Origin of the sequence: Microbacterium sp. 4NA327F11 (assembly GCF_005503465.1) — a bacterium.
GTDB lineage: Bacteria > Actinomycetota > Actinomycetes > Actinomycetales > Microbacteriaceae > Microbacterium > Microbacterium ginsengisoli.
This window is the reverse complement of sequence record NZ_SCOB01000007.1, coordinates 57,081-112,834: the sequence shown is the minus strand read 5'-3', so window position 1 is coordinate 112,834 and position 55,754 is coordinate 57,081. Positions and strand designations below refer to the sequence as shown.

At 70.8% G+C, this 55,754-nt stretch carries 59 protein-coding genes, 1 tRNA gene and 2 riboswitches (2 of these 62 cut by a window edge); of the genes, 34 read left to right on the top strand and 26 right to left on the bottom strand.

The genetic code is table 11. The features are described from left to right. From eno to FFS51_RS06570, 7 genes are all read left to right on the top strand, one after another. Positions 1–546 carry the final stretch of a phosphopyruvate hydratase gene (gene eno, locus FFS51_RS06600; protein ID WP_045248669.1) on the top strand. 735 nt of this gene lie to the left of the window's left edge, so only the last 546 of its 1,281 coding nucleotides appear in the window; its start codon lies beyond the left edge, outside the window; the stop codon is at positions 544–546. Between the two features lie 29 nt (positions 547–575). Next, positions 576–1,109: an FtsB family cell division protein gene (locus FFS51_RS06595; protein ID WP_249352671.1), complete on the top strand. Its 534-nt coding sequence runs from the start codon at positions 576–578 to the stop codon at positions 1,107–1,109. A gap of 41 nt (positions 1,110–1,150) precedes the next feature. Then, positions 1,151–1,678, top strand: coding sequence for a DUF501 domain-containing protein (locus FFS51_RS06590; RefSeq protein ID WP_045248670.1), 528 nt, complete (start codon positions 1,151–1,153; stop codon positions 1,676–1,678). Next, positions 1,678–3,036 carry a S8 family serine peptidase gene (locus FFS51_RS06585; RefSeq protein ID WP_137877821.1) on the top strand — a complete coding sequence of 453 codons (1,359 nt, stop codon included), beginning with the start codon at positions 1,678–1,680 and terminating at the stop codon, positions 3,034–3,036. Before FFS51_RS06590 ends, FFS51_RS06585 begins: the two co-directional genes overlap by 1 nt. Positions 3,037–3,040: 4 nt before the next feature. After that, positions 3,041–4,441 carry an NAD(P)/FAD-dependent oxidoreductase gene (locus tag FFS51_RS06580; RefSeq protein WP_137877820.1) on the top strand — a complete coding sequence of 467 codons (1,401 nt, stop codon included), beginning with the start codon at positions 3,041–3,043 and terminating at the stop codon, positions 4,439–4,441. Between the two features lie 170 nt (positions 4,442–4,611). Further along, positions 4,612–5,886 (top strand): ATP-binding protein, encoded by a 1,275-nt coding sequence (locus FFS51_RS06575; protein ID WP_137877819.1) that lies wholly within the window; start codon positions 4,612–4,614, stop codon positions 5,884–5,886. A 32-nt stretch (positions 5,887–5,918) separates the two neighbouring features. Next, positions 5,919–5,991, top strand: a tRNA-Leu gene (locus FFS51_RS06570). Between the two features lie 82 nt (positions 5,992–6,073). Here FFS51_RS06570 and FFS51_RS06565 read toward each other — a convergent pair. Continuing rightward, positions 6,074–6,607, bottom strand: a complete 534-nt coding sequence (locus FFS51_RS06565; RefSeq protein WP_249352670.1) for a DUF6328 family protein — start codon at positions 6,605–6,607, stop codon at positions 6,074–6,076. Between the two features lie 107 nt (positions 6,608–6,714). Between FFS51_RS06565 and FFS51_RS06560 the strand changes: the two genes are divergently transcribed. From FFS51_RS06560 to ilvA, 5 genes are all read left to right on the top strand, one after another. After that, entirely contained in the window at positions 6,715–7,941 is a 1,227-nt protein-coding gene (locus FFS51_RS06560) for an alanine racemase (protein WP_137877818.1), read from the top strand. Then, a complete protein-coding gene (locus FFS51_RS06555) occupies positions 7,938–9,251 on the top strand; it encodes a D-arabinono-1,4-lactone oxidase (protein ID WP_137877817.1) in 1,314 nt (437 codons plus the stop codon). Before FFS51_RS06560 ends, FFS51_RS06555 begins: the two co-directional genes overlap by 4 nt. 81 nt (positions 9,252–9,332) lie before the next feature. Then, positions 9,333–9,899, top strand: coding sequence for a LemA family protein (locus tag FFS51_RS06550; RefSeq protein WP_045248677.1), 567 nt, complete (start codon positions 9,333–9,335; stop codon positions 9,897–9,899). Positions 9,900–9,917: 18 nt separating this feature from the next. Further along, the gene (locus FFS51_RS06545; RefSeq protein ID WP_137877816.1) at positions 9,918–10,811 is read left to right on the top strand and encodes a M48 family metalloprotease; all 894 of its coding nucleotides are present in this window, start codon (positions 9,918–9,920) and stop codon (positions 10,809–10,811) included. 117 nt (positions 10,812–10,928) lie between these two features. Beyond that, positions 10,929–12,155, top strand: a complete 1,227-nt coding sequence (ilvA, locus tag FFS51_RS06540; protein WP_045248679.1) for a threonine ammonia-lyase — start codon at positions 10,929–10,931, stop codon at positions 12,153–12,155. Positions 12,156–12,208: 53 nt separating this feature from the next. Here ilvA and greA read toward each other — a convergent pair whose 3' ends face one another. Further along, the gene (greA, locus tag FFS51_RS06535; protein WP_045248680.1) at positions 12,209–12,697 is read right to left on the bottom strand and encodes a transcription elongation factor GreA; all 489 of its coding nucleotides are present in this window, start codon (positions 12,695–12,697) and stop codon (positions 12,209–12,211) included. A 69-nt stretch (positions 12,698–12,766) separates the two neighbouring features. Further along, the gene (locus tag FFS51_RS06530) at positions 12,767–13,162 is read right to left on the bottom strand and encodes a DUF4307 domain-containing protein (RefSeq protein WP_045248740.1); all 396 of its coding nucleotides are present in this window, start codon (positions 13,160–13,162) and stop codon (positions 12,767–12,769) included. Between the two features lie 70 nt (positions 13,163–13,232). Here FFS51_RS06530 and FFS51_RS06525 point away from each other — a divergent pair, with 70 nt between their 5' ends. Beyond that, on the top strand, positions 13,233–13,496 hold the full coding sequence (locus tag FFS51_RS06525) for a FeoB-associated Cys-rich membrane protein (protein WP_137877815.1): 264 nt from the start codon (positions 13,233–13,235) through the stop codon (positions 13,494–13,496). 14 nt (positions 13,497–13,510) lie between these two features. Here FFS51_RS06525 and trhA read toward each other — a convergent pair whose 3' ends face one another. Next, entirely contained in the window at positions 13,511–14,221 is a 711-nt protein-coding gene (gene trhA / locus FFS51_RS06520; RefSeq protein ID WP_045248682.1) for a PAQR family membrane homeostasis protein TrhA, read from the bottom strand. A gap of 80 nt (positions 14,222–14,301) precedes the next feature. Between trhA and FFS51_RS06515 the strand changes: the two genes are divergently transcribed. Both FFS51_RS06515 and phoH2 read left to right on the top strand, forming a co-directional pair. After that, on the top strand, positions 14,302–15,084 hold the full coding sequence (locus tag FFS51_RS06515) for an isoprenyl transferase (protein ID WP_171006126.1): 783 nt from the start codon (positions 14,302–14,304) through the stop codon (positions 15,082–15,084). A gap of 212 nt (positions 15,085–15,296) precedes the next feature. Then, a complete protein-coding gene (phoH2, locus tag FFS51_RS06510; protein WP_045248684.1) occupies positions 15,297–16,652 on the top strand; it encodes an RNA 5'-3' helicase PhoH2 in 1,356 nt (451 codons plus the stop codon). A 270-nt stretch (positions 16,653–16,922) separates the two neighbouring features. On the opposite strand, the gene FFS51_RS06505 is transcribed toward phoH2, so the two are convergent. The 7 genes from FFS51_RS06505 to xseA all read right to left on the bottom strand — a co-directional run bounded on the left by FFS51_RS06505 (position 16,923) and on the right by xseA (position 23,339). Beyond that, entirely contained in the window at positions 16,923–17,582 is a 660-nt protein-coding gene (locus FFS51_RS06505) for a response regulator transcription factor (protein ID WP_045248685.1), read from the bottom strand. Further along, complete coding sequence (locus tag FFS51_RS06500) at positions 17,579–19,003, bottom strand: sensor histidine kinase (protein WP_137877813.1); 1,425 nt, start codon at positions 19,001–19,003, stop codon at positions 17,579–17,581. Before FFS51_RS06500 ends, FFS51_RS06505 begins: the two co-directional genes overlap by 4 nt. 102 nt (positions 19,004–19,105) lie before the next feature. After that, positions 19,106–20,500 (bottom strand): class II fumarate hydratase, encoded by a 1,395-nt coding sequence (locus FFS51_RS06495; protein ID WP_045248686.1) that lies wholly within the window; start codon positions 20,498–20,500, stop codon positions 19,106–19,108. A gap of 32 nt (positions 20,501–20,532) precedes the next feature. Beyond that, positions 20,533–21,168, bottom strand: coding sequence for a carbonic anhydrase (locus FFS51_RS06490; protein WP_137877812.1), 636 nt, complete (start codon positions 21,166–21,168; stop codon positions 20,533–20,535). Further along, positions 21,165–21,797, bottom strand: coding sequence for a DUF4245 family protein (locus tag FFS51_RS06485; protein ID WP_137877811.1), 633 nt, complete (start codon positions 21,795–21,797; stop codon positions 21,165–21,167). The genes FFS51_RS06490 and FFS51_RS06485 overlap by 4 nt, the downstream gene beginning before the upstream one ends. Further along, positions 21,797–22,030: an exodeoxyribonuclease VII small subunit gene (locus FFS51_RS06480; RefSeq protein WP_045248689.1), complete on the bottom strand. Its 234-nt coding sequence runs from the start codon at positions 22,028–22,030 to the stop codon at positions 21,797–21,799. Before FFS51_RS06480 ends, FFS51_RS06485 begins: the two co-directional genes overlap by 1 nt. A 10-nt stretch (positions 22,031–22,040) precedes the next feature. Beyond that, positions 22,041–23,339 carry an exodeoxyribonuclease VII large subunit gene (gene xseA, locus FFS51_RS06475; protein WP_045248690.1) on the bottom strand — a complete coding sequence of 433 codons (1,299 nt, stop codon included), beginning with the start codon at positions 23,337–23,339 and terminating at the stop codon, positions 22,041–22,043. A 73-nt stretch (positions 23,340–23,412) separates the two neighbouring features. Here xseA and FFS51_RS06470 point away from each other — a divergent pair, with 73 nt between their 5' ends. The 3 genes from FFS51_RS06470 to FFS51_RS06460 are packed head-to-tail and all read left to right on the top strand — an operon-like array spanning position 23,413 to position 25,620. After that, a complete protein-coding gene (locus tag FFS51_RS06470) occupies positions 23,413–24,450 on the top strand; it encodes a 4-hydroxy-3-methylbut-2-enyl diphosphate reductase (RefSeq protein WP_045248742.1) in 1,038 nt (345 codons plus the stop codon). Then, a complete protein-coding gene (locus FFS51_RS06465) occupies positions 24,443–25,036 on the top strand; it encodes a DUF6264 family protein (protein ID WP_137877810.1) in 594 nt (197 codons plus the stop codon). Before FFS51_RS06470 ends, FFS51_RS06465 begins: the two co-directional genes overlap by 8 nt. An 11-nt stretch (positions 25,037–25,047) precedes the next feature. After that, on the top strand, positions 25,048–25,620 hold the full coding sequence (locus FFS51_RS06460) for an MOSC domain-containing protein (RefSeq protein ID WP_137877809.1): 573 nt from the start codon (positions 25,048–25,050) through the stop codon (positions 25,618–25,620). A gap of 147 nt (positions 25,621–25,767) precedes the next feature. Here FFS51_RS06460 and fbaA read toward each other — a convergent pair whose 3' ends face one another. Continuing rightward, positions 25,768–26,799 (bottom strand): class II fructose-bisphosphate aldolase, encoded by a 1,032-nt coding sequence (gene fbaA, locus FFS51_RS06455; RefSeq protein WP_045248692.1) that lies wholly within the window; start codon positions 26,797–26,799, stop codon positions 25,768–25,770. Between the two features lie 158 nt (positions 26,800–26,957). On the opposite strand from fbaA, the gene glpX reads away from it, so the two are divergent. Beyond that, positions 26,958–27,947 carry a class II fructose-bisphosphatase gene (gene glpX / locus FFS51_RS06450; RefSeq protein ID WP_045248693.1) on the top strand — a complete coding sequence of 330 codons (990 nt, stop codon included), beginning with the start codon at positions 26,958–26,960 and terminating at the stop codon, positions 27,945–27,947. Positions 27,948–28,058: 111 nt separating this feature from the next. Next, positions 28,059–28,280 carry a hypothetical protein gene (locus FFS51_RS06445; RefSeq protein ID WP_045248694.1) on the top strand — a complete coding sequence of 74 codons (222 nt, stop codon included), beginning with the start codon at positions 28,059–28,061 and terminating at the stop codon, positions 28,278–28,280. Between the two features lie 45 nt (positions 28,281–28,325). On the opposite strand, the gene FFS51_RS06440 is transcribed toward FFS51_RS06445, so the two are convergent. Continuing rightward, complete coding sequence (locus FFS51_RS06440) at positions 28,326–29,510, bottom strand: DNA recombination protein RmuC (protein ID WP_137877808.1); 1,185 nt, start codon at positions 29,508–29,510, stop codon at positions 28,326–28,328. A gap of 31 nt (positions 29,511–29,541) precedes the next feature. Further along, positions 29,542–30,129 carry an exonuclease domain-containing protein gene (locus tag FFS51_RS06435; RefSeq protein ID WP_137877807.1) on the bottom strand — a complete coding sequence of 196 codons (588 nt, stop codon included), beginning with the start codon at positions 30,127–30,129 and terminating at the stop codon, positions 29,542–29,544. A gap of 102 nt (positions 30,130–30,231) precedes the next feature. Here FFS51_RS06435 and FFS51_RS06430 point away from each other — a divergent pair, with 102 nt between their 5' ends. The 5 genes from FFS51_RS06430 to FFS51_RS06410 all read left to right on the top strand — a co-directional run bounded on the left by FFS51_RS06430 (position 30,232) and on the right by FFS51_RS06410 (position 33,846). After that, on the top strand, positions 30,232–30,984 hold the full coding sequence (locus FFS51_RS06430; RefSeq protein ID WP_137877806.1) for a class I SAM-dependent methyltransferase: 753 nt from the start codon (positions 30,232–30,234) through the stop codon (positions 30,982–30,984). Positions 30,985–30,991: 7 nt separating this feature from the next. After that, positions 30,992–31,630: a dihydrofolate reductase family protein gene (locus FFS51_RS06425; RefSeq protein WP_056210076.1), complete on the top strand. Its 639-nt coding sequence runs from the start codon at positions 30,992–30,994 to the stop codon at positions 31,628–31,630. Positions 31,631–31,641: 11 nt separating this feature from the next. After that, positions 31,642–32,715, top strand: a complete 1,074-nt coding sequence (ychF, locus tag FFS51_RS06420) for a redox-regulated ATPase YchF (RefSeq protein ID WP_045248699.1) — start codon at positions 31,642–31,644, stop codon at positions 32,713–32,715. A gap of 220 nt (positions 32,716–32,935) precedes the next feature. After that, on the top strand, positions 32,936–33,502 hold the full coding sequence (locus FFS51_RS06415; RefSeq protein ID WP_137877805.1) for an alpha/beta fold hydrolase: 567 nt from the start codon (positions 32,936–32,938) through the stop codon (positions 33,500–33,502). After that, positions 33,469–33,846 carry a YchJ family protein gene (locus FFS51_RS06410; protein WP_349303920.1) on the top strand — a complete coding sequence of 126 codons (378 nt, stop codon included), beginning with the start codon at positions 33,469–33,471 and terminating at the stop codon, positions 33,844–33,846. The genes FFS51_RS06415 and FFS51_RS06410 overlap by 34 nt, the downstream gene beginning before the upstream one ends. 17 nt (positions 33,847–33,863) lie before the next feature. On the opposite strand, the gene FFS51_RS06405 is transcribed toward FFS51_RS06410, so the two are convergent. The 3 genes from FFS51_RS06405 to adhP all read right to left on the bottom strand — a co-directional run bounded on the left by FFS51_RS06405 (position 33,864) and on the right by adhP (position 36,072). Next, a complete protein-coding gene (locus FFS51_RS06405) occupies positions 33,864–34,547 on the bottom strand; it encodes a hypothetical protein (RefSeq protein WP_137877803.1) in 684 nt (227 codons plus the stop codon). A gap of 33 nt (positions 34,548–34,580) precedes the next feature. Then, entirely contained in the window at positions 34,581–34,931 is a 351-nt protein-coding gene (locus FFS51_RS06400) for a hypothetical protein (protein ID WP_137877802.1), read from the bottom strand. 70 nt (positions 34,932–35,001) lie between these two features. Beyond that, positions 35,002–36,072 (bottom strand): alcohol dehydrogenase AdhP, encoded by a 1,071-nt coding sequence (gene adhP, locus FFS51_RS06395; protein WP_431463295.1) that lies wholly within the window; start codon positions 36,070–36,072, stop codon positions 35,002–35,004. 196 nt (positions 36,073–36,268) lie between these two features. On the opposite strand from adhP, the gene FFS51_RS06390 reads away from it, so the two are divergent. The 3 genes from FFS51_RS06390 to FFS51_RS14955 are packed head-to-tail and all read left to right on the top strand — an operon-like array spanning position 36,269 to position 37,298. Further along, the gene (locus FFS51_RS06390; RefSeq protein WP_249352669.1) at positions 36,269–36,751 is read left to right on the top strand and encodes a fluoride efflux transporter FluC; all 483 of its coding nucleotides are present in this window, start codon (positions 36,269–36,271) and stop codon (positions 36,749–36,751) included. After that, positions 36,748–37,128 (top strand): fluoride efflux transporter CrcB, encoded by a 381-nt coding sequence (gene crcB / locus FFS51_RS06385; protein ID WP_137877801.1) that lies wholly within the window; start codon positions 36,748–36,750, stop codon positions 37,126–37,128. The genes FFS51_RS06390 and crcB overlap by 4 nt, the downstream gene beginning before the upstream one ends. A gap of 38 nt (positions 37,129–37,166) precedes the next feature. Continuing rightward, positions 37,167–37,298: a hypothetical protein gene (locus tag FFS51_RS14955; protein ID WP_268768859.1), complete on the top strand. Its 132-nt coding sequence runs from the start codon at positions 37,167–37,169 to the stop codon at positions 37,296–37,298. A 62-nt stretch (positions 37,299–37,360) separates the two neighbouring features. On the opposite strand, the gene FFS51_RS06380 is transcribed toward FFS51_RS14955, so the two are convergent. Continuing rightward, positions 37,361–38,827 carry a DHA2 family efflux MFS transporter permease subunit gene (locus FFS51_RS06380; RefSeq protein WP_137877800.1) on the bottom strand — a complete coding sequence of 489 codons (1,467 nt, stop codon included), beginning with the start codon at positions 38,825–38,827 and terminating at the stop codon, positions 37,361–37,363. A gap of 119 nt (positions 38,828–38,946) precedes the next feature. Between FFS51_RS06380 and FFS51_RS06375 the strand changes: the two genes are divergently transcribed. Both FFS51_RS06375 and FFS51_RS06370 read left to right on the top strand, forming a co-directional pair. After that, positions 38,947–39,588, top strand: a complete 642-nt coding sequence (locus FFS51_RS06375; protein ID WP_056207288.1) for a DUF1345 domain-containing protein — start codon at positions 38,947–38,949, stop codon at positions 39,586–39,588. A 7-nt stretch (positions 39,589–39,595) separates the two neighbouring features. Then, positions 39,596–41,536, top strand: coding sequence for an ABC transporter ATP-binding protein (locus FFS51_RS06370; protein WP_431463297.1), 1,941 nt, complete (start codon positions 39,596–39,598; stop codon positions 41,534–41,536). A 3-nt stretch (positions 41,537–41,539) separates the two neighbouring features. On the opposite strand, the gene FFS51_RS06365 is transcribed toward FFS51_RS06370, so the two are convergent. Genes FFS51_RS06365 through FFS51_RS06340 form a run of 6 tightly spaced genes read right to left on the bottom strand, consistent with a single transcriptional unit; the run spans position 41,540 to position 48,176 of the window. After that, a complete protein-coding gene (locus FFS51_RS06365; protein ID WP_045248706.1) occupies positions 41,540–42,484 on the bottom strand; it encodes a glycosyltransferase family 2 protein in 945 nt (314 codons plus the stop codon). Then, positions 42,481–43,626, bottom strand: a complete 1,146-nt coding sequence (locus FFS51_RS06360) for a cysteine desulfurase family protein (protein WP_045248707.1) — start codon at positions 43,624–43,626, stop codon at positions 42,481–42,483. Before FFS51_RS06360 ends, FFS51_RS06365 begins: the two co-directional genes overlap by 4 nt. Next, the gene (gene nadC, locus FFS51_RS06355; protein ID WP_045248708.1) at positions 43,623–44,483 is read right to left on the bottom strand and encodes a carboxylating nicotinate-nucleotide diphosphorylase; all 861 of its coding nucleotides are present in this window, start codon (positions 44,481–44,483) and stop codon (positions 43,623–43,625) included. The genes FFS51_RS06360 and nadC overlap by 4 nt, the downstream gene beginning before the upstream one ends. After that, positions 44,477–46,033, bottom strand: coding sequence for an L-aspartate oxidase (gene nadB / locus FFS51_RS06350; protein WP_048808842.1), 1,557 nt, complete (start codon positions 46,031–46,033; stop codon positions 44,477–44,479). Before nadB ends, nadC begins: the two co-directional genes overlap by 7 nt. After that, the gene (gene nadA / locus FFS51_RS06345) at positions 46,030–47,382 is read right to left on the bottom strand and encodes a quinolinate synthase NadA (RefSeq protein WP_045248709.1); all 1,353 of its coding nucleotides are present in this window, start codon (positions 47,380–47,382) and stop codon (positions 46,030–46,032) included. The genes nadB and nadA overlap by 4 nt, the downstream gene beginning before the upstream one ends. Continuing rightward, positions 47,379–48,176 (bottom strand): NUDIX hydrolase, encoded by a 798-nt coding sequence (locus FFS51_RS06340; protein ID WP_048808843.1) that lies wholly within the window; start codon positions 48,174–48,176, stop codon positions 47,379–47,381. Before FFS51_RS06340 ends, nadA begins: the two co-directional genes overlap by 4 nt. 109 nt (positions 48,177–48,285) lie before the next feature. On the opposite strand from FFS51_RS06340, the gene FFS51_RS06335 reads away from it, so the two are divergent. The 4 genes from FFS51_RS06335 to gcvP all read left to right on the top strand — a co-directional run bounded on the left by FFS51_RS06335 (position 48,286) and on the right by gcvP (position 54,121). Beyond that, positions 48,286–49,464: a MarP family serine protease gene (locus tag FFS51_RS06335; RefSeq protein WP_045248710.1), complete on the top strand. Its 1,179-nt coding sequence runs from the start codon at positions 48,286–48,288 to the stop codon at positions 49,462–49,464. A gap of 45 nt (positions 49,465–49,509) precedes the next feature. Further along, a riboswitch (glycine riboswitch) is annotated at positions 49,510–49,606 on the top strand. Further along, positions 49,607–49,716: riboswitch (glycine riboswitch) on the top strand. It abuts the riboswitch before it with no gap. Between the two features lie 45 nt (positions 49,717–49,761). Continuing rightward, entirely contained in the window at positions 49,762–50,886 is a 1,125-nt protein-coding gene (gcvT, locus tag FFS51_RS06330) for a glycine cleavage system aminomethyltransferase GcvT (RefSeq protein WP_137877799.1), read from the top strand. Continuing rightward, entirely contained in the window at positions 50,883–51,263 is a 381-nt protein-coding gene (gene gcvH / locus FFS51_RS06325) for a glycine cleavage system protein GcvH (protein ID WP_045248712.1), read from the top strand. Before gcvT ends, gcvH begins: the two co-directional genes overlap by 4 nt. Continuing rightward, the gene (gene gcvP / locus FFS51_RS06320; RefSeq protein WP_137877798.1) at positions 51,260–54,121 is read left to right on the top strand and encodes an aminomethyl-transferring glycine dehydrogenase; all 2,862 of its coding nucleotides are present in this window, start codon (positions 51,260–51,262) and stop codon (positions 54,119–54,121) included. Before gcvH ends, gcvP begins: the two co-directional genes overlap by 4 nt. A 231-nt stretch (positions 54,122–54,352) precedes the next feature. On the opposite strand, the gene FFS51_RS14645 is transcribed toward gcvP, so the two are convergent. Both FFS51_RS14645 and FFS51_RS06310 read right to left on the bottom strand, forming a co-directional pair. Next, positions 54,353–55,315 (bottom strand): hypothetical protein, encoded by a 963-nt coding sequence (locus tag FFS51_RS14645; protein WP_171006124.1) that lies wholly within the window; start codon positions 55,313–55,315, stop codon positions 54,353–54,355. Between the two features lie 222 nt (positions 55,316–55,537). Continuing rightward, positions 55,538–55,754, bottom strand: partial view of a CPBP family intramembrane glutamic endopeptidase gene (locus FFS51_RS06310; RefSeq protein ID WP_171006123.1) — the final stretch only. The gene runs 596 nt beyond the window's last position; only the last 217 of its 813 coding nucleotides appear in the window; its start codon lies off the right edge, out of view; its stop codon occupies positions 55,538–55,540.

Here is a 55,754-nt window from a genome sequence, read left to right as displayed (position 1 = left end):
ACCGAGTTCTTCGCCGACGGCGTCTACACGGTCGAGGGCAAGCCGTGGACGGCCGCGCAGCTGACCGACTACTTCGCCGACCTCGTCGCGAACTACCCGATCGTCACGATCGAGGATGCCCTCGCCGAGGACGACTGGGACGCCTGGAAGGACCTCACCGAGGCGCTGGGCTCGAAGGTGCAGCTCGTCGGCGACGACCTGTTCGTCACCAACCCGATCCGCCTGCAGAAGGGCATCGACCTGGGCGTCGCCAACGCGCTGCTCGTGAAGGTGAACCAGATCGGCACCCTGTCCGAGACGCTCGACGCGATCTCGCTCGCCACGCAGAACGGCTACCGCTCGATGCTGTCGCACCGTTCGGGTGAGACCGAGGACACCACGATCGCCGACCTCGCTGTCGCCGTCAACGCGGGTCAGATCAAGACCGGCGCGCCCGCCCGCAGCGAGCGCGTCGCGAAATACAATCAGCTTCTGCGCATCGAGGAAGAGCTCGGCGACGCGGCGGTCTTCGCCGGTCGCGGTGCCTTCCCCCGCTTCAAGGGCTGAGCGCAGCTGATCTACCGGAAGGGGGAGTCGTGGCCAAGAGACCGACTCCCCCTTCCGCATCTCCGGAGGAGACCCCGCGGGCTCGGCGACTTGCCGCACGCGATTGGCTCGGCGGCATCCGCCTGTCGGGCTTCATGGTGATCATGCTGGGCCTGGTGGTGCTGGCCGTCGGAGTTCTCGTGCCCACGGTCGGCACCTACCTCGCCCAGCAGCAGAAGCTCTCCGCCGCCCGTGCCGCGGTGCAGCTCACCCAGCAGCAGATCGATGCGCTCCAGGCCGAGAGTGACCGCCTCGGCGACCCGGCGTACATCGCCACGCAGGCGCGTGAACGGCTCTACTACGTGACACCGGGTCAGGTGCTCTATCTGGTCGACAACGATCTTCCCGCCGACCAGCAGCCTCGCGACGCGGCTCCCGTGAGCGCGCAGCTCACGCAGACCCGCAACGACTGGATGTCGGGATTCGTGCGATCGCTGGCCGCCGCGGGGGCCGCCGTGACGGCCACGGCGCCGACCGACGGATCCGCGCCGAGCCCCACCTCGGACGCCACACCGAGTCCGTGACGCCCGGCGTCTACCGAGCCGCGCCCCGGTAGCCTTTCGGGGTGACGACGCCGCCCTACCCTGCCGTGACCGACGCCGAGCTGGCCGTGCTGCGCGCCCAGCTCGGACGCCCCGCGCGAGGGGTGCTCGGCATCGCAGCGCGCTGCGTCTGCGGCAACCCCACGGTCGTCGCCACGGCGCCCCGGCTCGACGACGGGTCGCCCTTCCCGACGTTCTACTACCTGACCCATCCGGCCGCGACGGCGGCCATGTCGACCCTCGAGGCCGAGCACGTCATGCCCGAGCTTGCGGGGCTGCTCGACGACGCGGATGTCGCGGACGCCTACCGCGCCGCGCACACCAGCTACCTCGCCGATCGCGCCGCGTACGGCGAGGTGGACGAGATCGCCGGCATCTCCGCCGGCGGCATGCCGACCCGCGTCAAGTGTCTGCATGCCCTGGCCGGCCACGCTCTCGCGGCAGGGCCCGGCGTCAATCCGATCGGCGACGCGGCGCTGGCCCGGTCGACCTGGTCGCCTTCGCGCTGCGTCTGCGCCGATCCCGGGGCCGCCCGGGGCGAGGCGGCCTGATGCGTGCTCGCCGGGTCGTCGTGGCCGCCGTGCTCATCGCCGGTGGGTTCGTCGTCGCCCCGGCGGCTGCCGGCATCCCCGCCGTCGCGGCCTCGGGCGCGCAGCCGGCGTCGACCGGCATGGCGAACGCAGCGACCGAGGACGCGGCCCGGGCGGCGGAGTACTGGCTCACCGACTACGGAATCGAGCAGGCCTGGCAGACGACACAGGGCGCGGGCGTGAAGATCGCGATCATCGACACCGGTATCGGTGCCGCGCCGCAGCTCAACGCCGCGGTCGTCGGCGGCGCCGATTTCTCGGGCGAGGGCTCGGCGAGCGGCCGCACGCCGGTCGGCTCGAGCGACACCGGTCACGGCAGCTGGGTGGCCTCCCTCGCAGCGGCCCGCCCGCTGTCGGACGGCACCGGCATGATCGGCGTCGCTCCGCAGGCACAGCTGCTGTCGGCATCCATCTCGTTCGGCAGCGAGGTGAAGGTGCCGTTCGTGACCCAGGTGGCCTCGGCCATGAAGTGGGCCGTCGACAACGGCGCGAAGGTGATCAACCTGTCGTTCACGACCAACACGCTCGACTGGGATCCGTCGTGGGACACGGCCTTCCAGTACGCGTTCTCGCACGACGTCGTCGTCGTGGTCGCCGCCGGCAACCGGGGAAGCGGGACGACCCGCGTCGGCGCGCCGGCGACGATACCCGGTGTCTTGACGGTCGCCGGGGTCACTCCGTCGGGCCAGGCGAGCCAGGAGGCCTCCACCCAGGGGATCACCATCGGCGTCGCCGCGCCCAGTGAACAGCTTCTCGGGGTCTCGCCCGGCGGGTCGCTGGTGCGGTGGAACGGCACGAGCGGCGCCGCCCCGATCGTCGCGGGCATCGTCGCGCTCGTGCGCGCCGCTCACCCCGACCTCGACGCGGCGAACGTCATCAACCGCATCATCTCCACGGCGACCGCTCCGCCCGGCGTCTCGCTCGGCACGGTGCCCAACGCGCTCTACGGGTACGGGCTCGTCAACGCCGCCGCGGCCGTGTCCGCCGACGTGCCCACGGTGACCGCGAACCCGATGGGATCGCTCTCCGACTGGATCACGCTGCACCGTCGCGCGAACGCGTCGCCGGCGCCGGAGGACTCCGCCACACCGGTCGCGCTGCCGGCGCTCCCGCCGGCCGACGCCGCCACCCCGCGCGGGTCCCTGCTGCTGCCCTCGCGGGACACGCTGCTGTACGGGTCGCTGCCGCTGTTAGGGATGACCGTCGCGACTATACTGGTGGCGCTCGGCGTCACCGCTGCTGTCCGACGCATCCGATCGGCGCGTGACTCCCGCACGCCGAGCATCAATTCGCCAAGGAGTTCCGTTCACCGTGACTAACACCGTGCCCAGGATCTTGATCGTCGGAGGCGGCTACGCCGGCTTCTACACCGCGTGGAAGCTCGAGAAGCACCTCCGCAAGGGTGAGGCTCAGGTCACCGTCGTCGACCCGCTTCCCTACATGACCTATCTGCCGTTCCTCCCCGAGGTCGCGGCCGGGTCGATCGAGGCGCGTCACGCGGTCGTCGCCCTGCGTCGCCACCTGGCGTCGACCGAGGTCGTCACCGCCCGAGTGACGAAGATCGATCACGCCCACAAGGTCGCCACCATCACCCCGTCCGAGGGCGAGGCGTGGGAGCTCGAGTACGACCAGATCGTCGTCACCGCGGGCTCGGTCTCGCGCACCTTCCCGATCCCCGGCATCGCCGACAACGCGATCGGCATGAAGGCGATCGAGGAGGCCGTCTGGGTTCGTGACAAGCTCCTCTCGAACTTCGACAAGGCTGCGGCGCTGCCGCCCGGAGCCGAGCGGGAGCGTCTGCTCACCGTCGTCGTGGTCGGTGGCGGATTCGCCGGCATCGAGACCTTCGCCGAACTACGCAACTTCGCGTCGTCGCTGCTGAGGAAGTACCCGCAGCTGACGTTCGACGAGACGCACTTCCACCTCATCGAGGCGATGGGCCGCATCATGCCCGAGGTGTCGCTGAAGACGAGCGAGTGGGTTCTGAAGGACCTCGCGAAGCGCGGGGCGTACGTGCACCTCGACACGCAGGTCACCGGGGCCGTCGACGGCAACGTCGAGCTCTCGACCGGCGAGGTCATCTCGACCGACATCATCGTGTGGACCGCGGGCGTCATGGCCAACCCGCAGGTCGTCAAGGGCAGCGACCTGCCCAGCGAGCAGCGCGGACGCATCACGACGCAGGGCGACCTGCGCGTGATCGACGCCGACGGCAACGTCGTCGAGGGCGCCTGGGCGGCGGGCGACGTCGCGGCGGTGCCCGATCTCACCGGTGGCGGTGTCGGCGGCTTCTGCGTGCCGAACGCCCAGCACGCGGTGCGTCAGGCCAAGCAGCTCGCGAAGAACCTCACCGCGGTGCTGCGCGGCGAGCTGCCGAAGGACTACATCCACAAGAACCTGGGCGCCGTGGCCGGTCTCGGCCTCTACAACGGTGTGTTCCAGTCGGGCAACATCGCCCTCAAGGGCTTCCTCGCCTGGGGTGCCCACCGTGGCTACCACGGTCTCGCGATGCCGTCGTGGGAGCGCAAGTGGCGCGTGCTGTGGGGCTGGTGGAACAACTTCTGGCTCGGTCGCGACGTGGTGAACCTCGAGGCCGTGCAGACGCCGCGCCGCTTCTTCGACGAGTTCGCGTCGCGCCCGCGTCCGCCGCAGCCGGCTGAGGCGCCCGCGAAGCCGGCCGCCGAGAAGGCGCCGGTCGCCGAGAAGGCCGCCGCCGCGAAGTAGGCGTACGTCTCACGGAACGCCGCGACATCTTCGGATGCCGCGGCGTTCCGCATTCTTCGGATACTCCCGGCCGCACCGCTGGCGGGGTGCGCGTGCCGTATGCCACGCTGGGCTTCCCGCCGCGGGGCACAGGTGCCTCGGGTCCGGCGGCTGCGCCCGAGGAGGCCCGAGTGACCAAGGTGCACATCCGCGACTTCCACGGCGACGATCTCGACCAGCTCGTGCGGTTGTGGGGCCACGTGACGGGCGAAGGTGCAACGCCGATCTACTCGCTCGCCGAGGTCGTGGCCTCCTGCCAGGCCGACCACGCGGTGGTCGCGGTGCGCGGTGACGACATCGTCGGGGCCGCTGTCGGCCGCGCCGCCCACGCGCAGGGATGGGTGGTGTTCTTCGGGGTGCGCGAGACGGATGCCGCGGGCGAGATCAGCGGCGCCCTGCTCGATGCGCTCGAGCGCCGGATGGCGCCGCTCGGGCTCGGCACACTGTCGGTGCTGGTGCCGGAGGGGCAGCGGGTCGAGCCGTTCACGCAGAACTCCTTCGTCGTGCATCGAGCGGTGCGCTACCTGGAGCGCCAGCTCCCCGTGCAGCGCCGCGAGCTCGACGTGCTGAAGGAGCTGGGTGGTCGCATTCTGCCGCGCCACCTCTGGAACGCGGTCGCGGGCATGACGACGGAGAAGACGATCCTCGAGGAGCGACTCGTGACGCCGCTCGCGCAGCCGGAGCTCGCCGAGCGCTTCGGGGTGGTGCCGCCGCGGGCGGTCATGCTGTTCGGACCGCCCGGCACCGGCAAGACGACTTTCGCGCGGGCCGTGGCATCCCGTCTCGACTGGCCGTTCGTCGAAGTCTTCCCCTCGCGGCTCGGCGACAGCGCGCGGGGGATGGCCGGCGCCCTGCGTGCCACGTTCGAGGCGATCGACAAGCTCGAGCACGCGGTCGTCTTCATCGATGAGGTCGAGGAGATCGCGGCTCACCGGGGCGGCACGCCGCCGTCGCCCACGCAGGGGGTCACGAACGAGCTGCTGAAGCTCGTCGCGGAGTTCCGTGAGCGGGACGGCCGGCTGCTCATCTGTGCGACGAACTTCATCCGCGCACTCGACGCCGCGTTCCTGCGGCACGGACGCTTCGACTACGTGCTGCCGATCGGCCTGCCGGACGCGGAGGCGCGCCGCGCGATCTGGGGTCGGTACATCCCTGTCGACGTCGCGGGCGACGTGGATGTCTCGGCTCTCGTCGACGCCAGCGACGGACTCACCCCCGCCGACATCGAGTACGCCGCGCGGCGCGCATCGCAGGAGGCTCTTGCGCGCGCCCTCGCGTCCGGCGACACGGGCGACGCGGTCGGCACGGACGACTACCTGCGGGCGCTCGGCGGCACCCGCGCCACGGTCTCGCGCGAGGTGACGACCGAGTTCGAGGAGGACATCGTCGCGCTCGCCCGCCTCTGACGGCGCGTGTCGCTGTCCTAGGGTGGGGGCGGGCCCCCGTAGCCCAATGGCAGAGGCAGGCGACTTAAAATCGCTTCAGTCTGGGTTCGAGTCCCAGCGGGGGCACACCCCACCGTGCTCCGGCTTCGGGGGCGCCGGGTCGTCGCTGACTGCCGATCGGCAGTCGACGGATGCCGCGCCCCGCCACTCAGCTCGGGGTGCGCCCGAGCCGCGGCACAGCGAACCAGATGACGGCCACGGCAGCGAGGGTCACACCGAGGGCGACCGCGCCCGCGGGCAGCCCCGCCGTCACGCCGAACAGGAACGCGGCGACCCCCGCGACGAGCAGCGAGACGACCGCGAGGGTGGCGAGCAGGAAGACGTTGCCGATCACGACGAGCCGCGCCTTCTCGTGATGGCGGAAGAGGCGACGGTGCATGATGATCGGCGTGAGGCCCAGCAGCGTGGCGATGCCCGCGAGGGTCACCAGGCACAGGTAGAACGTGCGGGCGAACGCGTCGAGTGTCTGGAACATCGGCTGGAAGGCGACCGCGAGCAGGAAGCCGGTGAGGATCTGCGTGCCGGTCTGCGTGGCGCGCAACTCCTGAAGGATGTCGGTCCAGTTGCGATCGGACTTCTCGGTGGCCGTCTCGAACCGACCGTCGCCCGGGACGACGTCGTCGGCGTCGCTCACTCCATGCCGGCTCTCGATGCGCTGCGGCGCGCCTTCATCAGTGCACACGTGCACAGCGTAGGCACGACGCACCCGCACAGCACGCACGTCACGGTGCGGGTCGCCGCGGCCTAGGCTGAGCGCATGCGGCCACCGACGACGAGGAGCACGGCACGATGACGATCGATCTGCTCGCGGCGCCCGCCGGCGAGCCGTGGCGTCAGCCCGCGGCCTACTGGCCCTCGCTCACGGCCGCCACCGCCGACCGCTCCGCCCCCGTCGCCGTGCTCGGTCTCGAAGCGCTGCGCTACAACGCGCTCGACATGATCGCCCGTGCCGGCGGCATGTCGATCCGCGTCGCCAGCAAGTCCCTGCGCGTGCGCGAGGCGCTCGACGCGCTCCTCGCCCTCCCGGGTTACCGCGGCATCCTCGCGTTCACTCTCGCCGAGGCGCTGTGGCTCGCCGACACCCACGACGACGTCGTCGTCGGATACCCGACCGCCGATCGGGCGGCGCTCGCCGCGCTCGTCGCCTCGGAGGCGGCATCCGCGCGCGTGACGCTCATGGTCGACGGCCCGGCCCAGCTCGACCTGGTCGACGCGGTCGCATCTCCCGCGACGCGACCCGAGGTGCGGGTGGCGATCGACGCGGATGCCTCGTGGCGCAGCCGCGCACTCGGGCACATCGGGGTGCGGCGCTCGCCGCTGCACGACGCCGACGACGTCGCCCGCTTCGCCCGGCACGTCGCGGCGCGACCCGGCTTCCGCCTGACCGGACTCATGATGTACGAGGCGCAGATCGCCGGCCAGCCCGACGCCGAGGGCCCGTCGGACCCCGTGATCCGCTGGATGCAGCGCTCCTCGGGAGACGAGCTGCGCGAACGGCGGCAGGCCATCGTGGCGGCGGTCACGCGCGTCGCGCCGCTCGAGTTCGTCAACGGCGGCGGCACCGGGTCGCTGGAGTACACGTCATCGGATGCCGCGGTCACCGAGCTCACCGCCGGCAGCGGCCTGTTCGCGGGGCATCTGTTCTCGCGCTACCGCGCGTTCGACCCGGCGCCGGCGGCATCCTTCGCCCTCGACGTGGTCCGTCGGCCGACCGACGACATCGCGACGCTGCTCGGCGGCGGCTGGGTCGCCTCGGGCCCGCCGGTCGCGTCGCGGCAGCCCGCGCCGGTGTGGCCGGAAGGACTACGCACCCTCGGTCGCGAGGGCACCGGCGAGGTGCAGACCCCGGTGCAGGGGCCGGCGGCGCGCACGCTGCGGGTGGGCGACCGGGTGTGGTTCCGGCACGCGAAGAGCGGTGAGCTGTCGGAGCGCGTCGAGCGATTCGCGATCGTGGCGGCGGGAGCCGTCGTGGGGGAGGCCGCGACCTACCGCGGTGAGGGAAAGGCGTTCCTGTGACACGACCCGGCGGCACCTGGACGAACTGGGGGCGCACCGAGAGCGTGCGCCCGGCGCGGGTCGAGTACCCCGCGACGCCCGACGCCGTGCGCCGCTCGGTGCTCGCCGCCCGCACACGCGGCCTGCCGGTGAAGGCCGTCGGTGCCGGGCACAGCTTCAGCGGCATCGCCGTCGCGCCCGGCGTGCTGCTCGACCTCAGCGAACTCACCGGGCTCGTGCGGGTCGACCGCGAGCGGCGGCTCGCGACCTTCCGCGCCGGCACCCGCCTGCACCGCATCCCGAAGCTGCTCGCGCCCTACGGCCTCGCCATGGCGAACCTCGGCGACATCGACCGACAGTCGATCTCCGGGGCGATCTCCACCGGCACCCACGGCACCGGCGCCGCGTTCGGCGGCATCGCGACCCAGGTCGCGGGGGTCACGCTGGTCACCGGCGAGGGTGAGTTCCTCACCGTCGACGACACCGAGAACGCCGATCTGCTTCCGGCGGTCGCACTCGGACTCGGCGCGCTCGGCATCCTCGTCGAGGTCACCCTGCGACTCGTGCCCGCGTTCGTGCTGCACGCCGTCGAGCACCCCGAGCCGATCGACGACGTCGTGGCGACGTTCGCCGACCGGGCCGCGGCGTCCGATCATGTCGAGTTCTACTGGTTCCCGCACACCGACGTGGGACTCCTGAAAACCAACACCCGCCTGCCGGAGAGCGCCGTGCGCCATCCGCTGCCCCGCGTCGCGAAGTTCCTCGACGAGGAGCTGCTCTCCAACGGCGTCTTCACCGCCGTGTGCGCTCTCGGCCGCGCCGTGCCGGCGATCACCCCGCCGCTGTCGCGCCTCGCAGCGAAGGTCACGGGGCGACGCGAGTACACGGATGCCTCCACCGCCGTGTTCACGCAGCACCGAGGCGTGCGGTTCCGCGAGATGGAGTACGCCGTGCCCGCCGAGCGCCTCGCCGAGGCATTCGACGCCGTGCGCGCGCTCATCGACGAGCGCCGGTACCGGGTGTCGTTCCCGATCGAGGTGCGGATCGCGGCATCCGACGACCTCTGGCTCTCGACGGCTTCGGGCCGCACCACCGGCTACATCGCCGTGCACCGCTACTGGCGGGAGAACCCGGCCACCTACTTCGAACCGATCGAGGAGCTGCTGCGCACCTTCGACGGGCGTCCCCACTGGGGCAAGATGCATACGCGCACCGCCGATGACCTGCGCCCCGCCTACCCTCGGTTCGACGACTTCACGGCCCTGCGCGACCGGCTCGACCCCGATCGGGTCTTCCGCAACCGCTACCTCCGACGCGTCCTCGGGGAGTAGACCCAGAGTCTGCCGCGAGCGCATCATCACGCCCGAGGGCGCCACTAGTATGAGGGCACTACGCGAACGGAGTCGATCGAGATGGAATGGCTCATCCCGGTTCTGATCATCGTCGCCCTGCTGGTGATCGTGGGGATCTACCTGTGGGCGACCTACAACGGGCTTGTGCAGCTCGGAGTGCGCGTCGATGAGGCGTGGAGCGACATCACGGTGCAGCTGAAGAGACGCGCCGACCTGCTCCCGAACCTGATCGAGACCGTCAAGGGCTATGCGGCCCATGAGAAGGCGGTGTTCGAGAACGTCACGCAGGCGCGGGCCGAGACGATCAGCGCCTCCTCGCCCGGTGAGGCCGGCGTGGCCGAGGGGCACATGCAGCAGGCGCTGAAGTCGATCTTCGCGGTCGCCGAGGCCTACCCGCAGCTGCAGGCGAGCCAGAACTTCCTGCAGCTTCAGCAGCAGCTCGTCGACACCGAGGACAAGATCCAGGCGTCCCGCCGGTTCTACAACGGCGGCGTGCGAGAACTGAACACCAAAATCAAGGTGTTCCCGAACAACCTGTTCGCCCGCAACCTCGGCTTCACGCCGCGCGAGTTCTTCGAGGTGGTCGACGGCGCGTCGATCGCCGAGCCGCCCCGCATCCAGTTCTGATCCCGGCGCGAGGCACGCGTGTATTCGGCGATCGCCGCGAACAAGCGCAACACCTGGTTCATCCTCATCGGCTTCGTCGTCTTCATCGGGCTGATCGGTCTGGTCGCCGGCTGGCTGATGTCGGGCAACTGGTGGGTGACGGCCTTCGTGCTCGTCTTCGCGGCCGGGTACGCCGGTATCCAGTACTTCGCCGCCAGCCGTGAGGCACTCGCGCTTTCGGGTGCGTTCGAGGTCACGCGCGAGCAGGCGCCGCGGTACTACCGGCTCGTCGAGAACCTGTGCATCACGACCGGCACGCCGATGCCGACGCTCTACGTCGTCGACGACCCGGCGCCGAACGCCTTCGCCACGGGCCGCTCGCCCGACAAGGCCGCGATCACCGTGACCACCGGGCTCTTCGAGCTGATGACCGACCGCGAGCTCGAAGGCGTGCTCGCGCACGAGCTCGGCCACATCCGCAACTACGACATCCGGGTGTCGCTGCTCGTCTTCGGTCTCGTCGTCGCCGTCGGCCTCATCGCCGACATGCTCATGCGCATGGCGTTCTTCGGAAGCATGCGCCGCAACAACAGCAACAACGCGCAGGCCCAGGCGCTGTTCCTCGTGTTCGGACTCGTCGCCGCGATCGTCGCGCCGCTGCTCGCGGCGGGCGTGCAGGCCGCGATCTCCCGTCAGCGCGAATACCTCGCCGACGCGACCAGCGCCCTCACGACCCGTGACCCCGAGGGTCTCGCATCGGCGCTCGAGAAGCTTGAGGGCGCGAGCACCGTGCTGCAGAAGCCGAACACCTCCATGGCGCATCTGTGGATCGCGAATCCGCTGCGCGGCGGAGGGATGTCGCGCCTGTTCGCGACGCATCCGCCCATTCCCGATCGGGTCGAGCGCCTGCACGAGATGGGCGGAAAGTTCTGACTAGGACGGCGCCCCGACGCACGCCCGAAGCGGAATGCACCCGACCCTAGACTGAGTCGATGGGCGCTCGCAGCCGCGGCGTCAGGTCGACGGGCCGTGCCCGAGGAGGACTCCCGCGTGAGCGAGCCGACACTTGCCGAGTTCGAGGATGCCGCAGCCACCCTGGCTCCGCTGATCGCCACCACCCCCGTGGACAGCTCGCACTTCCTCTCCGAGGTGCTCGGCGCCCCGGTGCACCTGAAGCTGGAGAACCTGCAGCGCACCGGCTCGTTCAAGATCCGCGGCGCCGCCTACCGGCTCTCCCGGTTGAGCGAGGAGGAGCGGGCCCGCGGCGTCGTCGCGGCATCGGCCGGAAACCACGCGCAGGGCGTGGCGCTCGCCGCCCAGCGCCTCGGCATCCCGGCGACGATCTTCATGCCTCTGGGCGTCCCCGTGCCCAAGCTCCTCGCCACCCGCGGCTACGGCGCCGACGTCGTGCTCGACGGGCCGACCGTCGAGACGCCGCTGCGCCTCGCCGCCGAGTTCGCCGAGCGCACCGGGGCCGTGTTCATCCACCCCTTCGACCACCTCGATGTGATCCTCGGGCAGGGCACACTCGGCCTCGAAGTATTCGACGCGGTGCCCGACGTCCGGACGGTCGTGCTCGGCATCGGCGGGGGAGGCCTCATCTCGGGTGTCGCCGCCGCCATTAAGCTGCGTGCGGCCGCCGAAGGTCGCGAGGTGCGGATCATCGGCGTGCAGGCCGAGAACTCGGCCGCCTACCCCTCGTCGATCGCGGCGGGCGAACCGCTCGAGGTCGACACGACGCCGACGATCGCCGATGGCATCGCGGTCAAGCGCCCCGGTGACATCCCCTTCGCGCTCGTGCAGCGCTACGTCGACGAGGTCGTCACCGTCAGCGACGACGACATCGCCCGGGCCATCCTCGTGCTCCTCGAGCGCGCGAAGCAGGTCGTCGAGCCCGCCGGCGCGGTCGGCGTCGCCGCCATCCTCACCGGAAAGGTGCCCGCCGACGGACCGACCGTCGCCATCCTCTCGGGTGGCAACATCGACCCGCTGCTGCTGCAGCGCGTCGTCGCGCATGGGCTCGCGGCATCCAACCGTTACACGAGCCTGCGCATCCCGCTGCCCGATCGTCCCGGCCAGCTCGCCCGCGTCTCCGAATTGCTCGCCCTTGCGGGCGCCAACGTCATCGAGGTGCTCCACACCCGCCACGGGCAGGGGCTGCTCATCAGCGAGGTCGTGCTGCAGCTCAGCGTCGAGACGCGCGGTGACGAGCACCGTGCGCTCGTGCTGCGCACGCTCGAAGAGGCCGGCTTCCAGCCCACGATCGTCGCCGACTGAGACGACGACTGGCCGGCCCCCGAGGGGGACCGGCCAGTCTCACGTCGGTGCGTTCAGCCCGTGAACGTGTCGACCTTGATGATCTCGACGGCGATCTCGCGGCCGTTCGGCGCGGTGTAGGAGGTCTTCTCGCCCTCCTTGAGGCCGAGGATCGACGAACCCAGCGGGGAGACCTCGCTGTAGACGTCGAGGTCGGTGCCTCCGGCGATCTCCCGGTTGCCGAGGAGGAAGACCTCTTCGCCGCCCGCGACCAGCGCGGTGATGACCGTGCCGGGCTCCACGACGCCGTGGCTCTCGGGCGCGTCGCCTACCTTCGCGCTCTTCAACAGCGCCTGCAGCGTGCGGATGCGCGCCTCCTGCTTGCCCTGCTCGTCCTTGGCGGCGTGGTAGCCGCCGTTCTCCTTCAGGTCGCCCTCTTCGCGGGCGGCCTCGATGCGCTTGGCGATCTCCTCGCGGCCCGTCGTGGACAGGTGCTCGAGTTCGGCGACGAGGCGGTCGTACGCCTCCTGGGTCAGGAAGGTCACCTGGTTTTCCGTGGACACGGTGTCTCCTTCGTCATACGGCACGACGCCCCGGCTCCCGCCAGGGCGTCGTCATTCGATCCCGACAGGCTACGGCACCCAGCAGGTGTTGACAAAACCCGTGGTCGCGATGCCCGTCACGGGGATCTGCTCGGTGAACGCCTGCGCGTGGGTGCCCGAGGCGGGGTACTGCACGACCTTCCAGCCGACCACGCCGTGGTCGGCGTCATCGGCCTCGAGCACGCAGGCGATCGCCTTGTCGGCGGGACCGGTGATCTGGAAGGTCACGGTCACCGTGTGGTCGTCGACCAGGTGGAATGCGGTCGTCGTCGTGTCCACGGCGTCGGCCGCGGAGGCGAACGCGTACCACGCGATCACTCCCACACCCGCAGCGATCGCCGCTCCCGCGCCGAGCGTCCACCAGCGCCGCGAACGGCGCGAGCGAGTGCGCCCGTAGCGCTCATCGAGCAGCTCCTGCGTCGTCATGAGGGTCACGGCTTTCGTTGATTAGGCTGGTGCTTCAAGGCTATGCGCTCGCGCGCGGAACTGAGGACAGATGCACCCGGTGATCTGGTGGCTGGCGGCGACCGATACCCCCACCCCGACCCCCTCGCCGAGCGACGTCGACCCGATCCTCGTCACACCGGGACCGGCCGGATTCATCGTCGGCGGCGTTCTCGCCGTCGCCGTCTTCTTCCTCGTATGGGACATGCTGCGCCGCATCCGCCGCGGAAACTACCGCGCGCAGATCAACGAAGAACTCGACGCCGCAGAGGATGCCGCGGCATCCGGCGACGACGACGAGTCGCCCCGCGCCTGACGACGGCCGCCCGCTCAGGCGTTGAAGGCCGGACGGAGGCAGATGAGCAGGCTCGCCGTCCAGTGGCACAGGAACGCGAGCACGGTGCACACGTGGAAGATCTCGTGGAAGCCGAACGCCCCGGGCCACGGGTTCGGCCGCTTCAGCGCGTAGACGACGGCGCCGGCCGTGTAGAGCAGCCCGCCGACGACGACCAGCACCATCATCGCGACGTTCGCCGCGACCAGATCGCCGATGTACATGACCGCCGCCCAGCCGAGCACGATGTAGAGCGCGACGTAGAGCCAGCGCGGCGCGTTGATCCAGAGCACGCGGAAGAGGATGCCGAGGAGCGCCCCACCCCACACCAGGGACAGCAGGAGCGTCGACTTCTGGGGAGGGAGGGCGAGGAGACCGAGCGGCGTGTACGTTCCCGCGATCAGCAGCAGGATGTTCGCGTGGTCGATGCGCTTGAGCGTCGCCTTGACGCGCGGTCCCCAGTTGAAGCGGTGGTACACGGCGGAGTTGCCGAACAGCAGCAGCGAAGTGGTCATGAAGATCGCCGCCGCCCACTTCGCGACGGTGCCGTCTGCGAGGCAGATGAGCACGATGCCGGCGGCGAGGGCCACGGGGAACGTGCCGGCGTGGATCCAGCCGCGCCAGGTGGGCTTGAGATCCGTGTGCGCGGCAACCGCTCCTGCCTCGAGGAGCGGGAGCTGAGGGACGTCTCGCGAAGAACGGCTCATCGGAACGAGACTACGGGCGTGCCCATGCCAGCCGTCGTACATGGGGTGAATACGCAGCAGAGCGATAGCGTAGGACGGTGATGTCGAGCCGAACGCAGGAGGGCCGCGGTCCGCTGTACCGCCTCTACATCAATCGTCTGCTGCGTCAGATCCCGCCTGCCCAGGTGCCGCGTCACGTCGCGATGATGATCGACGGCAACCGGCGGTGGGCGAGACAGCTCGGTTACGACTCGGCCGCACACGGGCATCGTGCCGGCGCGGCCAAGATGCGCGAGTTCCTGCGCTGGTGCGACGACGTGGGCGTCTCGGTGGCCTCGCTCTACCTGCTCTCTGTCGACAACCTCCGTAAACGGGACAGCGGAGAGCTCACCGACCTCATCGAGATCATCGGCCAGCTCGCCGACGATCTGTCCCATGAACGGGACTGGCGCGTGCAGCCCGTCGGTCGACTCGACCTCCTTCCCGACGAGCTGCAGCGCGTGCTGAGAGATGTCGCCTACCGCACCGCCGCGCACACGGGCATGCACGTCAACCTCGCGATCGGGTACGGCGGACGCGGCGAGATCGTCGACGCGGTGCGCAGCATCATCACCCAGCACGACGAGCGTGGCGGAACCCTCGAGGAGCTCGCCGCCAGCCTCACGCCCGAGCAGATCGCCGAGCATCTCTACACCGGAGGGCAGCCCGATCCCGACCTGGTCATCCGTACCTCGGGGGAGCAGCGCCTCAGCGACTTCCTGCTCTGGCAGAGCGCCCACAGCGAGTTCTACTTCGTGGAGGCGCTCGGCCCCGACCTGCGCGAGGTCGACTTCCTGCGCGCCATCCGCGACTTCGCCTCACGTGATCGCCGTTTCGGCAGCTGATCTGGTACTTCTCGCGCGTATCACGACGGACGCGGGCTGTTCACGAAGCCGTAACGCGAGACACGCCGCGCCGAATGCGGGTGATGCAGCCGTTGGTCGTAGGTTGTGCTCATCGGGCAAGGCGCCCGGTCGAGTCGGCCACCTGGATCGCGACTCGTGGCCCAACGGTCGACTCGCGAGTCACCGGGACACGTCCCGGGTCGGGAGCGGTTGTGACCACACGAGCACCACGCCAGCAGCAGCGAGTCACCGAGCACCAGAGCGCAGATCAGTTCACTGACCTGCGCTCTTATGTTTTGGACACCTCCGTCCTGCTGAGCGATCCACGCGCGTTCTTCCGGTTCGCGGAGCACTCCGTCGTGATCCCCGTCGTGGTGATCACCGAACTCGAAGGAAAGCGGCACGATCCCGAACTCGGCTACTTCGCCCGGCAGGCTCTTCGCCACCTCGACGAGTTGCGCGTCGAGCACGGCAGACTCGACTTCCCGGTCCCGGTCGGCGAGGGCGGCACGCTCCGCGTGGAGCTGAACAACACCGATCCGACGGTGCTCCCCTCGGGCCTGCGCCTGGGAGACAACGATTCGCGCATCCTCGCTGTCGCGCTGAACCTCATGTCCGAGGGTCACGACGTGACCGTGGTCTCCAAAGACCTCCCGATGCGCGTGAAGGCGTCCTCCCTCGGCATCATCGCCGAGGAGTACCTGGCCGAGCAGGCCGTGGACTCGGGCTGGACGGGGATCGCCTCGGTGAATCTCACGGGCGATGAGATGAGCGACCTCTACGAGACGGAGATCGCGGTGAGCGAGGATGCCGCAGGCCTCCCCGTCAACACCGGTCTCATCATCCACTCCGAGCGGGGCTCAGCACTCGGCCGGGTTTCGGGCGACGGCTCGTTCCGCCTCGTGCGTGGCGATCGCGATGTCTTCGGCCTCCACGGTCGCTCCGCCGAGCAGCGCATCGCGATCGACCTGCTCACCGACCCCGGCGTCGGCATCGTGTCCCTCGGTGGGCGCGCCGGCACCGGCAAGTCGGCGCTCGCCCTCTGCGCGGGTCTCGAGGCAGTGCTCGAACGGCAGCAGCAGCGCAAGATCATCGTGTTCCGGCCGCTGTTCGCGGTCGGTGGCCAGGAGCTCGGCTACCTTCCCGGTGACCAGGCCGAGAAGATGAACCCCTGGGGTCAGGCGGTGTTCGACACGCTGGGCTCGGTGGTCTCTTCCAACGTGCTCGAGGAGGTCACCGAGCGCGGCATCCTCGAGGTCCTCCCGCTCACCCACATCCGCGGTCGCTCGCTGCACGACGCGTTCGTGATCGTCGACGAGGCGCAGTCGCTCGAGCGCAACGTGCTTCTGACCGTGCTCAGCCGCATGGGGCAGAACTCCCGCGTCGTGCTCACCCACGACGTCGCCCAGCGTGACAATCTGCGCGTCGGACGGCATGACGGCGTGGCCTCGGTGATCGAGACGCTCAAGGGGCACGAGCTGTTCGGTCACGTCACGCTCCAGCGCAGCGAGCGTTCGGCGATCGCGGCCCTCGTGACCGATCTGCTCGAGGCCGGCGAACTGTCCTGAGGCATCTCGAGCGCCCCCCTGAAAGATGAGAACACTCTCATCTGGAAAGGGGGGCGTTCGGCGCCTGGACGCGTCAGGATGGATGCAGCGGCGACGAGGTTCGCCTGCCGCATCGGATCGGCTCCCCCCACCCCCCCATGTCGATCCGGTGGATAACTGAGTGATCGCGACGGACCCCCGGTTGTCGCGACCGAGGATCGGACGGTTCGGGTTCCGAGTCTCCTCGTCAGCCCCCGGTGCCCCCACACCGGGGGCTTCTCTCATGAGGGGTCAGTCCCACCGATAGCCGGCTCCGCGCACCGTCGTGATGCGATCGGCGCCGAGCTTGCTGCGGAGGTAACGAACGTAGACATCGACCACGTTCGAGCCGGGATCGAAGTCGAGACCCCAGACCTTGCTCAGCAGATACTCGCGGCTCAGCACCTGGCCGGGGTGCCGGAGGAACTGCTCGGCGAGCGCGAACTCCCGCGCTGACAGATCGAACTCCCGTCCGTCGACGGCGGCCCGTCGGGTCATGACGTCGAGGGCGACCTCCCCGCGCACGATCGTCACGGGCGTCGTGGGCGTGGTGTTCTCGCGCAACCGGGAGCGCACCCGAGCCAGCAGCTCCTCGAACGTGAAGGGCTTCGCGACGTAGTCGTTCGCGCCGGCATCCAGCCCATCCACCGTGTCGCGTGTCGACGTGCGGGCGGTCAGCATGATGATCGGCACGGAGGAGCCCTGCCCGCGCACCTGACGCAGGACCTCGAAGCCGTCGATGCCGGGGAGTCCGACGTCGAGGAGGACGAGATCGATGTCGGGGGAGAGCGCACGTTCCGCGCCGTCGAAGCCGTTGTCCACGATCTCCGTCTCGTAGCCGGCGGTCTCCAATCCCCGCTGCACGAAGGTCGCGATACGGGGTTCGTCTTCGACGATGAGGATGCGGGTCATTCGGAGGCCTTCCGCTGGTGCAGCACGTCTTCGGCGCGCACCGGAGTCGGCAGCGCGGGGGCACTGCGGTGCAGGGGGAGTTCGATCGTGAGCGTGGCGCCGCCGCCCGGCGTATCCGTCACAACGCACGAACCGCCGTGAGCCCGGGCGATCGCGTTGACGATCGCGAGGCCCAGGCCCGAACCGTTCACGCCGCGCCCCGCCTGCGCCCTGTCGAACCGTCGGAACACACGCCGCCGGTCCGCGGGTGCGATGCCGGGTCCGTGATCGCGCACCCACAGCCGAGCGACGTCGTCCACGACCGCGCTGCCGATCTCGATCGTGCTGCCCGCGGGTGCGTACTTCGCCGCATTGTCGGCCAGCTGCAGCCATGCCTGGCGCAGACGCGCGTCGTCGCCCACGACGACGCCCGAGCCTCGGTCGGTGACGACCCAGAGATGATCGGGGATGGCCGTGACGAGCCCGCCGACCCGAAGGGTCAGATCGAACACGTCGATGTCCTGGCGCTGGAACTGGTCGCTGTCCTCCGCGGACGCGAGGAGGTCGATGTCATCGACGAGCTGGGTCATGCGGTCGAGCTCGGACAGGCCGAGCTGACGGACGCCCTCGACATCGAGGGGGTCGCGCGGATTCATCATCTCGAGATGGCCGCGCATGATCGTCAGGGGTGTCTTCAGTTCGTGCCTGACGTCGTCGAGCAGTTGCCGCTGGGTGTCGACGGAGGCCTCGAGACGGTCGAACATCGAATTCACCGTGCGCGTGAAGTCGGCGATCTCGTCATCGCCGTCGGTCTCGACCCGGTCGCCGAAGTGGCCGAGTGTCACGGCTTCCGCGGTCTCCTGGAGTCGTCGCAACGGTGCGAGCAGTCGTCCGGTCAGGAACCAGCTCATGAGCGCGACGGCGGCGAGCACTGCGACTCCGGCGATCGCGTAGCTGATCACCGAGGCGCGGAACGGCAGCAGCTCGGCGTCGAGCCCGACGATCCGCACGTAGGCGCCGGTGCGCCCGTCGCCCGGCACCGAGACCGGCTGCACGATGTAGCGCACGGTGCCGGCATCGGCGGTCGTGACGGTGCCCAGCACGGTGTGGCCGTCGGCACCCGGTTGGGCGAGGGCGGCGGAGACGATCTCCTTCTCGTCGCCCTCACCGAACTCCGTGCCGGCGGCCGGAAACACAGCCGCCTGTCCGTCGACGATGCCGAAGACCGCCTCGTTGGGCACCGGCAGGAAGCCGGTCACGACCGACTCGAGGTACGCGGGCACCGACGTCGCCGTGGCCGGTGACGGCAGGCTCTTCACCTTCTCGGTGAGCTTCGCGTCGATGCTCGCGAGCGTGCGCTCGTACTGCAGGAAGAAGCTGATGGCGCCGGTCAGCAGCAGTCCGAGCGTCGTGACGGCCACGAGAGCGCTGAGGATCCGCATGCGTGCGGACGTAACTCGCCGTGACTGCTCCACGCTCCGATTATGGCGCGACCCGCCTGCGGCCCCTCGGGAGAGGCCACAGGCGGGTCGGATGCCGCGGGGTCAGCCGGCGTGCGTCATCGAGAGCAGGTCGAGCTTCTCGTCGAGCTGCTCGAGGGTGATCTCGCCGCGCTCGACGTAGCCGAGGTCGATGACCGCCTCGCGCACCGTGATGCCCTTCTTGACCGAGTGCTTCGCGATCTTGGCGGCGGCCTCGTAGCCGATCACCTTGTTGAGGGGCGTGACGATCGACGGCGACATGCCGGCGAACGCGGCGGCACGCTCGAGGTTCGCCTCGAGGCCGTCCACCGTCTTGTCGGCGAGAACGCGGGTCGCGTTCGCGAGCAGACGGATCGACTCGAGCAGCGCCGTGCCCATGACCGGGATCGCGACGTTCAGCTCGAACGCGCCGGATGCCCCGGCCCACGCGACCGTCGCGTCGTTGCCGATGACCCGCGCGGCGACCATGAGTGTCGCCTCGGGGATGACGGGGTTGACCTTGCCGGGCATGATCGAGGAGCCGGGCTGCAGGTCGGGGATGTGCAGCTCGCCGAGGCCCGTGTTCGGGCCGGAGCCCATCCACCGCAGGTCGTTGTTGATCTTGGTGAGCGAGACCGCGATGGTGCGCAGGGCGCCGGATGCCTCGACGAGGCCGTCTCGCGCGCCCTGGGCCTCGAAGTGGTCTTCGGCCTCGGTGATCGGCAGGCCGGTCTCGGCGGCGAGCAGGGCGATGACCTTCTGTGGGAAGCCGAGCGGGGTGTTGATGCCGGTGCCGACGGCCGTGCCGCCGAGGGGCACCTCGCTCACGCGGGGGAGCACCGCATCGATGCGCTCGATGCCGAGACGCACCTGGCGTGCGTAGCCGCCGAATTCCTGCCCGAGGGTGACGGGCGTGGCATCCATCAGGTGGGTGCGGCCCGACTTGACGGCGTCCTTCCAGAGCACGGCCTTCTTCTCCAGTGCCACCGCGAGGTGGTCGAGGGAGGGCTGCAGGTGCTCGATGAGCGCCTGCGTGACGGCGATGTGCACGGAGGTGGGAAACACGTCGTTCGACGACTGCGAGGCGTTGACGTGATCGTTCGGGTGCACGGGGGAGCCGAGTCGCGCCGTCGCGAGGGTGGCCAGCACCTCGTTCATGTTCATGTTCGACGAGGTGCCGGAGCCGGTCTGGTAGGTGTCGACGGGGAACTGGTCGTCGTGGGCGCCGGTGATGACGTCGTCGGCCGCTGCGGCGATCGCGTCGGCGATTCCCGCGTCGAGGGTGCCGAGCTCCTTGTTCGCGAGCGCGGCCGCCTTCTTGATGCGGGCGAGGGCGGCGATCTGCGCGGACTCGAGGCCGGTTCCCGAGATCGGGAAGTTCTCGACGGCGCGCTGCGTCTGTGCGCCGTAGAGCGCCGCGATGGGTACGCGCACCTCCCCCATGGTGTCGTGCTCGATGCGGTACTCGGTCTCGGTCACAGCGTTGTCCCTTCCCAGTGCGGTGTGTGCGGTCAGTTCGTCTCGCCGCCGACGACCACGACGGGCACGGCGGTTCCTTCGGCGAGACGGTAGTTGGCGCCGACGATCGCGAGAGTGCCGGCGGCGACGGCGGTGGAGATGAGCTCGGAGGACTGCAGCAGCGCGTGAACGGTGTTGCGCAGGTGCTCTCGGCCGACGTGCTCGGGGTCGGCGTGCGCGGCCGGAACGTGCTCGGCGCGCATCACTGTGCGCACGGCCGGCACGATGGGCGCGATCTGGTGCCAGATGTGCGTCGGCAGCTCCGGGGCGTCCTCGCCGGTGGAGTCGATCGCGGCCTGCACGGCGCCGCAGGCGTCGTGGGCGAGCACGACGATGAGGGGAACGTTGAGCGCGGCGACCGCGTACTCGAGGCTGCCGACGACGGAGTCGGAGATCACCTGGCCGGCATTGCGCACGACGAACAGGTCGCCGAGCCCTTCGTCGAAGATGATCTCCGCCGCGAGGCGCGAGTCGGCGCAGCCGAAGAGGGCGGCCCGCGGGCGCTGCGCGGCGGCGAGCTCGTGGCGGCGCTCGACATCTTGACGCGGATGCTGCGGCGTGCCCGTCACGAAGCGGGCGTTGCCCTCGAGCATCTGGTTCCAGATGGTGAGCGGAGCGGTGTCGGTCATTGCGCGGCTTCCCGGAGTGTGCGGATCTGTGCGGTGAGGTTCTGTGCGAGCTCGGCGGTCTGCGCCGCGGTCGCAGTGCCGTAGAGGAGGATCGTGTCCTTGCCCGCCGACGTCGCGAGCGCGTACGACACGTTCCCGGCCTTGCTCGGATCGGAGATGTCGTATCGCGTCCAGTCGATGCCGTCGATCGTCAGGGTTCCGTCGGAGGCGGCGCCCGACAGGGTGCGCACCACCCATCCCGAGTCGGCGTCGAACCCCTGGGCGGCACGCAGGTAGCCGGCGGAGTCCGGCACGTAGACGATCGTCCACGCGCTGACGCTGTCGCCCTCGACCTGAGCCTGGTTCACCGTCCAGCCGGTGGGGGTGGCGGGTGCGATGACCGCACGGTTCATGCTGGCCGAGAGGCTCTGCGCGAGGGCGGCCACGTCGGGCGCGGGCGTCGCGGCGAGCTGTCCGCGGGGCACGGCGAGCACGACGACCACGACGATCGCCATCGTGGCGAGCAGGGCGGCGAGGAGGTTCCGGAACGTCTTGCTCGACCGGTAGGCCCGCGACGACTCGGCCTTGCGGTCGGCGGTCTCCTGCGGGGTCTCGGGGCGGCCGAGCTCGGCGACGATGCGCTCGGCCATCAGCTCTCGTCGCCTTCGGCGGTGGACCGTGCCGCGTCGAGGCGCCGCTTGGCCCCGCGCAGCCACTCTTCGCAGCGGGCGGCGAGCGCCTCGCCGCGTTCCCACAATGCGAGGGAGTGCTCGAGAGTGGGGGCGCCCTGTTCGAGCTCCGCGACCACCCGCACCAGTTCGTCGCGCGCCTGCTCGAACGAGAGTTCGGCGACGTCAGACGGGCGCGCGTCCGAGTCGGTCATGCCAACCATCCTAATCTCCGGCGGTCGCCGCCGACGGCCCCTCGGCGAGCTCGCCCTCGCTGCGCGCGGCGAGCGAGCCGCGTCCGACGGTGACGACCAGGGCGCTCCCCGTGGGGGCGTCGGCGGCGTCGCGCAGCACGCGCCCGTCGGGGTGGTAGGCGATCGCGTAGCCGCGCGCGAGTGTCGCGCCGGGGGAGAGCGCGCGCAGCGCGGCGCGCAGTTCCGCGCTCTGGCGGGCCGCGGCATCCCATCGTCTGTCGACGGTGTCGCGACCGCGCGCGGTCAGCAGCACGAGCTCGTGCACCCGCGGGTCGAGCAGGGCGTCGGGCGTGCGCAGCACGGGACGCGAGCGCAGCTGCTCGAGCTGGGCGATGTCGTGCTGCACGCGCTGGGTCAGCCGCAGCGTCGCGCGGGCGCGCAGCTGCTGCACGATGGCGCGCTGCTCGCCGACGTCGGGCACGACGCGCTTGGCGGCATCCGTCGGCGTCGAGGCGCGCAGGTCCGCGACATCGTCGAGGATCGGATGATCGTTCTCGTGCCCGATCGCACTGACGACGGGGGTGGATGCCGCGGCCACCGCGCGCACGAGGCGTTCGTCGCTGAATCCCAGAAGGTGCAGCGGGTCGCCGCCGCCGCGGGCGATGACGATGACGTCGACGTCCGGGTCGGCGTCGAGCAGCTCCAGGGCGGCGACGATCTCGCCGACGCTGCGCTCGCCCTGCACCGCTGCGTGCTCGACGCGGAACCGCACGCCCGGCCAGCGCAGCTCGGCGTTGCGGAGCACGTCCTTCTCGGCGTCGGAGCGCTCGCCGGTGATGAGGCCGATGCGCTGGGGCAGGAACGGCAGCGGCCGCTTGCGGGACGCGTCGAACAATCCCTCGGCGTAGAGGGCGGCGCGCAGGCGCTCGATCCGCTCGAACTGGTCACCGAGACCGAGCGGATGCATCGCCGAGACGATGACGCTGAAGTCACCCGACTTGACGAAATAGTCCGCCTTCACCGACGCGACGACGTGGTCGCCGACCTTCAGATCGTCGGCGAGACGGCTGCGGACGCTTCCCCAGATGCGGAACGCGATGCTGGCGTCGGAGTCGGGATCGGTCAGACGTCCGTACACGTTGCCGGCCCGCAGGTTCCAGGAGGTGATCTCGCCCTCGACCCAGACCGACCCCCAGGCCGACACGAAGTCGCGGATGGTCTGGTTGAAGCGCCCGACGGAGGTCGGGGCATCCTTCGTGGCATCCCTCGGGTGCACGGACGCCGGCGGAGGGGTCTCGCCGGGGGCGAGCTCGGGCTCGAACCTGGCCATGCGATCCTCCCGCGCCCTCCCAGGCGTCGATCATTAGACTCGACGGGTGACCTCCGCCGCCGTCTCCCTGCCTGTGCCCCGCGTTCCGGGCCGTCGCGGGCGCCTTCAGGATAACCCGGTCGACGGCGTCAAGAAGGTGCTGCTCGCCGCCCCGCGCGGCTACTGCGCGGGTGTCGACCGCGCCGTCGTGGCCGTCGAGAAGGCGCTCGAGCGGTTCGGCGCCCCGGTCTACGTGCGCAAGCAGATCGTGCACAACATCCATGTGGTGCGCGAGCTCGAGAGCAAGGGGGCGATCTTCGTCGACGAGGTCGACGCGGTGCCCGAGGGGGCGCACGTCGTCTTCAGCGCGCACGGTGTGTCGCCCGCCGTGGTGAACGCGGCATCCGATCGCGGTCTCGTCGCGATCGACGCGACCTGCCCGCTGGTCACCAAGGTGCACCGCGAGGCGGTGCGGTTCGCGCGCGACGACTTCGAGATCCTGCTGATCGGCCACACCGGTCACGAGGAGGTCGAGGGGACCGCCGGAGAGGCGCCCGACCACGTGACGATCGTGAACTCGCCCGCCGACGCCGCCACCGTCGAGGTGCGCGACCCGTCGAAGGTCGTGTGGCTGTCGCAGACGACGCTGTCGGTCGACGAGACGATGGAGACCGTGCGGCGTCTGCGCGAGCGCTTCCCCGAGCTGCAGGATCCGCCGTCGGACGACATCTGCTACGCCACCCAGAACCGCCAGGTCGCCATCAAGAAGGTCGCGCAGGGCGCGGACCTCGTGATCGTCGTCGGATCGGCCAATTCGTCGAACAGCGTGCGGCTGGTCGAGGTCGCCCTCGAGCACGGCGCGAAGGCGGCGTACCGCGTCGACTACGCGTCGGAGGTGCAGCAGGAGTGGCTCGACGGCGTCGCGACCGTCGGGGTGACCAGCGGGGCTTCCGTTCCCGAGGTGCTCGTGCAGGAGGTGCTCGACGAGTTGTCGGGCGCCGGCTACTCCGACGTCGAAGAGGTGCGTACGGCCGAGGAGGACCTGCTGTTCTCGCTGCCGAAGGAACTGCGTCAGGATGCCACGGGTCGCCGCGACGCCCGGGCGCTGGGAGGGCGATCCGGCCGTGAGTGACCCGCAGGAGTCCCCCGAGGAGCGCCCGCGCCCGCAGTTCGGCGAGTACGCCACGCCCGAGGAACAGCGCGCCCGCATCCGTCAGCCCTCCGTCACCGACCACCTGTCGGACGGCATCGCGCCGCCGCCGCCGGCCGCGCCTCCCGTCCTTCCGCCCCCGGCGCCGGTCAGCGGCGCGGCGGTGCGGCGGCCTCGACTCATCGACCGCGTCGCGACCTTCGTGCTGCTCGGCTACGGGCTGGTCACCGTGCTGAGCGCCATTCCGCAGTTCGTCGACTTCACCGGTTTCGTCAGTACGCTCTCGCAGGTCATGGGTCTGCGATCGGACCTTCCGGTGCCCGCGTCGGGTCGCGCGTGGGGCATCGCCGCCGCCGTCGTGCTCGGGGTCGGTTGGCTCGCCACGTTCGTGCTCTCCTGGGCCGTGACACGTTCGGGGCGTCTCGCCTTCTGGATCCCGCTCGTCGCGGGAGCCGTGATCAACATCCTCGCGTCGTTCCTGGTCGTCGTGCCGCTGCTGTCGGACCCGGCCTTCCTCACCGCCATCCAGAGCGTCGGCGTCATCGCGCCGAGTCCGACCGCCACCTGAGGGAGACCGCCATGCCTCGCGTCATCGCCGTCTGCGTCGTGCACGACCTGCGTCCCGATGCGGGCACGGTGGGCGTGACGGCGATCGACAAGCGGCCCGTCGAGGGCCCCGTGAAGGTGGGTCCTTACGGCGTCTACGCCGACGTGCAGGCGGACCGCAAGCATCATGGCGGCCTCGACCAGGCCGTCTACGTCTATGCCGAAGAAGACGCGCGGTTCTGGGAGGGCGAGCTCGGCCGAATGCTCGCGCCCGGCTTCTTCGGGGAGAACCTGCGGGTCGAGGGGCTGGATGTCAACGCCGCGCGTGTCGGCGAGGTCTGGCGCATCGGCGCGACCCTCGAAGTACAGGTGACGTCGCCGCGCAAGCCCTGCCAGACATTCGCGCGGTGGGTCGGCGGTGACGACGAGCGCGGGTGGGTCAAGCGATTCACCCGCGAGGGGCGTCTCGGCCCCTACCTGCGCGTGCTCACGCCGGGCGAGGTCGCGGCCGGAGATGAGATCACGGTGCTGTCGGTGCCGGATGATGCCCCCACCGTGATCGACGGGGTTCCGGGCGTCGCGCGAGCCGCGGCATCCGCTCTCTGACGGCCGGTCGCTCCGCGGTCACCCGGCTCGGCGCCGGAGCGTGACCCACCGCGGCGACGGGCACGGATGCGTGCACCGTCGACGGGGGGAGCCGGAGACGCGACGACGCCCCGCCCACCGAAGTGAGCGGGGCGTCGCGGGAACGTGTCAGGCGCCGAGCGACTTGCCCGCCGAACCGAGCTGCTGCGTGGCCTCGACGACGCGCACGGCCATCGCCGACTCGGCGACCTTGCCCCAGGCGCGCGGGTCGTAGGCCTTCTTGTTGCCCACCTCGCCGTCGAGCTTGAGCACGCCGTCGTAGTTGGAGAACATGTAGCCGGCGATCGAGCGGGTGAACGCGTACTGCGTGTCGGTGTCGATGTTCATCTTCACGACGCCGTTCGCGACCGCGAGCGCGATCTCCTCGGGGGTCGAGCCCGAGCCGCCGTGGAAGACGAGGTCGAGCGGCTTGGGGCCGGTGCCGAACTTCTCGGCGATGCCGGCCTGGATCTCGCCGAGGAGCTCCGGGCGCAGCTTGACGTTGCCGGGCTTGTAGACGCCGTGCACGTTGCCGAAGGTCAGGGCCGAGATGTAGCGGCCCTTCTCGCCGAGCCCGAGGGCCTCGACGGCCTTGGTGACGTCACCCACGGTCGTGTAGAGCGCGTCGTTGGTGCCCTCGTGCTTGACGCCGTCCTCTTCGCCGCCGACGACGCCGACCTCGATCTCGAGGATGGCGTGGATGTTCTTGAGGCGGGGGAGGAGTTCGGCGGCGATGTCGATGTTCTCGTCGAGGGGCACCGCGGAGCCGTCCCACATGTGGGACTGGAAGATCGGGTTGCGACCGGCGCGCACCTCTTCCTCGGACGCCTCGAGAAGGGGCAGCACGAAGCCGGGGAGCGCGTCCTTCGGGCAGTGGTCGGTGTGCAGGGCGACGGTGATGTCGTAGTTCTTGGCGACCTCGGTGACGTACTTGGCGAAGGCCAGTGCGCCGGTGGCGCGGGCCTTGACGGTCTGGCCGGCGAAGTAGTCGGCGCCACCGGTGGTCACCTGGAGGATGCCGTCGGAGCCCGCCTCGGCGAGGCCCTGGAGGACGGCGTTGATCGTCTGCGAGCTCGACACGTTGATCGCGGGGTACGCGAAGCCGCCGGCCTTCGCGCGGTCGAGCATGTCGGCGTACTGATCAGGGGTGGCGACGGGCATGGGGGCTCCTTGAGTGAGGCGTCGTTTCCATGCGCAACTCTAGCGAAGGGGCCCGGATGCCGCGGCTCCGCCGCCGTGCGAAAGAAGCGGCGATCTTTCGGGGCTCAAGCGCCGAAAACGGCGGGGTTCGACACACTTCGATCGATAGGCTGGCGTCCATGGTGAGTCTGACCGCGGACATGAGCCCGCTGCATCCCGATCGAAACCTGGCTCTCGAGCTCGTCCGTGCCACCGAGGCCGCCGCCATCCGGTCGGTGCCGTTCATCGGCCGCGGGGCGAAGGAAGCGGCCGACGGTGCCGCCGTCGACGCGATGCGCGCGTTCCTCGGCACCGTCAACTTCGACGGCGTCATCGTCATCGGCGAGGGCGAGAAGGACAACGCCCCCATGCTCTTCAACGGCGAGCACGTCGGCACCGGTCGCGGCCCGCAGTGCGATGTCGCCGTCGATCCCATCGACGGCACGTCGCTGACGGCCGCGGGACGCAACAACGCGCTGTCGGTCATCGCCGTGTCCGACCGCGGCGCGATGCTCGACGCGTCGAGCGTGTTCTACATGGACAAGCTCGTCACGGGCCCTGCCGGCGTCGGCGTCGTCGACATCCGCCTGCCCATCGGCGAGAACATCCGCCGCCTCGCGAAGGCGACCGGCAAGCCGGTGGAGGAGATCGTCGTCTCGGTGCTGCACCGCGATCGTCACGAGCGTCTCATCGAGGAGATCCGCGAGGCCGGTGCGGGCACCCGCCTCATGTCGGACGGCGACGTCGCGGGCGGCATCAACGCGGCGCGGCACAACGCACGCACCGACATCTGCGTGGGTGTGGGCGGCAGCCCCGAGGGCATCGTCACGGCCTGCGCGATCAAAGCGCTCGGCGGCCACATCCAGGGGCGCCTCTGGCCCCGCAACGACGACGAGAAGCAGCGCGGTCTCGACGCCGGGCTCAAGTTCGACGATTTCGTCTACGAGGCCGACGACCTGGTCAAGGGAAACAACACGATCTTCGTGGCGACCGGAGTCACCGACGGCCAGCTCGTCGGCGGTGTGCGTCGCGAGGGCGACCACATCTACACCGAGAGCGTCGTGCTGCGCGGCGCATCGGGAACCCTCCGTCGCATCTCCTCGGAGCACCTCACCTCGAAGTGGCTCTGACGGTCTTCGACGACGTTTGCCACGGCGACACGACCCGGTGCCGCGGCGGCGGTCTGGCAGAATGAGACCGTCGCCCGCGCCCGCGGGCGGGCTTGCGTGAAGGGACAGAGGATGTCGGCACCCACCGGTTCCACTCCCGATTCCGCGACTCCGCAGACAGGTGCGATGAAGGTCGTCGCCGCCGCGGTCGACCCGGCGCGACGCCCGGACGTGCTGCTGCGCAAGCGGCGCCCCGAGGGCGAGCAGATGAGTGCGTGGTGGCCCATCGGCGCGTTCGTCGTGATCTCGGCGATCGTGATCGCGCTCATGAACTTCGTACCCGGCGGAGCCTGAGCCACTCGTCGCCAGCCGCTCGGACGGTCGCTTCGGCGGGCGCCGTCAGTCGTCGATCGCCGCGAGCAGTTCGGGTGCGGTGAGCCGACGCGGCGACTTCTCGATCGGTGCCGGTGCGATGACGGCGTCGCGCTTGGTCTCGTCGATCCCGGGGAACCTGCGCGCTGTCACGAGCACCCGCGACTCGAGCGAACCGGCGAAACCGTTGTAGGCGTCGACAGTGCGCTCGAGGGCTCTGCGGAGCGAGTCGGCGTGCCCGGCGAGACCGCCGAGCCGCTCGTAGAGCTGCGATCCCAGGTCGAACAGGGTGCGTGCCTCGGCGGAGACCTCCTGCTGCGTCCAGGTGAAGGCGACCGTCTTCAGCACCGCCCACAGGTTCACGGGCGACGCGAGCGCGACCCGTCTGGTGAACGCGTAGTCGAGCAGGGCGGGGTCTTCATCGAGGGCCGAGGCCAGCAGAGACTCGCTCGGCAGGAAGCAGATGACGAACTCGGGGCTCGCGTCGAGGCCCGCCCAATATGCCTTCTTCGCCAGGGCGTCGACGTGGGCGCGCACCGCGCGGGCGTGCCGCGTCATGAGCGTGCGGCGGCGTTCGCCGTCGTCGCCGGTCGCGGTCAGCGCGATCGCGGATGCCTCGAGGTAGGCGTCGAGCGGAACCTTCGCGTCGAGGGCGAGGGCCTTGCCGCCGGGAAGGCGCACCACCATGTCGGGACGGCCCGCACCGGCATCCGAGGACAGCGAGCTCTGCAGGTCGAAGTCGACGTGGCGGGTGAGGCCCGCTGCCTCGACGACGCGACGCAGCTGCGTCTCGCCCCAGACGCCGCGTGTGGCGCCCGAGCGCAGCGCGCTCGCGAGCGACTCGGTCGTCGCGCGCAGCGCCTCATCCGATTCCTGTGCGCGGCGCAGCTGCTCGGCCAGGGAGCCGTATTGCGTCTGACGCTCCCGCTCGAGCTCGTCGACCCGGCGCCGCATCACGTGCAGCGTCTCGCTGACCGGCGCGAGCGCGCGCAGCACCGACTGGTCACGGCGCTCGCGGTCGTCGCGCGCCTCGAGCTCGGCGCGCGCGTGGGCGAGCTCCTCCCGCGCCGCCGCGGTGGCGGCCTCCGCCGCCGCCACCCGCGCCCGCTGGTCGCCCTGGGCGCGGGCGTGCCGAGCGGATGCCACCGCCCACGCGATGACCGCGCCGATCGCGGCGGCGACGATCGCGATCACGACGGTGGCGGCATCCATGGTCACAGTGTGGGGGAGGGTGCCGACATCGTCAGGCGGCGACGGCGGCGGGCTCGGCGAGGGTGCCGATGCGCACGCCCGCGAGCGCGGCGAGCTCGTCGATGTCGCCGGCGCCGAGGCGTCGGGCGGCGTCGATCATGATGTGCGCGCAGGCCGCGGCATCCGCTGTCGCGTCGTGGTGGGGGAATGGGCCGAACCCGGCCGCGTCGGCGACCGCCGGGAGACGGTACGACGGCAGGTCGTAGACGCGGCGCGCGACCTGCACGCTGCAGGCGTAGCGCGCCGGAGGGCACGCGTCACCGGTGGCCTCGCAGGCCCGCCGGATGACCGCCATGTCGAAGCCCGCGTTGTGTGCGACCAGCACGTCGTCGCCCGTGAAGCGCGCGAGAGCGGGCAGCTGCTCGGTCCAGGTCGGCGCGCTCTCGACATCGTCGGGGTGGATGCCGTGGATGCCCACGTTGATCTCGAAGAACCGGTCGTGGCCGGCGGGCGGGCGGATCAGCCAGCCCGCGGTCTCGACGATGCGTCCGTTGCGCACGCGTGCGAGCCCGACGGCGCACGCCGACGCACTGGAGGAGTTCGCCGTCTCGAAGTCGATCGCGGTGAAGTCCAGGGCCACGCTCCTACCGTGCGCCCGCGCGCCGGGACGTCCGGTGCGCCACGCCGACGACGGGCGGATGTCGCGCTGCGGCCGTCGTGCCCCCGGCGTAGGGTCGCAGACATGGCAGGCAGAGACCAGATGTCGACCTCGTTCGGTGCGGTGGCGGGGACCTATGAGGCCGGGCGACCCGACTATCCGTGGGAGGCGGTCGGGTGGATGCTCGAGCCCGCGCTCGACGGCGACCGCCCGCTGCGCGTCGCCGACGTCGGCGCCGGCACCGGGAAGCTCACCCGCGTCGTCGCGGCCGGTCGCGCCGAGGTCGTCGCGATCGACCCCGATCCGGCGATGCTCGCGCAGCTGCGTGACACCGTCCCCGGGGTTCCCACGTTCGTCGGCACCGCCGAGCAGCTGCCGCTGCCCGCGGCATCCGTCGACGCCGTCGTCCTGGGGCAGGCCTGGCACTGGGTCGATGTCGCGCCCGCCTCGGCCGAGATCGGTCGGGTGCTGCGCTCCGGAGGTGTGCTCGGACTGGTGTGGAACCTGCGCGACGATCGCGACCCGTGGGTACGTCGCATGACCGAGGTGATGCACGGCTCGAACGCCGAGAACATGATGGATGCCGGCGGCCCCACGGTCGAGGCGCCGTTCGACGGTCTCGAATCCGAGGTGTGGGACTGGGCTCGGCCGATGACCGCCGAGCAGCTGTGGGCGATGATGCGCTCGCGCAGCTACATCATCACTGCCAGCCCGGCCGATCGCGGGGCCATCGAGGAGCGCTTCGCCGCGGTGCTCGCCGAGCGTCCCGAGCTCGCCGCGGGCGGCACCATCGACCTTCCGTACCGCACTCACGCGTTCCGCGCGCGACGGCCGTGAGCGCACGATGACCGGCCGCCCTCTCACCGTCTGCAACTTCGTGACCGTCGACGGGCGCTACGAAGACGACACGCACGACATCGCCTCGTTCTTCGCGCACCAGCACCCCGACTACGCGGGCGCCGACACGTTCGACCACTACACGACCGCGCTCATGCGGGCCAGCGACACCCTGCTGCTCGCGGGACGGCGCTCGGCGCTGCAGAACCTCGCGTACTGGCGGTCGGTCGAATCGGATGCCGCCGCCACCGCGATCCGGCGGGAGTTCGCTGCGCTCATCCGTACGATCGAGGTGGTCATCGTCTCCGACACCGTGTCCGAGGCGGACCTCGCCGATCATCCGCAGGCGCGGGTGGTGCGTCGGGCCGAGGCCCGTGCGGAGGTCGCCGCACTGAAGCGGCGGGACGGGCGCGGCATCCTCGTGCTGCTGTCGCGGCTGCTGTGGAACGACCTGATGCACGCCGGTCTCGTCGACGAGCTGCACCTCGTCACCTTCCCGCTCATCGCGGGCACCGGCGTGCCGCTCTTCGATGCCAAGCCGGCCGTCGCGCTGAAGCTGCTCGAGACCCGCACGTGGACCGGAAGCGGCAACGTGCTCATGCGCTGGCGGGTCGATGCCGCCGAGTCGCGGCATCCGCGCCCGTAGACTGAACCCCCGTGGCTCTCACCATCGGAATCGTCGGACTCCCGAACGTCGGCAAGTCGACCCTCTTCAACGCCCTGACCAAGAACCAGGTTCTCGCCGCGAACTACCCGTTCGCGACGATCGAGCCGAACGTGGGCGTGGTGAACCTGCCCGACGTGCGCCTGCAGCAGCTCGCGGATGTGTTCCACAGCGAGCGGCTCGTGCCCGCCTCGGTGTCGTTCGTCGACATCGCGGGCATCGTGCGCGGAGCGAGCGAGGGGGAGGGGCTCGGCAACCAGTTCCTCGCGAACATCCGCGAGGCCGACGCCATCGCGCAGGTCGTGCGCGGCTTCGCCGACGCCGACGTCGTGCACGTCGACGGCAAGGTCGACCCGCAGGCCGACCTCGAGACGATCGGCGCCGAGTTGATGCTCGCCGACCTGCAGACCCTCGAGAAGGCGATCCCGCGCATCGAGAAGGAGGTCAAGAGCAAGAAGACCGATCCCGGTGTGCTCGATGCCGCGACCGCCGCGAAGGACGCCCTCGAGCGCGGCGTGCTGCTGTCGGCATCCGCTCTCGACCTCGCGCCCATCAAGGAACTCGGACTGCTCACCGCCAAGCCCTTCATCTTCGTCTTCAACGTCGACGAGTCGGTGCTGACGGATGCCGCCCGTCTCGCCGAACTCGCGGCACTCGTCGCCCCCGCGAAGGCGGTGTTCCTCGACGCGAAGATCGAGTCCGAGCTCATCGACCTCGACCCCGAGGATGCCGCGGAGCTGCTGGCCTCCACCGGTCAGAGCGAGTCGGGTCTCGACCAGCTCGCGCGCGTCGGCTTCGACACGCTCGGGCTGCAGACCTACCTGACCGCGGGCCCGAAGGAGGCCCGCGCGTGGACGATCGGCAAGGGCTGGAAGGCCCCGCAGGCCGCCGGAGTGATCCACACCGACTTCGAGAAGGGCTTCATCAAGGCCGAGGTGATCTCGTTCCAGGACCTGCTCGACGCTGGGTCGGTCGTCGAGGCGCGCTCGCGCGGCAAGGCCCGCCTCGAGGGCAAGGAATACGTCATGCAGGACGGCGACGTCGTGGAGTTCCGCTTCAACAACTGAGGCGGGGCTGGCGGGAGTGGCGTCTCGCCGGTGCGGTTCTGTCCGCATGATGGCGCACCGACTCGCGACGGCGCGCCGAGACGCCCTCGCGCACCCGACCCCGCAGCGACGCAGCGATTGGCGAGTCTGGCCTCCGCCCGGGAGACTGGACTCACCGCCGCACATCGCCGATCGGCGACGTCGCGCTCCGCGGCGCAACTGACGTGAGAGGACCCTCGACATGGCCGCCACCCAGACCTTCGACCCCGACGCGCGCGCCATCCCGTTCGCCGAGGAAGGCGTCGGGCCTGCCGTCGTGCTCATCGCGGCCCGTGGCCTCACGATCGACTACCTCAGCCCCCTCAGCCACTCGCTCGCCACCGAGGACTTCCGTGTCGTGCGCATCGGCGCCCGTCACGACGCGGATGCGGCGGCCCCGACTGACCGCGCGCAGGATGTCGTCGACCTGCTCGACCACCTCGCCATCGACCACGCCTGGATCGGCGGGCATCGCGACGGTGGCACCGTCGCCCGCTTCGTTGCCCTCGACCACCATGACCGCGTGAACGGAGTGCTGCTGCTCGGCGTCGAGGACGGCGACCTGCCCGCCCCGGCCGACGGTGTGCCGGTGCTCGTCATCCAGGGCACCGCGGACACCATCACTCCCGTGGCCAACGGCGAGGCGCTGCGCGCGCAGGCCCCGGGTCTCGTGAGCGTCGTGCCCGTCGAAGGCGGCGGTGACTTGTTCCCCACCACACACGTCGGCGCCACCTCGTGGGCGATCGAGGACTACCTCGACTGGGACTGACGGTGACCAACGCCCCGGGCGGCCGGATCGAACCGCGCACGGCGGAGGAACTGATGCGATCGCGCTTCGCCGCGTTCCGTGATCGGGATGCCGCGTGGCTGATGCGTACGTGGCATCCGTCGACGGTGCCCGACGTGCTCGACCTCGACGACTCGCCCCGCTGGCGCGGGCTGCAGATCGTCGACAGCGTCGCGGGCGGCCCGGACGACGCACACGGTGTCGTCGAGTTCCGCGCCACCTACGTCGACGCGGATGGCACCCTCGGCGTGCTGCACGAGCGGTCACGCTTCGTTCGCGACGGCGAACGCTGGTTCTACGTCGACGGAGATCTCTTCGCTGGGTGAGGGATCGGTACGTCTTGTCAGATGTCCGAGTAATCGTTCCCGTTGGAGTCGATGTACTGCACTCGGCCGTTCTTGGTCTCCACGCCCAAGAAGGCCTTTCCTACCTGTCCGGGATGAGTGAGCGACGTCGTGCCATCGACGGGGACGGCGTCGAAGGCGAAACTCTCGAATGTATCCGTGCCGTTGCCGTACGTGTAGTCGCTGATTCCGCCCGCCGCGACGACGTGCGTGACCGTGTCACCGACGCTTACTCCGTCGGGTGTCGTGAGGACAAGGCCGTTGGAGGCGGCGGCAGAGAATTGCATCGAACACGTCCCGTGGTCGTTGAGCGCCAGCGCGACGCCGGACCATGTGACGACCGTGCCCGAAAACGGGCTCGGCTGAGGGGTGCGCTTCTGAGCGCCGAGGTACTGCGTTGCGATGGCTTCGACTGACGCGCAGTCCGTGAACGAGGCGGTTGCGAGTGAGGCGCCGCTGGTAGAGCTGACAGTGAGTTCCGTGCGGCTGAGCTCGATCTTCCCGGCCACCGGACTGGCGGACGGCGACGCCACTGGACTCGCGGTTGGGCTCGAGGCGAAGGTAGTCGGGTTCGAAGCGATCGGTTCGCTGGATACGCCACTGCATCCGCTCAGGGCGGCGACCGACGCGAGCGCGACGATAAGGAGAGCGAACGTCCGAGAATCGGATCTGAACGACGTCATAGCATCACCATAGGGCGCCGATAGCCGAAGTTCTCACCCCTCCCACCCGAACGCGTTGAACCAGTCCGCGCGCCTCGACGCCTCGCGATCCGACCGTGCCCCGCGGAAGGCATCGTGACGCCATAGTGTGCCCGCATCGGTCAACCGTACGAAGCCCAGGCACTCCGGGCAGAGGGCTCGTCCTGCGGGAAAGCCATCGTCGATGAGGGGCGCGGGCTGCGCCGCGCAGCCCGAGCCGCGGCATCCGGGCTCGTCCTGCTCGCGATCCGACCACATCAGCGAGGTGCCGTTCCGGTTGTGCAGCCCCGCGTGTCCGATGGTGCGCGTGCACACCGCGCCGTCGCGTCGGCTGAGGCACCAGCGGGTCGGGGGAGTGTCGGTCACCTGGCCACTGTAGGCGGGCAGCGGAAGGGCGGGGCCGCCGCGCGACCCCGCCCACGACCGGATGCCGCGGTCAGTACTTCATGACGATGCGGCCGTCGATCTTGCCCTGCTCCATGCGCTCGAACACCTCGTTGATGTCGTCGAGCGACTCGACGGCGATCGTCGGGTGAATCTCGCCGCGCGCGTAGAAGTCGAGGGCCTCGATCATGTCCTGGCGTGTCCCGACGATCGAGCCGCGGATGGTGATCGCCCGCAGCACGATGTCGAAGATGTTCGCGGGGAAGTCCCCCGGGGGAAGCCCGTTGAACACGATGGTCGCGCCGCGACGGGCCATTCCGAGTGCCTGACCGAACGCCTTCGGGTGCACAGCGGTCACCAGCACGCCGTGGGCGCCGCCGGTGAGCTCCTGCACGGCAGGTCCCGGGTCGGTCGTCGCCGCGTTGACGGTGACTTCGGCACCGTGGGTGCGGGCGAGCGCGAGCTTCTCCTCGTCGATGTCGACCGCAGCGACGCGCATGCCCATCGCCCGGGCGTACTGCACCGCGATGTGGCCGAGACCACCGATTCCGGAGATCACCACCCACTCGCCGGGCTTCACCTCGGTCATCTTCAGACCCTTGTAGACCGTGACACCCGCACACAGGATCGGCGCGACCTCGTACGGGTCGGAACCCTCGGGAATTCGCGCGGCGAACCGCTCGTCGACGAGCATGTACTCGCCGAAGCTGCCGTCGACGGAATAGCCGCCGTTCTGCTGCTCGGGGCAGAGGGTCTCCCAGCCGGTGCGGCAGTACTCGCACACGCCGCACGCGCTCCACAGCCACGCGTTGCCCACGCGGTCGCCGACCGAGAGGGATGTCACGCCCTCGCCCAGTGCGACGACCTCGCCGTAGCCCTCGTGACCCGGGATTAGATTCGCCTTCGGCGCGACCGGCCAGTCGCCGCGCGCCGCGTGGAGGTCGGTGTGGCACACGCCGCTCGTGATCACCTTCACGAGTGCCTGGCCGGGACCCGGAGACGGGATCGCCACGTCTTCGACGACCAGCGGTTGGCCGGAGGTCGTGACCACCGCGGCGCGCATGGTGCCGGTGGGCACGGTGCCGCGATCGAGGTTCGGACGGGCGTCGGTGAGAATCGACATCGTCATCACTCCTTCGTGTCGGGGAACGGCCCCGGACCCCTTCCGAGGTTCCGTGATCCCCGTCGCGCTGTCGACGCTACGCCGGGGCCCGTTGCATGCCGTTGCCGCATGTTGCGGCCGAGGTTCGTGCGCGAGGGGCGGTGGTGACGGGCGTAGATTGGGCGGGTCGGCCGTCCGGCCGGGAACCGGAGGGCGAGTGAGTTCGCAGCGCGACAGCCACAGCGAGCTGCCGCTCGATCCCGACACCGACGACATCGCGGTCGTCCCGAGGCCGCTTCACCTGCGGCCCGTCGCGGTCGGTCTGGTGGCGCTCGGCGGCGCGATCGGTACGGGGGTCCGCCTCGTCGTGTCCGCCGCCATCCCGGTGGAGTGGGGCATCCCCTTCGGCATTCTCGTCATCAACGTGACCGGTGCCTTCGTGCTGGGACTGCTGCTCGAGGTGCTCGTGCGTCGCGGCGACGACACGGGGGCGCGGCGCGGCATCCGTCTCTTCGTCGGCACGGGCGTGCTGGGCGGCTACACGACCTACAGCACCTTCGCCGTCGGTGCTGAGGGGCTGCTGCACACCGATCTGACCGCGAGCCTCGTCTATGGCGTAGTGACGGTCGTGGTGGGTGGCGCCGCGTCGATCCTCGGCATCGCCGCGGGGGCGGCGATCATGCGGAGGGCCCGCGCATGACCGTCATCTGGCTGTGGGTCGCGACGATGGCTGCCGGAGGCGTCGGAGCGGCGCTGCGTTTCGTCGTCGACGGCGCGGTCAAGGCACGGTGGCGGCATCCCTATCCGCTCGGCACGTCTGTCATCAACGTCACGGGCTCGTTCGTGCTCGGGTTCGTCGTGGCGGCCGCCGCCGGGCGCGTCCTGCCGGTCGAGGTGAGCATGATCGGCGGCACCGGGCTTCTCGGGGGCTACACGACGTTCAGCACGGCGAGCTTCGAGACAGTGCGCCTCGCGCAGCAGCGTCGATGGGGATGGAGCGTCGCGGCAGGGTTCGGCCAATTGGTCGCCTGCGTCGCGGGCGCGGCGCTCGGCGCGGTGCTCGGCGCGCTCGTGTGAGCGGAGCCCGAGGCCCGCAACAGTCGTACGATGGAGCGATGTCCACGACGCAGACGTCTTCTGACGACACCGTGACGGATGCCGCGACCCCCGGGCCGCAGTTCCTCAGTCTTCTCGGCGACGCCGACGCAGCCCCTTCGTGCTGCGGTGGCTCCTGCAGCATCGGCTGAGACCGCCGAACGATGATGCCGACCCGGTGACCCGGGTCGGCAGCTGTGCGATCACTCGCAGGTCAGTGCCCGACGCCCGGCATCTCGATCGTGTCGGCCGGCTTGCGCACCATAAGCGCGCCGACGATCGTGAGAATCGACACCGCCGCCGCGAAGACGAACGCCGTGTGCGTGCCCGACGCCCACGCCTCGTTCGGCGATGCCCCGTTGGCCGACGCGTTCGCGGTGGACGTCGCCATCAGGGTGACCAGCACCGCGACACCCGCGGCGCCGGCGACCTGCTGCACGGTCGAGAGGATCGCGCTGCCGTAGGCGTAGAGGTGCGGCGGGAGAGACCCGAGCGACGCGGTGAACAGCGGCGGGAACGACAGTGCGAGGCCGACGAACATCACCGTGATGATGGGCAGCAGCACCCAGATGGAGGTGTTCGCGTCGACGAAGGTCAGGCCCCACAGCACGGCGATCACGATCAGCGCGCCCGGGATCAGCAGAACGCGGGTGCCCCACTTGTCGTAGATCGCGCCGATCAGCGGACCGGTGAGTCCCATCAGCAAGGAGCCCGGCAGCAGCAGGAGTCCCGTGGTGAGCGCATCGGCGCCGACGGCGCGCTGCAGGTAGAGCGGCAGCACCGTGATCGCGCCGAAGAACGCGAAGGAGAGGATCGTGAACTGCAGGAGCGAGATCGTGAAGTTGCGGTAGCTGAAGACGCGCAGGTCGAGCAGAGCCCGATCGTCGCGCTGCAGACGCAGCTGGCGCAGCACGAGCAGCGTGAGCGCCACGACGCCGACGATCAGCGAGATCCACAGGGTGGCCGACGGGCTCGATGCCGCTCCGCCCTCGCCGCCGATCTGGCTGAGGCCGTAGACGAGGCCGCCGAAGCCGAAGGCGGACAGCACGACGGAGAGGGCGTCGATGCGGGCGTGCGACTGCTCGCCGACGTTGCGGATCCACAGCGCGCCGACGACGAGTGCGACGATCGCGATCGGCAGCACGACGCCGAAGATCCAGCGCCAGCCGAGCGTGTCGAGGATGACTCCGGCCAGGGTGGGGCCGAGGGCGGGCGCAAGCGCCATGACGATGCTGACGCGACCCATCATGCGACCGCGCTCGTGCGCCGGCACGACGGTCATGAGCGTCGTCATGAGCAGCGGCATCATGATCGCGGTGCCGGACGCCTGAATGACGCGCGCGACCAGCAGCACTTCGAAACCGGGAGCGAGGAAGGCGACCAGGGTGCCGAGCGAGAAGAGGCTCATCGCCGTCACGAAGATCACACGTGTCGTCAGGCGGCGCAGCAGGAAGCCGGTGATCGGGATGACCACGGCCATCGTGAGCATGAAGGCGGTCGTCAGCCACTGTGCGGCGCACGCCGTGATCGAGAGGTCGTCGATGAGGTGGTCGATCGCCACGCCCATCGTGGTCTCGTTGAGGATCGCCACGAACGCGGCACCCAGGAGCAGCCAGATGACGCGCTGCGCCTGAGGCGTGATGGATGCCGGTGCGGAGGGGATGGTGTCGGTGGATGCCATGGGCGTTCCTCGTCTCGGGGCTGTGGGCGGGGACGTCATCGTCGAGAGTGCGACGGGCGTGTGATGAGCGTAACGGTGGTCACAGACATCCCATTCCCGACTGGTGGCACGATGAGTGCATGGCAGATTCACGACAGCTCGCCTCGGTGCGGGTGCGGGCGGTCGTGTCGATCGTCGCGGGCCTGGCGGGAGGGATCGTCGTGGGCCTGTTCCAGGGGTGGGCGGCCGGCATCCTCTCGGCCTGGGCGGTGCTCGCCATCGTGCAGACGACCTGGGTGCTGGTCGCGACGTGGTCGATGGATGCGGCGGACACCCGAGCGCACGCGACGGCCGAGGACCCGGGTCGACGCACGGCCCGGCTGATCGCCGTCGTCGGCAGCCTCGTCAGCCTGGGCGCCGTCGGCGTGGTCGTGGTCGAGGCGCGCAATGCCAGCGGGTGGGAGGCGTTGGCCCTTGCCGGCATCAGCGTCGTCAGCGTCGCGGCATCCTGGCTGCTCATCCAGGTGGACTACATGCTGCGGGTCGCGCACGTCTACTACACCGAGCCGATCGGCGGCATCCAGTTCAACCAGGACGAGCCGCCGATGTACACCGACTTCGCCTACTTCGCCTTCGGGCTCGGCATGACCTACCAGGTCGCCGACACCAACGTGACGACCAACGAGGTGCGGCGCATCGTGATCGCGCAGACCATGCTCGCCTACCTCTTCGGCGCCGTGATCCTCGCGACGGTCATCAACCTCGTCTCGAGCCTCGGGTGACCCGCTGATGGCGATGGGTATGGGCCACGGAGGCGGTGGCGGCGGCATGGGCATGGGGATGGCCAACGGCATGGGTCCGCGGCCGGCGGGCTTCCGCGGGGTCGACCAGGACGCGCAGCGCAGGGCGAACGCGTCGGCGCCGAAGATCGCCCACCTCGGGCGCCGGGTCGCCGAGCTGTTCCGGCCGTATCGCGCGCGCCTGGCACTCACGATCGTCGCCGTGCTGCTCGGTGCGGCCGTCGCGGTCATCCCGCCGCTGATCGTGCAGCGCATCTTCGACGACGCCCTGTTCCCGACCGCCGGAGGCGGACCCCGCATCCCGTTGCTCGTCGAGCTCGTCTCGATCACTGTCGCGCTCTTCCTGCTCTCGGCGGCGCTGAACTTCTGGCAGACGTGGCTCACCGCCACCGTCGGAAACGCCGTCACCGGCGACCTGCGCGTGCGCATGTTCGACCACCTGCAGGCCATGGAGTTGGCCTTCTTCACCCGCACCAAGACGGGCGTCATCCAGTCGCGTCTGCAGAACGACGTCGGCGCCGTGTCGTCGGTGCTCACCAACACCGTGACGAGCGTGCTCGGCAATACGGTGACGGTGGTCGCCTCCATCGTCGCGATGGTGCTGATCGACCCGCGCCTGACGGTGATCGCGGTCGTCCTGATGCCGGTGCTGGCCGTCGTGCAGCGGCGGGTCGGCCAGGTGCGCGCGCGCATCGCCGGCCAGACGCAGGAGTCGCTCTCGGAGCTGACCGCCATCACGCAGGAGAGCCTGAGTGTGAGCGGCATCCTGCTCTCGAAGTCGTTCAACCGTCAGGGCGACGAGCTGGGGCGCTTCCGCGAGGAGAACGCCAACCAGGTGCGCCTGCAGGTGCGACAGGCGATGAGCGGACAGGGCTTCTTCTCGCTCGTCGGCGTCATCATGGCGAGCGTGCCGGCCGTCATCTACCTGGTCGCGGGCCTTCTGATCGGCGGCGGGGCCGACACGATCACGGCGGGCACCATCGTCGCGTTCGCCACCGTGCAGGCCCGGCTGCTGCAGCCGCTCATGGGCCTCATGCGCGTGACCCTCGACCTGCAGACCTCGGGCGCGGTGTTCGCGCGCATCTTCGAGTACCTCGACCTCACGCCCGCGATCCGCGACCGGCCGGGGGCGATCGGCGTCGCGGAGGCGCCGGGCCCGCGCGGCGAGGTGCGCTTCGAGGGGGTGTCGTTCCGCTACCCCGACTCGTCGAGCGAAGCGCGCCCGACGCTCGACGACGTCTCGTTCACCGTCGAGCCCGGCCAGCACGTCGCATTCGTCGGGCCGTCGGGGGCCGGCAAGACCACGATCCTCTACCTCACGCCGCGGCTCTACGAGGCCACGGGTGGCACGGTGCGGTTCGCGGGCGCCGACGTGCGCGACCTGCGGCACGCCGCGATCATCGACGACATCGGCATCGTGTCGCAGGAGACGTACCTCTTCCACGCGACCATCCGTGACAACCTTCGCTACGCGAAGCCGGAGGCGACCGACGCCGAGCTCGAGGCGGCCTGCCGCGCGGCCAACATCCATCACGTCATCGAGGGCTTCGAGCACGGCTACGACACCGTCGTGGGCGAACGCGGGTACCGGCTGTCGGGCGGTGAGAAGCAGCGCATCGCGATCGCGCGCGTGCTGCTGAAGGATCCGCCGGTGCTGCTGCTCGACGAGGCCACCTCGGCACTCGACACGGTGTCCGAGCGCATCGTGCAGGAGGCCCTCGACACCGCGGCGCGCGGGCGCACGACCATCACCGTCGCGCACCGGCTGTCGACGGTCATCGCCTCCGACGTCATCCACGTGGTCGAGCGCGGTCGCATCGTGGAGTCGGGCACGCACGAGTCGCTGCTCGCGGCCGGTGGGCTCTACGCGGCGCTCGCCGCCCAGCAGCTCGCGGCGGTCACCGACCTCGACGCGGACAGGCCCGTCTGAGCGTCACCAGGTCGCGGCGACGGATGCCTCGCGGCCGTCCTCGCGCTCGCTGCTGCGCGCGGTGAGCGCACGGGTGAACTCTCCGAGGGCGCGGCGGTAGGCGGCATCCGGATGCGTCTCGGCGATGCGCGCGAGACGCGGCACATCCATCGTGAGCATCAGTCGCACGCGGGCGTCGGCGGCGGCGTGCTGACCCGCGTCGTCGAGCACGGCCAGCCCCGCGGCCATCGCGTCGAGGCAGTCCCGCAGCACCCCGAGCGTGCTCTCGTGCTGGGTGATGGAGGTTCCGTCGGCCCGCTCGCGCCACTCCACGATCACGTCGGGAACCGTGTCGAATGCGCGGGCGAGCGTGTACATGCGCTGCGCGACCTGCTGGTCCTCGTAGAGGCGTCCCTCAGGAAAGCGCAGCCCGGTGCGTTGCCAGAAGTCGGCGCGGGACACTTTCGACCAGGCCACGATGTTGCCGGATGCCTCGGGGTGCTCCGCGAGCGTCACGCCGCGGCGGGCGGGCGCGGTCGCGGCGCTCACCCAGGGCTGCACGGGTCCGCTCGCATACCCGCCGCCGGGTTGCGGGCGCAGGCGCACGTAGGCGCCGATCGCGAGATCGCTGCCGGATTCCTCGAGCGTGCCGAGCATCGTCTCGAGGGCTGCGGGGGTGTAGCGGTCGTCGGAGTCGAGGAAGGCGACGTACGGCGTCGTGACGGCGTCGAGACCGGTGTTGCGCGCGGCGGCGAGGCCGCGCTGACGGTGGTGCGTGATCACCTCGAAGCGATGGTCGGATGCCGCGGCCGCCGCGTAGATCGCCCCGGTCGCATCGCTCGAGCCGTCGTCGACGAGCACCGCACGCCAGTCGTCTCGGGTCTGCGCACGCAGCGAGGCCAGCGCCTCATCGGCGTAGGCGGCGACGTCGAAACCGGGAACGATGACGGTCACCGCCGGGGAACTCACCCGGCCGATCCTACGGCGGCCACGGCGGAGGTGAGCGCGTTCGCGAGATATTGGGGGTCGATGTGACCGTGATGGTCGAACGTGAACCGCACGGAGGTCTGCGCGACGACCGGGTCGACCCCGAGGGCGAGCAGCACGTGCGAGGGCTCGTCGCTGCCCGCGGCGCATGCCGAGCCGCTCGAGGTGACGACGCCGCGGCGTTCGAGCTCGAGCAGCACTGCCTCGCCGCTCGTGCCGGCGAAGGTGAAGCTCGCGGTGCCGGGCAGTCGATGCACGGGGTCGCCGGTGAGGCGCGCCTGCGGCAGCCGCACGAGGGCGGCGGCGACGAACTCGTCGCGCAGCGCGGCGACGCGCGCGGCAGAGGCCTCGCGCTCGGCCTCGGCGAGCTCGAGGGCGGTTGCGATCGCCACGGCGCCCGCGACGTTCTCGGTGCCGCTGCGCCGCCCGCGCTCCTGCCCGCCGCCGTGCAGCAGCGGCTCGACGGGAACGCGCCCGCGGATCGCCGCCACCCCGGTTCCCTTCGGCGCACCGAGCTTGTGCCCGGCGATGACGAGCGCGTCGGCGCCCGTGCCGGCGAGAGGCAGCCACCCCGCGGCCTGCACGGCGTCGAGGTGCAGGGGTACGCCCGCCGTGCGGGTCGCTGCGGCGAGGGCCCCGGCATCCTGCACGGTGCCGATCTCGTTGTTCGCGTACCCGATGCTGACGACCGCGGTGTCGTCGCGCAGCAGGGCGGTGAGCTCCGCTGGGTCGACGCGTCCTGTCTCGTCGACCGGCACCAGGTCGACGTCGAACCCGTGCACCCGGCGCAGGTAGCGCGCCGACTCGAGGATCGACTCGTGCTCGATGGGAGTCGTGATCACGTGGCGCGCGCCGCGCGCGGATGCCGCGGCGATCGCGATGCCCTTGAGGGCGAGGTTGTTGCCCTCGGTGCCGCCCGAGGTGAACGTGATGTCGCCCGCGCGCATGCCGAGCACCGCGGCGACCCGGCGCCGCGCGTCGTCGAGCGCGCGGGCCGCCGCATCGCCGAGCTCGTGGTGGCTCGACGGGTTGCCGAACACGCTCGTGAGGAACGGTGCCATGGCCTCGAGCACCTCGCGGCGCACGGGCGTGGTCGCGGCGTTGTCGAGGTAGAGCCCGCTCATCGCCCGAGGTCGATGCGCAGGTCGAGCCCGAGGTCGAGCGCGCGCGCCGAGTGGGTGAGCGCGCCGACCGAGATGACGTCGACACCGGTCTCAGCGATCTGCCGCACGGTGTCGAGGCTCACCCCGCCGGACGCCTCGATCCGCGCCCGTCCGGCGACGGTGGCGACACCCTCGCGCAGCTGGTCGACGGTGAAGTTGTCGAGCATGATCGTGCCGATCCCCGCCGCGACGACGGCCTCGATCTGGTCGACGCGGTCGACCTCGACCTCGACGTGCGCGGTGTGGGGGAGCCTCGCGATCGCCTCGCGGAGCGCGTCGGTGAGATCGGCCCCGGTCGCGGTCAGCACGCCCAGATGGTTGTCCTTGGCCATGACCGCGTCGGACAGCGAGAACCGGTGGTTGTGCCCGCCGCCGGCGGCCACCGCGTGGCGCTCGAACGCACGCAGCAGCGGGGTCGTCTTGCGGGTGTCGACGATGCGCGCACCGGTGCCCGCGATCGCGTCGACGTAGCGTGCGGTGAGGGTGGCAATGCCCGACATGCGCTGCGCGAAGTTGAGCCCGATGCGCTCGGCGGTGAGCACGCCCCGCGCCGGCCCGGTCACCGTCGCGAGCCGGCGTCCGGCGATGAACCGGCCGCCGTCGGCGACGTGCAGACCCACCTCGATGGCCGGGTCGGTCAGCCGGAAGGCGGCCGCGAACACCTCGCCTCCGGCGAAGACGCCGTCCTCGCGCGCGACGAGGTCGGCTGTCGCGACCGCGTCGGCGGGGATCAGCGTCTCGCTGGTGAGGTCGCCCCACGGGGCGTCCTCGTCGAGCGCAAGCGTGACGATGCGGTCGATGGTGCGGGCGGTCAGCATGCGACGACCTCGGTGACGGATGCCGCGGCGTCCGCCGCTGCGGCCGGGTCCGCGTCGGCGCGGAAGTGCGCCCCGACCGAGACAGTGCGCGCACGCGCAGCCGCGACGAGCGCGACGGCGACCTGCAGCAGGTTCTCGTCCTCGCATCCGGCGACCGACGATGCGGCGGCGTGCGGCAGCGACCACGCGGCGAGCACGGATGCCGCTCGCGCGAGCCCGCGGTCGTCGCGCACGAGACCGGCGTGCTGCCACAGCAGCTCCTGCAGCGCGGCGCGCGTGAACGGTGGGGCGTCGGCGGCGGGCGCGGCGGTCTCGAGCGGTGCGGGCGCCGCCGGGAGTGCCGGCGCGGGCCACGCGGCATCCGCGTCTGTGGTCAGAGCCGCCGCGGCGCGCGCGCCGAAGACGGCGCCCTCGAGCAGCGAGTTCGAGGCCAGTCGGTTCGCGCCGTGCACCCCGGTGCGGGCCGTCTCGCCGACGGCGTAGAGGCCGGGCAGGGTGGTGCGGCCGTCGAGGTCGGTCACGACGCCGCCCATGAGGTAGTGCGCCGCGGGCGTCACCGGGATGGGTTCCCGCGCCCAGTCGAGGCCGCGCTCGCGCACGGCGGCATCGATCGTGGGGAACCGTCCGGCGAGGAAGGCGGCCGTGCCGGGTGCGTGCAGCCGGGTCGCGTCGAGCGCGACCGGCGCGCCTCCCTGCGCCGCCATGCGGGCGGCGATCGCCCGGGCGACGACGTCGCGCGGGGCCAGCTCGCCGTCGGGGTGCGCATCGAACGCGAAGCGCCGGCCGTCCTGGTCGATGAGGGTCGCGCCCTCGCCGCGCACGGCCTCCGACACGAGGAACGCGTCACCGGTGGCGAGCACGGTCGGGTGGAACTGCACGAACTCGAGATCGGCGACAGCGGCCCCCGCGCGCAGAGCGGCGGCGATGCCGTCGGCCGTGGCGACCACGGGGTTGGTGGTGTGCGCGAAGAGCTGGCCGGCGCCGCCGGTCGCGAGCACCACGGCATCGGCGTGAATCGTGCGGCGGGCATCGCCCTGCTGCAGCTCGACGCCGCTCACACGCCCGTGCGCGACGACGAGGTCCACGAGGAACGCGTGCTCGACGATCTCCACACCCGACGCCCGCACGGCCGCGACCAGCGCCCGCTCGATCTCGGCACCCGTCGCGTCTCCCCCCGCGTGCAGCACGCGGGGGTAGGAGTGCGCGGCTTCGAGTCCCTTGCGCAGCGACCCGGCGGCATCCCGGTCGAAGGCGACGCCGAGCCCGATCAGCTCGCGGATGCGCGCCGGCCCCTCGGTCGCCAGCACACGCACGGCCGCGGGGTCGCCGAGGCCCGCGCCGGCGGTGAGGGTGTCGGCGATGTGGTCCTCGACGCTGTCGTCGTCGAACATGACGCCCGCGATGCCGCCCTGGGCGTATCGGGTGTTCGCGTGGGCCAGCTCGTCCTTCGTGACGAGGGTGACCCGCACCCCCACGCGGGCGGCGTCGCGCGCGACGGTGAGACCCGCGATGCCGCTGCCGACGACGACGGCGTGGATGCTGCGGCTCACCGCGCGCTCCCCGGCGTCTCGACGCGTCCTGCCGGCGGCTTCGCCGCGAGCATGCGCTCGAGCGCGATGCGGGCGGGGTCGGCGACGTCGCCCGGCACCGTGATGCGGTTGACGACCTCTCCCGCGACCAGGGACTCGAGTGTCCAGGCGAGGTAGCCGGGGTGGATGCGGTACATCGTCGAGCACGGGCACACGACCGGGTCGAGGCAGAAGATCTCGTGCTGCGGGTGCTGGGCGGCGAGGCGCTGCACGAGGTTGACCTCGGTGCCGATCGCGAACGTCGTGGGCTCGGTCGCCGCCTCGATCGCCTTGCGGATGTAGTCGGTCGATCCGGCCTCGTCGGCCGCATCGACGACGTCCATCGGGCACTCGGGATGCACGATCACGCGCACGCCGGGGTGCTCGGCACGCGCCTTGTCGATCTGGGCGACCGAGAAGCGACGGTGCACCGAGCAGAACCCGTGCCAGAGGATGACGCGGGCATCCGCGAGCTCGTCGGCGTTCGAGCCGCCGAGGGGACGGTTCGGATTCCACATCGGCATCTGCGCGAGGGGCACACCCATGGCCTTGGCCGTGTTGCGGCCGAGGTGCTGGTCGGGGAAGAACAGCACGCGGCGTCCGCGCTCGAACGCCCACTCGAGCACCGTGCGCGCGTTCGACGACGTGCAGACGATGCCGCCGTGGCGGCCGACGAATCCCTTGATCGCGGCGGACGAGTTCATATAGGTGACCGGGATGACCGGCACGAGCCCGTCGGCGTCCGCGGCATCCATGTCGCCGTAGATCTCAGCCAACTGCTCCCAGCACTCCTCGACCTGATCGATGTCGGCCATGTCGGCCATCGAGCAGCCGGCGGCGAGGTTCGGGAGGATGACGGCCTGGTCCGCTCCGGAGAGGAGGTCGGCGGTCTCGGCCATGAAGTGCACGCCGCAGAACACGATCGCCTCGGCGTCGGGGTGGGCTTTCGCGGCGGTCGCGAGCTGGAACGAGTCGCCGACGTAGTCGGCGTGCCGCACGACCTCCTCGCGCTGGTAGAAGTGGCCGAGTACGACGACGCGGTCGCCGAGCATCTGCTTCGCCGCACGGATGCGGTCATCCAGATCGGCCGGGTCGGCGTCGCGGTACTCCTGCGGCAGCGAGCCCTGGCGGGGTGACCCGGTGGGGATGACGTCACCCATCGAGGCACCGGGCCCGTAGCCCTCGCTCACGTCGAACGTCCACGGGCCGGCCGCGAGGTCGGTCGTGCAGGTCGCGTCGGCGGATCCGCCGGAGACGAGCGACTGGATGACGTGGTCGACCGACGGATCGATCTCGTCGCGCGGGCGCAGGGCGATGTTGACGGCGCTCATCGCGCCTCCTTCGGGGTGTGCGGTGTGGCTGACTGTTCGCGAGAAGCGGGCGGGGCGGTGCCGAGCGGCCCGCGATCGGAGAGCTCGACGTCGTGGTTGTACCGGTACAGGCGCGCCGGTCGATGGCTGCCCGTGCGGAAGTCGTCGGTGGGGATGAGGGTTCCGGAGCCCTCCACCTGGCGGCGGAAGTTGGCAGGGTCCAGGCGGCGCTCGAGGATCGCCTCGTACACCTCGCGCAGCTCAGCGAGCGTGAACGATCCGGGCAGGAAGCCGTGGGCGATGCGGCTGTAGCCCACCTTGTTGCGCAGGCGCCACAGGGCGTAGTCGACGATCGCGTTGTGGTCGAAGGCGAGGGTCGGCAGGTGGGCGGCGTCGAACCACTCGACGTTCTCGGGGGCGTCGCCGGCGGCGAGGTGCGCGGCCAGCTGAGCGTCGACGTCGTCGGAGCGCAGCAGCGCCCAGTAGACGATCGAGATGACCCGCGAGGGGGAGCGGTCGATGGCGCCGAAGGCGTAGAGCTGCTCGAGGTAGCTCGCGGCGAGGCCGGTCGTCTCGCCGAGGGTGCGGGATGCCGCATCCTCCAGCTCCTCGTCGGCGTCGAGCCATCCGCCGGGGAGGGCCCAGAAGTCGCCGTACGGGTCACGGGTGCGGCGCACGAGCGGCAGGGAGAGCACGGGCAGGTCGCACCCGTCGGGCCGCCGCAGGGTGAAGATCACGGTCGACACGGCGACGCGCGTCGGGTCCGACGGGGACGGTGCCGACGCGGCGCTCTCGGAACGGATGGTTAGTGTCATGATGACCAGAAGCGATCTTAGAGTCTCGATGACTCGAAGGCAAACCGGGACGATTCCCAGCGGATCCGTCGTACCGTGAGACATCCAGGCGGGGGAGGAGGAGGCATCCATGTCGCTCGTCGTCGATGTGATCGCGGTGCTCCTGCTCATCGGCGCGCTCGCCGGTGGCATCGCCCGGGGTCTTCTCGCGAGCGCCGGTGCACTGCTCGGCGTCGTGGCGGCGGGCGCCGCCGCGTGGTGGCTGCTGCCGCTGCTGTCGGGCGTTGTGCCGTGGTCCCAGTGGCGCGGACTCATCGTGCTCGCGGCGGGCATCGCGCTCCTGTTCGCGGGCGGCACGCTCGGCGGCGCCATCGGCATGCGCCTGCGGCGCGGCGTCGACCGCCTGCGCCTCGGCATCGTCGATCGCGTCCTGGGAGGCGCGCTGAGCGTCGTCGTCGCCGCCCTCGCGATCTCGCTCGTGGGGCAGAGCGTGGTGGTGACGGGCACGCCCGTGCTCGCCCCTGCCGTCGCGTCGTCGACGGTGCTGCGCACGATCGACGATCTCACCCCGAGCCCGCTGTCGCAGGCCCTCGCGCAGCTGCGCCAGGGGGTGCTCAGCGACGGGCTGCCGCAGTTCGGGGCGCTGCTCGACGGAGCCGCCACCGCACCCGCCGCCGCCCCGATCGACCTCGCCGACCCGGCACTCAACGCCGCCGCGCAGTCGGTCGCCCGTATCTCGGGCACGGCCTATGCGTGCAGCGAGACCTCCACGGGATCCGGCTTCGTGATCGCTCCGGACCGTGTCGTCACCAACGCGCATGTCGTCGCCGGAGTCACGAACCCCATCGTGGAGCTCCCGGGTCGCGCCGCCGTCGAGGGTCGCATCGTGTACGACGATCCGCACAACGACATCGCGGTCATCGCGACCGACGGGCTGGATGCCGCAGCCATCCCGCTCGGCGCGACACTCACCGCCGGCGCCGCCGCCGTCGTGCAGGGTTATCCCTATGGCGGCCCGTTCACGTCGGGGAACGCCTCGGTCACGAGCGTGGGAGAGGCGCGGGTGCCCGACATCTACGGGAGCGGATCGGACGTGCGCGACATCTACGCCCTGGACGCCGTGGTGCGGCCCGGCAACTCCGGCGGGCCGCTCCTCGACGCGTCGGGACGGGCTGTGGGCATCGTCTTCGCCCGCAGCGACAGCGACCCCAACGTCGGCTACGCGATGACCACCGCCGAGCTGACCTCGGTGGTCGCCCAGGCGGAGAGCATGCAGCAGACCGTGTCGTCGGGCGCCTGCATCCGCTGAGCGCACCGGTGCCGCTAAGCTGGCCGCACAAGTCAACAAGGCCCCGTGACCGTAGCGGGAGAGCTCCGTCGCAGCCGGCGACGGGCACCGAAGGAGCAAGCCTCCCCGCCAATCTCTCAGGTAGCCGTACCGCCCCGGTCGGGCCGCTCTGGAAAGCGACGCATACGCGTCCGCCGACGGTGAAAGCCGCGGCATCCGACTCTGTGACGGATGCCGCGAGCAAGCTCTCAGGCCGATGACAGAGGGGGAGTTCGAGACCGTCGATTGACGGTCGCCCGCCCCTGCACGGGAGAACTCATGACCGACCCCACCTCCACATCCCGCACGACGGCGCTGCACGCCCGTCACGACGCCCTCGGTGCCTCGTTCACCGACTTCGGCGGCTGGCTCATGCCGGTGCGCTACTCGTCCGATCTCGCCGAGCACCGCGCGGTGCGCGAGGCGGCGGGCCTGTTCGACATCTCGCACATGGCCGAGTTCGACGTCGTCGGCGCGGATGCCGGCGCCTACCTCGACGCCGCGCTCGCCGGCCGCCTGTCTGCCCTCGCGATCGGCAAGGCGAAGTACTCGCTGCTGCTCGCCCCGTCGGGCGGCGTCATCGACGACCTGATCGTCTATCGACTCGCCGACGAGCGGTTCCTCGTGATCGCGAACGCGGGCAACCGCGGGCCCGTCGCCGCGGCGCTCGCCGAGCGGGTGGGGGAGTTCGCGGCATCCGTCGCCGACGTCAGTGACGACTATGCCCTGCTGGCGGTGCAGGGCCCGCGCGCCGTCGAGGTGCTCGCCGCCCTCGACGAGTTGACGGATGTCGCGCCCCCGGTCGCCGACCTGAAGTACTACGCGTGGTCGCGGGCGCGCGCCTTCGACGCCGACGTGCTGGTGCTGCGCACCGGGTACACGGGTGAAGACGGCTTCGAGCTCCTCGCCCCCGTCGGCATCGCGGCGCGGCTCTGGGACGCCCTCCTTGTCGCGGGCGAGCCGGTCGGGCTCGTGCCCGCCGGGCTCGCCGCCCGCGACACGCTGCGCCTCGAGGCCGGCATGCCGCTCTACGGCCACGAGCTGACGCTCGACACCCTGCCCGCGCAGGCCGGTCTCGGCCGCGTGCCCGTGCTCGACAAGCCCGACTTCGTCGGAAAGGCCGCGCTCGAGGCCGCCGACCCCACCGATCGCCCGGTGCTCGTCGGGCTGGTCGCCGAGGGCAGGCGCGCCGGCCGCGCCGGCTACGAGGTGCGCACGCCCGACGGCGACGCGGTCGGAGAGATCACCTCCGGCGCGCTCAGCCCCACGCTCGGACACCCGATCGCACTCGCCTACGTCTCGCCCGCGCACGCCGCCCCCGGCACGGCTCTCGCGATCGACGTGCGCGGCACTCTCATCCCCGCCACCGTGACCACCCCGCCCTTCTATCGGAGGAACGCATGACCGACCGCGACGCACTCAAGTACACCGCCGAGCACGAATGGGTGCTCATCGAAGGGGATGTCGCCACCTTCGGCATCACGGACTACGCCGCCGAGAAGCTCGGCGACGTGGTGTTCGTCGAGCTCCCCGCCATCGACGGCACGGTGACCGCCGGCCAGGTGTGCGGCGAGATCGAGTCGACGAAGTCGGTCGGCGAGCTCTACGCGCCCGTGTCCGGCCGCGTCATCGAGGTGAACGGCGACGTCGACAGCGACCCGGCGCTCGTGAACGCCGACGCCTTCGCGGCGTGGCTCGTGCGGGTCGAGCTCGATGGTGAGGCGATCGAGGGGCTCCTCGATCGCGCCGCCTACGACGAGCTCACCGGCGGCGCTGCGTGAGCGACGCCTTCCGCTCCCGCCACATCGGCACGGCGGGCGACAGCGCACGCCTCGCGCAGACGCTCGGCTACGCCGACGCCGATGCCGTCGTGCGGGTCGCGGTGCCCGACGCCATCCTCACCCCTCGCGAGACGCTGGCGGCCCTGCCGTCCGCGGCCACCGAGCAGGAGACGCTCGCGGAGTTGCGCGGGCTCGCTGCGCGCAATCGGGTGCTGCGACCCATGATCGGGCTCGGCTATTACGACACGAACACGCCGTCGGTCATCGCGCGCAACGTGTTCGAGAACCCGTCCTGGTACACGGCCTACACGCCATACCAGCCCGAGATCTCCCAGGGTCGCCTCGAGGCGCTCATCAACTTCCAGACGATGGTCGCCGACCTCACCGGGCTCGACACGGCCAACGCGTCGATGCTCGACGAGTCCACGGCCGTCGTCGAGGGCATGCTGCTCGCGCGCCGCGCCTCGAAGTCCCGCTCGACGGTGTTCCTCGTCGACGCCGACGCACTGCCGCAGACCAAGTCGCTGCTGGCGCACCGTGCCGCCGCGGTCGGCATCGACCTGCACGAGACGAGCTTCGACCAGTCGCCGCCGCCCGCCGACATCGACGTGTTCGGCGCGTTCATCCAATACCCCGGGGCATCCGGCCGCGTGTGGGACCCCACCGAGGCCATCGCCGCCGTGCAGGCCGCGGGCGGAAAGGTCGTCGTCGCGGCGGACCTCCTCGCCCTCACCCTGCTGCGCTCGCCGGGATCTCTCGGCGCCGACGTGGCGGTCGGCACGACCCAGCGCTTCGGCGTGCCGCTCGGCTTCGGCGGACCCCACGCCGGCTACATGGCGGTGCGGGCGGGTCTCGAGCGCCAGCTTCCGGGTCGCCTGGTGGGTGTGTCGCAGGATGCCGCGGGCCACCCCGCCTACCGGCTGTCGCTGCAGACGCGGGAACAGCACATCCGGCGGGAGAAGGCGACGTCGAACATCTGCACCGCGCAGGTGCTGCTGGCGGTCATGGCCTCGATGTACGCCGTGTATCACGGCCCCGACGGCCTGCGGGAGATCGCCCGGGCGGTCGCCGCCCGCGCCTCCTCACTCGCGGACGCGCTCACGTCGACCGGCGCCGAGCTCGTGCACGACGCGTTCTTCGACACGGTGCGCGTGCGCGTGCCGTGCCGCGCGGCGGCGATCGTGGCGGACGCGCACGGCCGCGGCATCCAGCTGCTTCTCGTCGACGACGACACCGTGGGCGTCTCGGTCGATGAGACCACCACCGCAGCCGACCTCGACGCGGTCGTGCAGGCGTTCGGGGGAGCGGCGGGCGCGGCGCGCGCCGGCGCGCTGGGTGTTTCCGCGCACCTGTCGGCATCGCTGTCGCGCATCGACGAGTTCCTCACGCACGAGGTGTTCCACGCGCACCGTTCCGAGACGCAGATGATGCGGTACCTCAAGAGCCTCGCCGATCGCGATTACGCGCTCGACCGCGGCATGATCCCGCTCGGCTCGTGCACGATGAAGCTCAACGCGGCCACCGAGATGGCGGCGGTCTCGTGGCCCGAGTTCGCGAAGATCCATCCGTTCGCGCCCGCCGAGGACGTCGAGGGCTACCTCGAGCTGGTCACGCAGCTCGAGGGCTGGCTCGCCGAGCTCACCGGCTACGACGCCGTCTCGCTGCAGCCGAACGCCGGCTCGCAGGGCGAGCTCGCCGGGCTCCTCGCGATTCGCGGCTACCACCTGTCCCGCGGCGACCTCTCGCGCACCGTGTGTCTCATCCCGTCGTCCGCACACGGCACGAATGCGGCATCCGCGGTGCTCGCCGGCATGAGCGTGGTCGTGGTCGCGTGCGACGATGCGGGCAACGTCGACCTCGACGACCTGCGCGCGAAGATCGCGCTGCACGCCGATGCGCTCTCCGCGCTGATGATCACCTACCCGTCGACCCACGGTGTGTATGAGCACGACGTGCTCGCGATCACCCAGGCGGTGCACGACGCGGGCGGTCAGGTCTACATCGACGGTGCCAACCTCAACGCGCTGCTCGGATTCGCGCGGTTCGGTGACCTCGGCGGCGACGTGTCCCACCTGAACCTGCACAAGACGTTCGCGATCCCGCACGGCGGGGGCGGCCCCGGAGTCGGGCCCGTCGCCGCCAAGGCGCACCTCGCACCGTTCCTGCCGTCGCACGGCCAGGCGCAGCGCCACGAGCACGCCGGCGGGTTCACCTTCGACGGCGGAGCGATCTCCGCGGCGCCCTACGGTTCCGCCTCGATCCTGCCCATCTCGTGGGCATACGTGCGGATGCTGGGGCCCGAAGGGCTGCGCGACGCCACCTCGCACGCCGTGCTCGCCGCCAACTACGTCGCTCAGCGCCTGCGGTCGCACTATCCGGTGCTGTACACGGGCGAGAACGGGCTCGTGGCGCACGAGTGCATCCTCGACCTGCGGCCGTTGCGAGACGAGACCGGCGTGACCGTCGACGACGTCGCGAAGCGGCTGATCGACTACGGCTTCCACGCGCCGACCATGTCGTTCCCCGTCGCGGGCACGCTCATGGTCGAGCCGACCGAGTCGGAGGATGTCGCCGAGCTCGACCGCTTCATCGAAGCGATGATCTCCATCAAGGCGGAGGCGATCGCCGTGGGCGCGGGCGAATGGCCCGCCGACGACAATCCGCTCGTGAACGCGCCCCACACGGCGCAGGCGGTCATCGCGGGGGAGTGGGAGCATCCCTACTCGCGGGAGTTGGCGGTCTACCCCGTGGCATCCCTCGTGCGCGGCAAGTACTGGCCGCCGGTGCGCCGCATCGACAACGCCTTCGGCGACCGCAACCTGGTGTGCGCCTGCCCGCCCGTGGAGGCGTTCGCCTGACCGCTGCGTCGGCGCGGCCGCGGCCGCGGCTGCGGCCGCGTGGCCGCCGCCCGTCTGCTGCCGCCGCGCCGCCGTGGCCGCAGCGCCGCCGCTCTGCCGCAACCCATCCGCGCGAGAAGCCACGATGCGCGGCGCGCTGCCCCGCGCCCTCCGCGCAACGTGCCGTGTCGACGCCGTGAGGGCGGCCGGGCGCCCACCCCGCCCCGGTGGGCGCCCGGTCCGCGCGGGGCTCTAGGTCGAGCGCGGGTTGCGGCCCACGTCGGGGAGCAGCGACGGGCGTCGACGATCGGTGCGTGGCACACCGGCCTGCGCGAGGAGCCGCTCGAGACGGTGCGGATGGAGCGCATCCCGCCACTCCCATCGCACGACGGCGCGAAGCTGGCGTCGCAGGCGGTCCTCGCGTCGCTTCTCCGCGATGAATGCGGCCCGTGCGGCTCGCGGATCGTGGGTTGGGTACTTGTCCCACCCATCGAACTCCCCGGCGACCGACGCCCGTCGCCACAAGAAGTCCGTTCGATCGCGAGCACCCTCGCCCCGGAAGACGCACTGCAGCTCGGGTGCCTCGAACCCGAGCCAGGAGATCACGGCTCGACTGACCGACTCCCCGACGGACTCGCTGTTCGCGACCGCGAACCCCAACGCCCATTCCGCGCGGCGCCTCCCGTGGGCCGGTACGCGCGTCTCGAGGCGGTGCTGCAGTTCGTCACGCATCGTCGATGCTGCGGGGTGCGCGGCGATCGCGGCATCCATCACGGCGAGGCCGAACGCCGGGGGCAGCACGTGCGCGAGGTCGATGGATGTGTCGGCCGCGTCGACGACGGCGATCGTACCGCCCGCGTCGACGCGCCGGGCAGTCGCGCTGGTGTGCACGGTGACATCGCCGAACGAGGTGGATCGACGCAGCCCGGGAGCGAAGGCATGGATGCGGCGCGGCTCGCCGAACAACGGGAGTCCGAGGAGTGCCGCCGCGGACTCCATGCAGAACACGGTGTTCGGGCGTATCGCCGCCAGGGCGTGCACGCGCGTGAGGTAGCGCTCACGGGCGGCCAGGCGGTCCCACTCATGTTGAGGGGCGTAGACGCCGCGTCGGACGCGGTGATACCCGGGGAGGTCGCGCGGACGCCTGACCGGAGCATCGTCGTCGGCGATCTCGAGGGGGACCGGCGAGGGGACGAGGATCGCAGTGACGCTCATCCCGCCAGCCTCCCCGCCGCGCCGCCCGATCGACCGTGCATCCCCTCACACCGGTGCACAGTGATCGCATTCGCCGCGCGGTGGAGGGAACGTCACGACGTGCCCGCTCCCGCAGCCGTGGGACGGAGCGTTCCGCGACGCACGGTCGGCCGTAGGTCGCGCGTCGTGCCTTCCGGCTCACTTGTGCACCGGCGCCTCGGCGCACCGGTGCACCGCGGCGGCTCAGCCGAAGACGCCCGGCCAGAGCGAGACGGCGAGCGGATATCCGATGAACGCGACGACGTCGATGAGGGTGTGGGCGATCACCAACGGCATCACCCGGCCCCAGCGGCGATAGCACCAGCCGAAGACGACCCCCATCACCGCGTTGCCGATGATCGCGGGAACGCCCTGATACGCGTGGTAGAGCCCTCGCAGACCCGCTGCGGTGAGGATGATC

Coding starts and splice junctions, on each gene's coding strand:
- FFS51_RS06585 (WP_137877821.1), top strand. CDS start 1,678: ATGCGTGCTCGCCGGGTCGTCGTGGCCGCCGTGCTCATCGCCGGTGGG.
- crcB (WP_137877801.1), top strand. CDS start 36,748: ATGACCGTCATCTGGCTGTGGGTCGCGACGATGGCTGCCGGAGGCGTC.
- FFS51_RS06515 (WP_171006126.1), top strand. CDS start 14,302: ATGTCGAGCCGAACGCAGGAGGGCCGCGGTCCGCTGTACCGCCTCTAC.
- FFS51_RS06335 (WP_045248710.1), top strand. CDS start 48,286: ATGTCGCTCGTCGTCGATGTGATCGCGGTGCTCCTGCTCATCGGCGCG.
- FFS51_RS06530 (WP_045248740.1), bottom strand. CDS start 13,162: ATGACGACGCAGGAGCTGCTCGATGAGCGCTACGGGCGCACTCGCTCG.
- FFS51_RS06490 (WP_137877812.1), bottom strand. CDS start 21,168: ATGACCGACACCGCTCCGCTCACCATCTGGAACCAGATGCTCGAGGGC.
- FFS51_RS06550 (WP_045248677.1), top strand. CDS start 9,333: ATGGAATGGCTCATCCCGGTTCTGATCATCGTCGCCCTGCTGGTGATC.
- gcvT (WP_137877799.1), top strand. CDS start 49,762: ATGACCGACCCCACCTCCACATCCCGCACGACGGCGCTGCACGCCCGT.
- FFS51_RS06560 (WP_137877818.1), top strand. CDS start 6,715: ATGACGATCGATCTGCTCGCGGCGCCCGCCGGCGAGCCGTGGCGTCAG.
- FFS51_RS06415 (WP_137877805.1), top strand. CDS start 32,936: ATGGCCGCCACCCAGACCTTCGACCCCGACGCGCGCGCCATCCCGTTC.
- nadA (WP_045248709.1), bottom strand. CDS start 47,382: ATGAGCGCCGTCAACATCGCCCTGCGCCCGCGCGACGAGATCGATCCG.
- gcvH (WP_045248712.1), top strand. CDS start 50,883: ATGACCGACCGCGACGCACTCAAGTACACCGCCGAGCACGAATGGGTG.
- nadC (WP_045248708.1), bottom strand. CDS start 44,483: ATGCTGACCGCCCGCACCATCGACCGCATCGTCACGCTTGCGCTCGAC.
- FFS51_RS06445 (WP_045248694.1), top strand. CDS start 28,059: ATGTCGGCACCCACCGGTTCCACTCCCGATTCCGCGACTCCGCAGACA.
- FFS51_RS06380 (WP_137877800.1), bottom strand. CDS start 38,827: ATGGCATCCACCGACACCATCCCCTCCGCACCGGCATCCATCACGCCT.
- xseA (WP_045248690.1), bottom strand. CDS start 23,339: ATGGCCAGGTTCGAGCCCGAGCTCGCCCCCGGCGAGACCCCTCCGCCG.
- FFS51_RS14955 (WP_268768859.1), top strand. CDS start 37,167: ATGTCCACGACGCAGACGTCTTCTGACGACACCGTGACGGATGCCGCG.
- FFS51_RS14645 (WP_171006124.1), bottom strand. CDS start 55,315: ATGAGCGTCACTGCGATCCTCGTCCCCTCGCCGGTCCCCCTCGAGATC.
- FFS51_RS06460 (WP_137877809.1), top strand. CDS start 25,048: ATGCCTCGCGTCATCGCCGTCTGCGTCGTGCACGACCTGCGTCCCGAT.
- FFS51_RS06440 (WP_137877808.1), bottom strand. CDS start 29,510: ATGGATGCCGCCACCGTCGTGATCGCGATCGTCGCCGCCGCGATCGGC.
- FFS51_RS06405 (WP_137877803.1), bottom strand. CDS start 34,547: ATGACGTCGTTCAGATCCGATTCTCGGACGTTCGCTCTCCTTATCGTC.
- glpX (WP_045248693.1), top strand. CDS start 26,958: ATGGTGAGTCTGACCGCGGACATGAGCCCGCTGCATCCCGATCGAAAC.
- FFS51_RS06500 (WP_137877813.1), bottom strand. CDS start 19,003: ATGCGGATCCTCAGCGCTCTCGTGGCCGTCACGACGCTCGGACTGCTG.
- FFS51_RS06370 (WP_431463297.1), top strand. CDS start 39,596: ATGGCGATGGGTATGGGCCACGGAGGCGGTGGCGGCGGCATGGGCATG.
- FFS51_RS06425 (WP_056210076.1), top strand. CDS start 30,992: ATGACCGGCCGCCCTCTCACCGTCTGCAACTTCGTGACCGTCGACGGG.
- FFS51_RS06485 (WP_137877811.1), bottom strand. CDS start 21,797: ATGGCCGAGCGCATCGTCGCCGAGCTCGGCCGCCCCGAGACCCCGCAG.
- FFS51_RS06480 (WP_045248689.1), bottom strand. CDS start 22,030: ATGACCGACTCGGACGCGCGCCCGTCTGACGTCGCCGAACTCTCGTTC.
- FFS51_RS06505 (WP_045248685.1), bottom strand. CDS start 17,582: ATGACCCGCATCCTCATCGTCGAAGACGAACCCCGTATCGCGACCTTC.
- FFS51_RS06525 (WP_137877815.1), top strand. CDS start 13,233: ATGCACCCGGTGATCTGGTGGCTGGCGGCGACCGATACCCCCACCCCG.
- fbaA (WP_045248692.1), bottom strand. CDS start 26,799: ATGCCCGTCGCCACCCCTGATCAGTACGCCGACATGCTCGACCGCGCG.
- trhA (WP_045248682.1), bottom strand. CDS start 14,221: ATGAGCCGTTCTTCGCGAGACGTCCCTCAGCTCCCGCTCCTCGAGGCA.
- FFS51_RS06430 (WP_137877806.1), top strand. CDS start 30,232: ATGGCAGGCAGAGACCAGATGTCGACCTCGTTCGGTGCGGTGGCGGGG.
- FFS51_RS06360 (WP_045248707.1), bottom strand. CDS start 43,626: ATGAGCGGGCTCTACCTCGACAACGCCGCGACCACGCCCGTGCGCCGC.
- FFS51_RS06375 (WP_056207288.1), top strand. CDS start 38,947: ATGGCAGATTCACGACAGCTCGCCTCGGTGCGGGTGCGGGCGGTCGTG.
- FFS51_RS06340 (WP_048808843.1), bottom strand. CDS start 48,176: ATGACACTAACCATCCGTTCCGAGAGCGCCGCGTCGGCACCGTCCCCG.
- adhP (WP_431463295.1), bottom strand. CDS start 36,072: ATGTCGATTCTCACCGACGCCCGTCCGAACCTCGATCGCGGCACCGTG.